54 protein-coding genes (1 of these 54 running past the window's edge) are annotated in these 56,807 nt (G+C 73.9%); 28 read left to right on the forward strand and 26 right to left on the reverse strand.

The annotated features are described in order from the left end of the window. The first annotated feature begins 411 nt into the window (after positions 1 to 411). Both ADK67_RS34160 and ADK67_RS34165 read left to right on the forward strand, forming a co-directional pair. Positions 412 to 3,372 carry an AfsR/SARP family transcriptional regulator gene (locus ADK67_RS34160; RefSeq protein ID WP_197289753.1) on the forward strand — a complete coding sequence of 987 codons (2,961 nt, stop codon included), beginning with the start codon at positions 412 to 414 and terminating at the stop codon, positions 3,370 to 3,372. Between the two features lie 61 nt (positions 3,373 to 3,433). Next, positions 3,434 to 3,865 carry a hypothetical protein gene (locus tag ADK67_RS34165; protein WP_053720690.1) on the forward strand — a complete coding sequence of 144 codons (432 nt, stop codon included), beginning with the start codon at positions 3,434 to 3,436 and terminating at the stop codon, positions 3,863 to 3,865. Between the two features lie 27 nt (positions 3,866 to 3,892). Here the strand turns inward: ADK67_RS34165 and ADK67_RS34170 are convergent, their stop codons facing one another. Continuing rightward, positions 3,893 to 4,252, reverse strand: coding sequence for a DUF2203 domain-containing protein (locus ADK67_RS34170; protein ID WP_053720691.1), 360 nt, complete (start codon positions 4,250 to 4,252; stop codon positions 3,893 to 3,895). Between the two features lie 131 nt (positions 4,253 to 4,383). On the opposite strand from ADK67_RS34170, the gene ADK67_RS34175 reads away from it, so the two are divergent. Continuing rightward, positions 4,384 to 5,247: an immunity 49 family protein gene (locus tag ADK67_RS34175; RefSeq protein WP_053720692.1), complete on the forward strand. Its 864-nt coding sequence runs from the start codon at positions 4,384 to 4,386 to the stop codon at positions 5,245 to 5,247. Positions 5,248 to 5,287: 40 nt separating this feature from the next. Here the strand turns inward: ADK67_RS34175 and ADK67_RS34180 are convergent, their stop codons facing one another. Beyond that, complete coding sequence (locus tag ADK67_RS34180) at positions 5,288 to 6,445, reverse strand: glycoside hydrolase family 6 protein (RefSeq protein ID WP_053720693.1); 1,158 nt, start codon at positions 6,443 to 6,445, stop codon at positions 5,288 to 5,290. A gap of 199 nt (positions 6,446 to 6,644) precedes the next feature. Between ADK67_RS34180 and ADK67_RS34185 the strand changes: the two genes are divergently transcribed. Together ADK67_RS34185 and mycP are read left to right on the forward strand one after the other, a co-directional pair. Further along, on the forward strand, positions 6,645 to 7,454 hold the full coding sequence (locus ADK67_RS34185; protein ID WP_053720694.1) for a bestrophin-like domain: 810 nt from the start codon (positions 6,645 to 6,647) through the stop codon (positions 7,452 to 7,454). A 65-nt stretch (positions 7,455 to 7,519) separates the two neighbouring features. Then, complete coding sequence (mycP, locus tag ADK67_RS34190; RefSeq protein ID WP_053720695.1) at positions 7,520 to 8,779, forward strand: type VII secretion-associated serine protease mycosin; 1,260 nt, start codon at positions 7,520 to 7,522, stop codon at positions 8,777 to 8,779. Positions 8,780 to 8,946: 167 nt separating this feature from the next. Here mycP and ADK67_RS34195 read toward each other — a convergent pair whose 3' ends face one another. Next, positions 8,947 to 9,243, reverse strand: coding sequence for a WXG100 family type VII secretion target (locus ADK67_RS34195; protein ID WP_053720696.1), 297 nt, complete (start codon positions 9,241 to 9,243; stop codon positions 8,947 to 8,949). A 46-nt stretch (positions 9,244 to 9,289) separates the two neighbouring features. Then, positions 9,290 to 9,619, reverse strand: coding sequence for a WXG100 family type VII secretion target (locus ADK67_RS34200; RefSeq protein WP_053720697.1), 330 nt, complete (start codon positions 9,617 to 9,619; stop codon positions 9,290 to 9,292). 157 nt (positions 9,620 to 9,776) lie between these two features. Here ADK67_RS34200 and eccCa point away from each other — a divergent pair, with 157 nt between their 5' ends. From eccCa to ADK67_RS34215, 3 genes are read left to right on the forward strand one after another with little or no spacing between them, the layout of a single operon-like run. Then, positions 9,777 to 13,724: a type VII secretion protein EccCa gene (gene eccCa / locus ADK67_RS34205; RefSeq protein WP_053720698.1), complete on the forward strand. Its 3,948-nt coding sequence runs from the start codon at positions 9,777 to 9,779 to the stop codon at positions 13,722 to 13,724. Continuing rightward, complete coding sequence (locus ADK67_RS34210; RefSeq protein ID WP_053720699.1) at positions 13,721 to 14,098, forward strand: hypothetical protein; 378 nt, start codon at positions 13,721 to 13,723, stop codon at positions 14,096 to 14,098. Before eccCa ends, ADK67_RS34210 begins: the two co-directional genes overlap by 4 nt. After that, positions 14,095 to 15,372, forward strand: a complete 1,278-nt coding sequence (locus ADK67_RS34215) for a hypothetical protein (RefSeq protein WP_053720700.1) — start codon at positions 14,095 to 14,097, stop codon at positions 15,370 to 15,372. Before ADK67_RS34210 ends, ADK67_RS34215 begins: the two co-directional genes overlap by 4 nt. 119 nt (positions 15,373 to 15,491) lie before the next feature. Here the strand turns inward: ADK67_RS34215 and eccB are convergent, their stop codons facing one another. Continuing rightward, positions 15,492 to 16,901 carry a type VII secretion protein EccB gene (gene eccB / locus ADK67_RS34220; protein ID WP_053720701.1) on the reverse strand — a complete coding sequence of 470 codons (1,410 nt, stop codon included), beginning with the start codon at positions 16,899 to 16,901 and terminating at the stop codon, positions 15,492 to 15,494. 3 nt (positions 16,902 to 16,904) lie between these two features. Then, complete coding sequence (eccD, locus tag ADK67_RS34225; RefSeq protein WP_053720702.1) at positions 16,905 to 18,185, reverse strand: type VII secretion integral membrane protein EccD; 1,281 nt, start codon at positions 18,183 to 18,185, stop codon at positions 16,905 to 16,907. Positions 18,186 to 18,284: 99 nt separating this feature from the next. On the opposite strand from eccD, the gene ADK67_RS34230 reads away from it, so the two are divergent. Continuing rightward, positions 18,285 to 20,009 (forward strand): serine/threonine protein kinase, encoded by a 1,725-nt coding sequence (locus ADK67_RS34230; protein WP_197289754.1) that lies wholly within the window; start codon positions 18,285 to 18,287, stop codon positions 20,007 to 20,009. Position 20,010: 1 nt separating this feature from the next. On the opposite strand, the gene ADK67_RS34235 is transcribed toward ADK67_RS34230, so the two are convergent. Genes ADK67_RS34235 through ADK67_RS34255 form a run of 5 tightly spaced genes read right to left on the reverse strand, consistent with a single transcriptional unit; the run spans position 20,011 to position 25,773 of the window. Continuing rightward, the gene (locus ADK67_RS34235; protein WP_053720704.1) at positions 20,011 to 21,129 is read right to left on the reverse strand and encodes a transglutaminase-like domain-containing protein; all 1,119 of its coding nucleotides are present in this window, start codon (positions 21,127 to 21,129) and stop codon (positions 20,011 to 20,013) included. Beyond that, the gene (locus ADK67_RS52885) at positions 21,024 to 21,971 is read right to left on the reverse strand and encodes a hypothetical protein (protein WP_197289755.1); all 948 of its coding nucleotides are present in this window, start codon (positions 21,969 to 21,971) and stop codon (positions 21,024 to 21,026) included. The genes ADK67_RS34235 and ADK67_RS52885 overlap by 106 nt, the downstream gene beginning before the upstream one ends. Then, entirely contained in the window at positions 21,968 to 23,014 is a 1,047-nt protein-coding gene (locus tag ADK67_RS34245) for a DUF58 domain-containing protein (protein ID WP_053720706.1), read from the reverse strand. Before ADK67_RS34245 ends, ADK67_RS52885 begins: the two co-directional genes overlap by 4 nt. Positions 23,015 to 23,017: 3 nt before the next feature. Then, positions 23,018 to 23,959, reverse strand: a complete 942-nt coding sequence (locus tag ADK67_RS34250; protein ID WP_053720707.1) for an AAA family ATPase — start codon at positions 23,957 to 23,959, stop codon at positions 23,018 to 23,020. A 5-nt stretch (positions 23,960 to 23,964) separates the two neighbouring features. Further along, entirely contained in the window at positions 23,965 to 25,773 is a 1,809-nt protein-coding gene (locus tag ADK67_RS34255) for a fibronectin type III domain-containing protein (protein WP_063797826.1), read from the reverse strand. Positions 25,774 to 25,837: 64 nt separating this feature from the next. Between ADK67_RS34255 and ADK67_RS34260 the strand changes: the two genes are divergently transcribed. Continuing rightward, a complete protein-coding gene (locus ADK67_RS34260; protein WP_053720709.1) occupies positions 25,838 to 26,266 on the forward strand; it encodes a hypothetical protein in 429 nt (142 codons plus the stop codon). Here the strand turns inward: ADK67_RS34260 and ADK67_RS34265 are convergent. Together ADK67_RS34265 and ADK67_RS34270 are read right to left on the reverse strand one after the other, a co-directional pair. Beyond that, positions 26,253 to 27,497, reverse strand: a complete 1,245-nt coding sequence (locus tag ADK67_RS34265) for a sensor histidine kinase (protein ID WP_053720710.1) — start codon at positions 27,495 to 27,497, stop codon at positions 26,253 to 26,255. The two genes, ADK67_RS34260 and ADK67_RS34265, sit on opposite strands and share 14 nt — an antisense overlap. Then, on the reverse strand, positions 27,494 to 28,150 hold the full coding sequence (locus ADK67_RS34270) for a response regulator transcription factor (protein WP_197289756.1): 657 nt from the start codon (positions 28,148 to 28,150) through the stop codon (positions 27,494 to 27,496). The genes ADK67_RS34265 and ADK67_RS34270 overlap by 4 nt, the downstream gene beginning before the upstream one ends. Before the next feature lie 40 nt (positions 28,151 to 28,190). On the opposite strand from ADK67_RS34270, the gene ADK67_RS34275 reads away from it, so the two are divergent. The 4 genes from ADK67_RS34275 to ADK67_RS34290 all read left to right on the forward strand — a co-directional run bounded on the left by ADK67_RS34275 (position 28,191) and on the right by ADK67_RS34290 (position 31,249). Further along, a complete protein-coding gene (locus ADK67_RS34275; protein WP_053720711.1) occupies positions 28,191 to 28,871 on the forward strand; it encodes an AfsR/SARP family transcriptional regulator in 681 nt (226 codons plus the stop codon). A gap of 260 nt (positions 28,872 to 29,131) precedes the next feature. Beyond that, positions 29,132 to 29,995 (forward strand): type VII secretion protein EccE, encoded by an 864-nt coding sequence (locus tag ADK67_RS34280; RefSeq protein WP_157621101.1) that lies wholly within the window; start codon positions 29,132 to 29,134, stop codon positions 29,993 to 29,995. Then, positions 29,992 to 30,564: a helix-turn-helix transcriptional regulator gene (locus ADK67_RS34285; RefSeq protein WP_053720713.1), complete on the forward strand. Its 573-nt coding sequence runs from the start codon at positions 29,992 to 29,994 to the stop codon at positions 30,562 to 30,564. Before ADK67_RS34280 ends, ADK67_RS34285 begins: the two co-directional genes overlap by 4 nt. Before the next feature lie 13 nt (positions 30,565 to 30,577). Next, positions 30,578 to 31,249: a response regulator transcription factor gene (locus tag ADK67_RS34290; protein ID WP_053720714.1), complete on the forward strand. Its 672-nt coding sequence runs from the start codon at positions 30,578 to 30,580 to the stop codon at positions 31,247 to 31,249. A 74-nt stretch (positions 31,250 to 31,323) separates the two neighbouring features. Here ADK67_RS34290 and ADK67_RS34295 read toward each other — a convergent pair whose 3' ends face one another. The 5 genes from ADK67_RS34295 to ADK67_RS34315 all read right to left on the reverse strand — a co-directional run bounded on the left by ADK67_RS34295 (position 31,324) and on the right by ADK67_RS34315 (position 36,343). Beyond that, positions 31,324 to 31,824 (reverse strand): hypothetical protein, encoded by a 501-nt coding sequence (locus ADK67_RS34295; RefSeq protein WP_157621104.1) that lies wholly within the window; start codon positions 31,822 to 31,824, stop codon positions 31,324 to 31,326. Between the two features lie 120 nt (positions 31,825 to 31,944). Continuing rightward, positions 31,945 to 32,895, reverse strand: coding sequence for an ornithine cyclodeaminase family protein (locus ADK67_RS34300; protein WP_197289757.1), 951 nt, complete (start codon positions 32,893 to 32,895; stop codon positions 31,945 to 31,947). Further along, positions 32,871 to 33,962 carry an alanine racemase gene (locus tag ADK67_RS34305; protein ID WP_053720716.1) on the reverse strand — a complete coding sequence of 364 codons (1,092 nt, stop codon included), beginning with the start codon at positions 33,960 to 33,962 and terminating at the stop codon, positions 32,871 to 32,873. Before ADK67_RS34305 ends, ADK67_RS34300 begins: the two co-directional genes overlap by 25 nt. After that, a complete protein-coding gene (locus tag ADK67_RS34310) occupies positions 33,959 to 34,603 on the reverse strand; it encodes a helix-turn-helix transcriptional regulator (RefSeq protein ID WP_053720717.1) in 645 nt (214 codons plus the stop codon). Before ADK67_RS34310 ends, ADK67_RS34305 begins: the two co-directional genes overlap by 4 nt. 276 nt (positions 34,604 to 34,879) lie before the next feature. Then, positions 34,880 to 36,343, reverse strand: coding sequence for an aminotransferase class I/II-fold pyridoxal phosphate-dependent enzyme (locus ADK67_RS34315; RefSeq protein WP_053720718.1), 1,464 nt, complete (start codon positions 36,341 to 36,343; stop codon positions 34,880 to 34,882). Positions 36,344 to 36,462: 119 nt separating this feature from the next. On the opposite strand from ADK67_RS34315, the gene ADK67_RS34320 reads away from it, so the two are divergent. Continuing rightward, the gene (locus ADK67_RS34320; protein ID WP_053720719.1) at positions 36,463 to 37,029 is read left to right on the forward strand and encodes a Rho termination factor N-terminal domain-containing protein; all 567 of its coding nucleotides are present in this window, start codon (positions 36,463 to 36,465) and stop codon (positions 37,027 to 37,029) included. 97 nt (positions 37,030 to 37,126) lie between these two features. Here ADK67_RS34320 and ADK67_RS34325 read toward each other — a convergent pair whose 3' ends face one another. From ADK67_RS34325 to ADK67_RS34335, 3 genes are read right to left on the reverse strand one after another with little or no spacing between them, the layout of a single operon-like run. After that, the gene (locus tag ADK67_RS34325; protein WP_082404252.1) at positions 37,127 to 37,801 is read right to left on the reverse strand and encodes a cation transporter; all 675 of its coding nucleotides are present in this window, start codon (positions 37,799 to 37,801) and stop codon (positions 37,127 to 37,129) included. After that, positions 37,798 to 38,130 (reverse strand): Cd(II)/Pb(II)-sensing metalloregulatory transcriptional regulator CmtR, encoded by a 333-nt coding sequence (cmtR, locus tag ADK67_RS34330; protein ID WP_053720720.1) that lies wholly within the window; start codon positions 38,128 to 38,130, stop codon positions 37,798 to 37,800. The genes ADK67_RS34325 and cmtR overlap by 4 nt, the downstream gene beginning before the upstream one ends. An 8-nt stretch (positions 38,131 to 38,138) precedes the next feature. Beyond that, positions 38,139 to 39,005, reverse strand: a complete 867-nt coding sequence (locus ADK67_RS34335; RefSeq protein ID WP_053720721.1) for a hypothetical protein — start codon at positions 39,003 to 39,005, stop codon at positions 38,139 to 38,141. 232 nt (positions 39,006 to 39,237) lie between these two features. Here ADK67_RS34335 and ADK67_RS34340 point away from each other — a divergent pair, with 232 nt between their 5' ends. Further along, entirely contained in the window at positions 39,238 to 41,337 is a 2,100-nt protein-coding gene (locus ADK67_RS34340; RefSeq protein WP_053720760.1) for an amylo-alpha-1,6-glucosidase, read from the forward strand. Between the two features lie 133 nt (positions 41,338 to 41,470). Next, the gene (locus ADK67_RS34345; protein ID WP_053720722.1) at positions 41,471 to 41,680 is read left to right on the forward strand and encodes a hypothetical protein; all 210 of its coding nucleotides are present in this window, start codon (positions 41,471 to 41,473) and stop codon (positions 41,678 to 41,680) included. A gap of 4 nt (positions 41,681 to 41,684) precedes the next feature. Here the strand turns inward: ADK67_RS34345 and ADK67_RS34350 are convergent, their stop codons facing one another. The 3 genes from ADK67_RS34350 to ADK67_RS34360 are packed head-to-tail and all read right to left on the reverse strand — an operon-like array spanning position 41,685 to position 44,043. Beyond that, positions 41,685 to 42,500, reverse strand: coding sequence for an alpha/beta hydrolase (locus tag ADK67_RS34350; RefSeq protein ID WP_053720723.1), 816 nt, complete (start codon positions 42,498 to 42,500; stop codon positions 41,685 to 41,687). Beyond that, complete coding sequence (locus ADK67_RS34355; protein WP_157621107.1) at positions 42,497 to 42,676, reverse strand: hypothetical protein; 180 nt, start codon at positions 42,674 to 42,676, stop codon at positions 42,497 to 42,499. Before ADK67_RS34355 ends, ADK67_RS34350 begins: the two co-directional genes overlap by 4 nt. A gap of 5 nt (positions 42,677 to 42,681) precedes the next feature. Continuing rightward, positions 42,682 to 44,043, reverse strand: coding sequence for a HAMP domain-containing sensor histidine kinase (locus ADK67_RS34360; RefSeq protein WP_157621110.1), 1,362 nt, complete (start codon positions 44,041 to 44,043; stop codon positions 42,682 to 42,684). A 172-nt stretch (positions 44,044 to 44,215) separates the two neighbouring features. Here ADK67_RS34360 and ADK67_RS34365 point away from each other — a divergent pair, with 172 nt between their 5' ends. From ADK67_RS34365 to ADK67_RS34385, 5 genes are all read left to right on the forward strand, one after another. Next, positions 44,216 to 44,485, forward strand: a complete 270-nt coding sequence (locus ADK67_RS34365; protein WP_053720725.1) for a hypothetical protein — start codon at positions 44,216 to 44,218, stop codon at positions 44,483 to 44,485. A gap of 245 nt (positions 44,486 to 44,730) precedes the next feature. After that, positions 44,731 to 45,012: a metal-sensitive transcriptional regulator gene (locus ADK67_RS34370; RefSeq protein ID WP_053720726.1), complete on the forward strand. Its 282-nt coding sequence runs from the start codon at positions 44,731 to 44,733 to the stop codon at positions 45,010 to 45,012. Positions 45,013 to 45,092: 80 nt separating this feature from the next. Further along, entirely contained in the window at positions 45,093 to 45,299 is a 207-nt protein-coding gene (locus ADK67_RS34375; protein ID WP_053720727.1) for a heavy-metal-associated domain-containing protein, read from the forward strand. Positions 45,300 to 45,389: 90 nt separating this feature from the next. Next, positions 45,390 to 46,343 carry a hypothetical protein gene (locus ADK67_RS34380; protein WP_053720728.1) on the forward strand — a complete coding sequence of 318 codons (954 nt, stop codon included), beginning with the start codon at positions 45,390 to 45,392 and terminating at the stop codon, positions 46,341 to 46,343. Then, entirely contained in the window at positions 46,336 to 48,549 is a 2,214-nt protein-coding gene (locus ADK67_RS34385) for a heavy metal translocating P-type ATPase (protein WP_053720729.1), read from the forward strand. Before ADK67_RS34380 ends, ADK67_RS34385 begins: the two co-directional genes overlap by 8 nt. Before the next feature lie 160 nt (positions 48,550 to 48,709). Here ADK67_RS34385 and ADK67_RS34390 read toward each other — a convergent pair whose 3' ends face one another. After that, on the reverse strand, positions 48,710 to 49,285 hold the full coding sequence (locus ADK67_RS34390; protein WP_053720730.1) for a GNAT family N-acetyltransferase: 576 nt from the start codon (positions 49,283 to 49,285) through the stop codon (positions 48,710 to 48,712). A 211-nt stretch (positions 49,286 to 49,496) separates the two neighbouring features. Between ADK67_RS34390 and ADK67_RS34395 the strand changes: the two genes are divergently transcribed. Beyond that, positions 49,497 to 50,198 (forward strand): TetR/AcrR family transcriptional regulator, encoded by a 702-nt coding sequence (locus ADK67_RS34395; RefSeq protein ID WP_231648482.1) that lies wholly within the window; start codon positions 49,497 to 49,499, stop codon positions 50,196 to 50,198. On the opposite strand, the gene ADK67_RS34400 is transcribed toward ADK67_RS34395, so the two are convergent. Beyond that, positions 50,172 to 51,173, reverse strand: a complete 1,002-nt coding sequence (locus ADK67_RS34400; RefSeq protein ID WP_231648483.1) for a LacI family DNA-binding transcriptional regulator — start codon at positions 51,171 to 51,173, stop codon at positions 50,172 to 50,174. The genes ADK67_RS34395 and ADK67_RS34400 overlap by 27 nt on opposite strands. A gap of 192 nt (positions 51,174 to 51,365) precedes the next feature. On the opposite strand from ADK67_RS34400, the gene ADK67_RS34405 reads away from it, so the two are divergent. The 5 genes from ADK67_RS34405 to ADK67_RS54080 all read left to right on the forward strand — a co-directional run. Next, complete coding sequence (locus ADK67_RS34405) at positions 51,366 to 53,285, forward strand: glycoside hydrolase family 127 protein (protein WP_053720762.1); 1,920 nt, start codon at positions 51,366 to 51,368, stop codon at positions 53,283 to 53,285. Between the two features lie 71 nt (positions 53,286 to 53,356). After that, positions 53,357 to 54,625 (forward strand): ABC transporter substrate-binding protein, encoded by a 1,269-nt coding sequence (locus ADK67_RS34410; RefSeq protein ID WP_053720733.1) that lies wholly within the window; start codon positions 53,357 to 53,359, stop codon positions 54,623 to 54,625. Positions 54,626 to 54,821: 196 nt separating this feature from the next. After that, a complete protein-coding gene (locus ADK67_RS34415; RefSeq protein ID WP_053720734.1) occupies positions 54,822 to 55,640 on the forward strand; it encodes a carbohydrate ABC transporter permease in 819 nt (272 codons plus the stop codon). Beyond that, positions 55,637 to 56,443, forward strand: a complete 807-nt coding sequence (locus ADK67_RS34420) for a carbohydrate ABC transporter permease (RefSeq protein ID WP_053720735.1) — start codon at positions 55,637 to 55,639, stop codon at positions 56,441 to 56,443. The genes ADK67_RS34415 and ADK67_RS34420 overlap by 4 nt, the downstream gene beginning before the upstream one ends. Positions 56,444 to 56,493: 50 nt before the next feature. After that, positions 56,494 to 56,807: the start of a hypothetical protein gene (locus tag ADK67_RS54080; protein WP_231648484.1), read on the forward strand. Its footprint extends 979 nt past the window's final position; the window shows 314 of its 1,293 coding nt (coding positions 1-314); its start codon is at positions 56,494 to 56,496; its stop codon lies off the right edge, out of view.

Consider the following 56,807-nt stretch of genomic DNA (forward strand, 5'->3'; position numbering starts at 1 on the left):
CCGCCAGGCCTGCCGGCTTCGACCAGCCTAAAGCACCCGAACCCATGTCAAATCGGGCCTAGGTGGGGAGGTTGCGGGTCCGTTGTTCCGCGGTTGGGTGAGGGTCCCGGTGGGTGCGCCGGGTCCGTTGTGCGGCTGTTGGGTGAGGCGGGGTGGTGGGGCTCATTGGGTTGGTTAGAGGGTTGTTAGAGGTGTCGGGTTGGCTGTCTGTGCTGGTGGTTCGAGACAGGTCATCTCGCCGGGGGGTCGAGGTGGCACGCGGTCGTCTGCGGGGCGCGAGTGCGCGGCCATTTGTATTGGTGGGCGATGGGTTGTCGGGTGGTGGTCCGGTGGCGATGGGTGGTTTCCGCTACCGGACAGGGGCCGCTTCCGGCCGGGTCTGGGGTGGGTTGGCTGCGGTATACCGGGGTGGTGCGAATCGGGGTGTTGGGGCCGGTGGTGGTGTGGCGTGGGGGTGACGCCATGCCGGTTGGTGGTGTGCGGGAGCGGTATGTGTTGGCGGTGTTGTTGTTGAACGCGGATCGGGTGACGCCGGCGGAGAGGTTGATCGGGGCGTTGTGGGTGAAGCCGCCGCGGTCGGCGCGGGCGCAGTTGCACAACTTGGTGAGCAGGCTCAGGGGGAAGGTGGGCGACGGGGTGATCGTCACGCGGCCCACGGGGTATCAGCTCACGACGCGGGCGGTTGAGGTGGATCTGGTGGAGTTCCGGGCGTTGGCCGAGCGCGGGAGGCGGGCGGCGGAGGTGGGGGAGCACGCGGTGGCGGAGGAGGCGTTCGGGGCGGCGGTGGCGTTGTGGCGGGGGCCGGCGTTGGCGGACGTGGATGAGGAGCACGCTGGGGTGATTCGGGCGGCGCTGCACGAGGAGAGGCTTGCGGCGCAAGAAGGGCGGTTGGCCGCGCGGCTCGCGTTGGGGCGGTACGACGAGGTGTTGGCGGAGGTGGTGCCGCTGGTTGTCGAGCACCCGTATCGGGAACGGCTGTACGAGACGCGGATGGTGGCGCTGGTGGCGGTCGGCAGGCAGGCCGAGGCTTTGGAGGTGTACCGGGAGGCGTACCGGAAGCTGGACGACGATCTCGGTGTGACGCCGGGGGCGGCGTTGCGGGAGTTGGAGCAGCGGATCCTGCGTGGTGAGGTGCCCGCGTTGCGTCGGGTCGTGCCGGTGGTGGTGCCGCGCCAGTTGCCGCCAGAGATGGTTGCGTTGGCCGGGCGTGGCAAGTCGCACGCGGAGATCGTGGCGGCGCTGCGGGCGGACGGGCCGGGGGTCGCGGTGCTGGTCGGTCCGGGAGGGGTCGGTAAGACGGCGTTGGCCGTTGCGGTGGCGCACCACGTGGTCGAGAGGTTTCCGGACGGTCAGTTGTTCGCCACGTTGCGCGGTTCGCACCGGGATCGGATAGATCCGCACGTCGTGGTGGGACGGTTCCTGCGCGCTCTCGGCGTGGACGGTGCGGCGGTGCCGGAGGACCCGGAGGAGCGGGTCGCCCTGTACCGCAGCACGCTCGCCGACCGGGCGGTGCTGGTGGTGTTGGACGACGTGGCGACCGAGGCGCAGGTGCGTCCGCTGCTGCCGGGCGGGTCGTCGTGCGCGACCGTGGTCACCTCACGCCACCAGCTCGGTGCGTTGGTCGGGGCGGCGCGGTGGACGGTGCCCGCGTTGGCGGCCGAGGACTCGTTGGAGTTGCTGTCCCGGGTTGCGGGAGCGGAGCGGATCGCGGCCGAGCCCGAGGCGGCGGGCGGGATCGCGGCGCTGTGCGGCAACCTGCCGCTGGCGATCTCCGTGGCCGCCGGGCGGCTCGCGGTGCACCCGACGTGGCGGGTCGCGGACTTCCGGGACCGGTTGGCCGAGGAACGGCGCAGGCTGGACGAGTTGTCGTTGGGCGACTTGGACGTGCGGGCGGTGATCGCGACCAGCTACCGCCTGCTCGACCCGCCCGCCCGGCTGCTGCTGCGCAGGCTCGGCCTGTCGGCGACGCCCGAGTGGCCCGCGTGGGTGGCGGGCGCGCTGGTAGGTGGTGACGTGGACCGGCCGCTGGAGACGTTGGCGGACGTGCACCTGGTCGAGGTGCTGGGCCGAGACCGGGTCGGGCAGGAGCGGTACCGGTTGCACGGGCTGGTGCACGACTTCGCCGCCGAACGCGCCGCCGACGAGGAGCCGCCGGAGGAGCGCGACGCGGCGCTCGGCCGGGTGCTGTCCGGGTGGCTCGGCCGGGCCGGTGTCGCGGACGAGCGGCTCGGGCACGGGTTGCAGGGCGCGGTCGGGCTCGGTCTGCCGCTCGCCCCGGACGACGTGGCCGGGCCGATCGCCGCCGCGCCGCGGGAGTGGTTCGAGGTGGAGTTGGGCGCGCTCTCCGCGTGCGTCGAGCAGGCGGTCCGGCTCGGGCTCGCGGAGGTCGCCGGCGGGTTGGCGCTGCGGATGGTGGGGTTCCTCGCCCTGCGGACCTACGACGTGGAACGGGAGCGGATCCTGCGTGCCGCGGTCGCGTCCACTCGCGCGCACGGTGTGGACCGGCAGTCGGTGCGGCTGCTGCTGAGCCTGTTCGGGTTGGCCGCTCAACGCGCCCGGTTCGAGGAGTTGCCCGCGTTGGCGGCGGAAGGACTGGCGGTGGCGCGCAAGCTCGGTGACGCGCACGGGATCGTGGGCGCGCTGGGCAACGCGGGGTGGGCGGCGCAGGGCGTTGGGCGGCTCGCCGAGGCGGCGCGGTGGTACGAGGAGGCGGTGGACGCCTGTGACGCGGGCACGCCGACCGCGTTGGCGCGGTGGATGGCGTTGTCGTTGGCCCGCACCCGGCACGAGGCGGGGTTCTCCGCGCAGGCCGTGCCGGTGGTGGAGCGGCTGCTGGCCGACCCGGACGAGGTGGCGCGGAACAGGGCGCAGCTGCTCGTGCTCGGCGCCGACGTGCTGCTGGCCGTCGGGCGGGACGGGGAGGCGGAACGGTGGCTGACCGAGGCGGCGGGGCTCCTCGGCGACCTCGGTGACGAGCTGGGGTCGGCTCGCGTCGGGCACGACCTGGCCAGGGTGTGGCTGCACCGGGGCGAGTGGGACCGGGCCGCCGAACGGCTGGACCGCGTGCTGCGGGCGCACGAGGAGTTCGGCGTGCGGGACGAGGTCGCCCGGACGCTCGGCACGGTGGGCGAGCTGGAGCTGCGCCGGGGCGGGCCGGCGGCCGATGCGCTGCGTCGGTCGTTGGCGATCTGGCGGGAGGTGGGCGCGCGGCTCGACGTGGCGCGGACGTTGGCGCGGCTGGCCTTCGCCGACCCGGACGGCGCGGCGGCGCACCGGCGGGAGTGCGCCGGGATCCTCGACGAGCTGGGGCTGGACGACCGCGCGTTGCGGCTGCCCTCCGACCTGCATCGCGCTCGGATGCCGCCCGGATAGCGGTGGTCGGCACAGTCACCGGAACCGGCCCACCGGGGTCCGGAGTCAGGGGGAGGTTCAGGTGAACAGAGTCGTTTCGCGCCTGCTGCTGCCGGTGGCGGCGGTGTCGGCGATGCTGCTGCCGGGTGTCACGGCGTCCGCGCAGGGGGAGTTCACGGCGCAGCGGATCGTGGCGTGGCCGCCGGACTGCGCCGACGAGACGCGGTCGTACGACCTCGGCGCGATGGTGTGCTTCAACCCGACCGGGGAGCACCTGTACGTGTGCGACGTCGAAGCCGACGGGCACCACCCCGCGGCGCGGTACCAGGGCAGCCACGACACCGAGTGGGCCTACAAGCACCACACCGGGCCGGGCAGCGGCGTCGGCACGTGCCTGGACGTGGACTTCGACATGCCGGAGAACACGTCCATCCGGTACGCGGCCCTCAACTTCGAGGGCGCCCGCCAGGTCAGCGGCGGGCCGACCACCGGGTGGATCTCGGCCGACGGCTGAGGCGCCGGCCGTGGCGGCTGGGGGTCGTCACGGCAGGGGGCGGCGGCCGGCGAAGCCGAGGTCCGTGCGGTGGTACCAGTCGAGGCCTTGGTCGCCTTCGAGCCAGCACAGCAGCACGGGCACGCCGTCGAGGTCGGACGGGAAGTCGACCAGCAGGGGCGCGAAGCCCTTCAGCTCGGCGCCGGTCGACTGCACCGTGGTCATGAGGTCGTCCAGCCGGGCCTGTGCCGCCTTCAGCTCGGGCAGGCCGCCGAGGTCGGTGGGTCCGCCGCCGTCGAGCGAGGCGGCCAGCTCGGCGGCGTCGGCCCGGACCTCGACGATCTCGGTGAGCACCGGCAGGAGCCTGGCCAGCTCTTCTCGCGCCTCGGGCACGCTGAACACGGTCACCCCTGGTCCGCCGTCGACTGCCGTACCCGAACAGGCTACCCGCAGCGTCGGCGCCGGTTCGGGCCCGCGGCGGTTACCCGGCCGGGCGATCCCTGGTGGGATGGGAGGTGGACGCACGGAGAGGTGCCGCCATGGTCGAGGTCAGCCGGCACGACACGGTCACCGGGAGGTCGGCCGAACTCCTGGCCGGGCTCGACGGGGACATCGGGGCGCGCGTCGACCGGGCGGCCCGCGACCCGGACACGTTGAGCCCGCTGTTCCTGCACGCCCTGCGCCGGCTCGGCCACCGGTGCGTGCTCGACCCGGGCGGCACCAGCCGGGAAGCCTGGGACAGCCTGGTGTTCGCGCTGGACGTCGGCGCGGCGGTCTTCGCCGTCGCGGACGCGTCGCCCGGCGCCGAGGTGCCGTGCCGGCTCGGCGGCGAGGTCGTCGCGCTGCGCGGCACCGGGCCGGTGCGGTACGCGACGGCGGAGACGTGGCTGACCACGATGTGGCTCGCGGTCCTGGCGCGGGACCCGGACGCGGTGGAACGGCACACCGCCGTGCCGGTCGAGCTGCTGAAGGCCTCCGGCGCGGCGGAACCGCACTACCTGCTGCACATGGTGCGGATGCTGCAGCTGTTCTTCCGCCTGGAGAGCGGCGCGGACCGCGAGCTGAACTCCGCGGTCGGCCACGGCGACCCGGCGGAGTTCGCCGACCCGGCCGCGCGCGAGGCCGCCGCGCGCATCCGCTACCCGCAGCAGCGGCTGTTCCACTACTTCCTGGTCGACCACTCCGACGAGCAGTTCAACGACGCGCTGGCCCAGGCGCTGCGCCACCACCGGGCCTACTGGACGGCGACCGGCGACCGCGCCGCCTCCCCGGCCGGCTACCTGGCGCTCGGCCCGCTCGCGCTCACGGCCGTCGCGCACGACGCGGGCACCGCGATCACGGTGACCTCCGACTACCTGCCGACGGCGCTGTACGACGGGTCGGCGTTCGCCGAGCACCGCTGACGTCGGGGCCACCAGCGGCCGGCGGCCCCGACGTCACGCGTCAGCGCAGCGGCGGTGAGGCCAGCCGCGCCAGTTCCAGCGCCTGCTCGGGCCACCAGCGGCCGGCGGCCGGGCCGCCCTGGCACTCGCCGTCCGACTCACCGGGGCGCTTGATCCACAGGAACGCGTCCACCAGCGGGATGCCGGTGTCCGCCGTGGGGCGTTCGCCGAGGCCGCGGCCCGGCGGGTTGCACCAGTCGGTCTCGCCCTCGCCCGGCGTGTAGTGGCCGAGGCCGTTGCGGCTGGTGTCCAGCACGAAGTGCGTCATCTTCGACTTGCGCACCGGCAGCGCGTCCAGCACGTCGTCGGCCGGGCAGCTGGTCGCGCCCTGCTCCGTGCGCAGGTAGAGGCACTTGGAGATGCGCGTGCCGTACTGGACCAGGTCCTCGGTGAAGCGGTAGTTCGAGGTGTTGAGCGCGAACCCGTCCGCCCGCGTGATGCCGCCCTGGAGCAGGCGGTTGACGATGCCCAACTGCTGCCGCGGCTCGCCGTAGCCCGCGTCGTAGTCGTTGAGCGCCTGCCACGCGGAGTGCCCGGCGTCGAGGTAGACGCGGGTGTGCTTGCCGCGCTTGAGCGCGTCCACCGCGTGGTTGATCTCGCGGAACCGCTGCGGCACCAGCTCCTCGTCCGGCCCGATCGTGCACCACGGCTCGCTGGTCAGCAGCGCCAGGCCGTCCGGCTCGACGACCACGACCGCCTTCTCGTCACCGATGCCGTCGGCGAAGGCGTCGATCCACTCCTTGTACTCCTGCTCGCTGCGCGCGCCGCCCGCGGACCACTGCGAGCAGTCCCGGTAGGGCACGAAGTACGCGACGAGCACCGGCACCTGGTCCTTCGCCCGTGCCGCGCGCACGACGTCCCGCACGTTCTCCCGCACCTGCTCGGCGCCCGCCGTGGTGAACCAGATCGCGGTCGGCTGCGCGGCCAGGGCCGACATCAGCCCGGCGTCGGCCTCGCGCCCCTCGGCACGCCACTGCTCGGCCTGCCGCGCGGCGTTGCCGTCCGGTTCGACGTAGAACGACGTGCCCTTGGGCAGGTGCGGCGGTCCCGAAGCCGCCACCGTCTCCTCCGCTCCGGCGCCACTCGCGCCGATCAACGCGCACACCGCGGTCGCGGCCAGGGTCAACCCGACGCGCCGCCGTCTCGGTCCGATGTTCACTCGACTGCTCCTCACGGAACGCTGGGAGCGCTCCCAACCGGCCGTCAGCATGCGTGTTCATGAGCTGCATCACAACCCCCGGTCACGCGTGCGGTCACCGTTTCGGAATCCGCTCGTTACCTGACGCGCCCGGCACCTGGACGGGTGCTTGTGGTCGTTCGAGTTGTGGACCCCGACCGCGCCGTCTACCTCTGGACCGGTGCTCACCACCATCGCGGTCGCGGTCGGCGCCCTGGCCCTGGGGCTGTTCTTCAACTGGCTGCTGAAGCGGCGCCGCCACCTCGAGCCGGGCGGCGAGCCGATCACGAACAGCGACCTGACCAGCCCGATGGAGACGCTGGCCGTGCTGCTCCTGGCGTTCGTGATGGTGGTGGCCGCCGAGTCCTACAGCGCGGCGGACGAGGCGGTGCGGTCCGAGGCCGTCGTGGTGGAGCACCTCTTCGAGTTCGCCGAGTTCGCGCCGGAGCCCGCGGCGCGGACGTTGCAGGGCGCGACGGTCTGCTACACCCGCGCCGTGCTGACGCACGAGTGGTCCTACATGGAGCAGGGCACCGGTCTCTCGCCCGTGCCGAGCATCTGGAGCGCCCGGTTCCGCGAGGTGCTCAGGGAGCTCGGCGCGGCGGACCCCCTGTTCGAGACGCTGGTCAACGCGGACGAGCGGCGTTCCGAGGCGCGTATGGAGCGCATCGCGCAGTCGGCGCCGGCGATCCCGGAGATCCTCTACTGGTTCATGGTGCTGTCGCTCGCGGTCACCGTGGCGGCGTTCGCGTTCAACCTGCCCGCCCACCGGCGCGGGGTGGAGATCACCACGCTGGTCGTGCTGACCGTGCTGTTCACCCTCTGCCTGATGCTCATCCGGGACGTCGACCGGCCGTTCGCGGGCGTGATCAGCGTGTCGGACGGGTCGTTGCGCTCCACCGAGGAGTACATCACCGAGGGCTACACCACCCGGTACGGCGAGGACAGCGTGCCGTGCGAGGGGACGGGCGACCCGCGCGAGGGTTCCTGACGCCACCGTGACCGCTTCCGGCCACCGCGGAACGGGACCACGCGCGCAGTGCCGACGATGGGCCCGTGAGACGACTCAGCACCGCGCTCGCGGCCGTCGCGCTCGTGGCGCTGTCCACACCGGACGCCCACGCCGCGCCGCCGCCGGGCGCCTGCCGCGACCCCGAGCCCGCGCGCCCGCCGATCAAGGAGCTGCCGTGGGCGCAGCAGGCGCTCGACGTGACGCGGGCGTGGCCGCACAGCACCGGCGCCGGCGTGCTCGTCGCGGTCGTGGACACCGGGGTCGACCGCGACCACCCGCAGCTGAGCGCGGCCGGGAAGGTGGCGCGCGGCGAGGACTTCTACCTGGTCGGCGACCTGCCCGGCGACTTCGACTGCGGTTCGCACGGCACCGCGGTGGCGAGCATCGTCGCCGCCGACCCGGCGCCGGGCGTCGGCTTCCACGGTGTCGCGCCCGGCGCTCGGGTGCTGCCGGTGCGGGTCGCGGACCGGGACCTGGACGACACGGGCGCGGTGAACGCGCTCGACCCCGTCGTGCTGGCGCGCGGCATCTGGTACGCCGCCGACCAGGGCGCGAAGGTGATCAACCTGTCGATGTCCGGGCAGGAGGACAACCAGTACGTGCGGGACGCCGTGGCGCACGCCGTGGCCAAGGACGTGCTCGTGGTGGCCGCCGCGGGCAACCGGCAGCAGGACGGCGGCCCCCGGCTGGCGTCGTTCCCCGCCGCGTACGACGGTGTGCTCGGCGTCGGCGCGATCGACATCGCGGGCGACCGGATGGCCGGCTCCCAGCTCGGTGACTACGTCGACCTGGTCGCGCCGGGCAAGGAGGTGGCCGGCGCGACCAGGGCGGGCGGGCACGCGTACTGGCAGGGCACGAGCTTCGCGGCGCCGTTCGTCGCGGGCACGGCCGCGCTGGTGCGGGCGGCGTGGCCGGAGCTGACCGCGCCGGAGGTCGCGCGCAGGCTGCTGGCCACGGCGAGCCCGGGTCGCGGTGAGGCCGCCGCGTACGGCGTCGGCGTGGTGAACCCGTACCGCGCGGTCACCGACGGGTTGGCGGCGGCGAAGCCGGAGGTCGTGCCGGTGGTGGTCAAGCCGGTCGAGGACCCCGAGGCGGCACGGGAACGGGCCTGGTGGCGTGCGGCGGCGGCGGACGCGCGCGGGCACGTCGTGCTCGCCGTCGCGGTGGTGCTCGCCGCGGGCGTGCTCGCGTTCGTGCTGGTCAACGGCCGCCGTCGGCGGTGGACGCCGACCCGGCTCGACCCGCTGCCCGAGGGGGCGCCGCCGGCCGAGGTGCCGGACCAGGTGTTCCTGTTCCCCCGGTGAGGCGACGAAGCCGAGAAGTTGAGCCGCTGAAAAGCCCGGGAGGCCGGGAGTCGAGCCGGTGAGAGCCGGGGAAGCCGAGGGTTGAGCCGCCGAGAGCGGGCCGCCGCGGAGTCGAGACACCGAAAGGCCCCGACGCCGGTGAGCGTCGGGGCCTGCTCGCGTGCCGCTCAGATCCCCGTGCTGCCGACCCGTGCCACGGCCGAGCCGAGCGCCTGCTGGAGTTCGGCGTTGGCCTTGTCCACCCCGCCCCGCAGCGCCTGCAGCATGGCCTGCTGCGCGGTCGACACCTGGTGCCACGCGGCGCTGATCTCGCCGAACTGGCCACCGGCCTGGTCGAGCCAGTCCGCGGACGTGGCGCCCGCGGTGGTGCGCCAGGTGTCCATCTCCTGCTCGACCTTCGCGACCGTCGAGGCGATCTGCGCGGCCAGCCCTTCGAGCTGGGCGAAGTTGCCCTTGATGAGCATGTCGTTCCTCCCTTGTCCGGTGTCTCCCCTTGGCCCGGCTCGGCGGTCAGCCGAGCGCGCCGCCGAACGGGCTCGCGCCCTGCACGGCGTTCAGCCCGGACGCCGAGGCCTGGTCGGCGTTGAGGTAGGTGTTCGAGGAGAACCTGGTGTTCTCGCCGAGGCTGTTGAGCGCGGTGGTGAGCCGGGCGATGCCCGCCTCCCACTGGGCGTGCGCGGAGTCGAACGCGGGCCGCGCGGTGCCCTCCCACGCGCCCTTGAGCGCGTCCACGGTGGGACGCAGCGACGCCTTGTGCCCTTCGATGTCACCGGACACGGTCGACGCCATCGCGGCGGCGCGCTCCAGTGTCTCGGTAACGCCGTGAAGTTGGTCCTGCACTCCGGTTCTCCTTTCGCTGGTTTGCCGGTCGGCGCTGCCCAGCGAACCGCGCGGACCGCGCGACCGGCGGCACGCGGCACGTTCCTGCCACCACCGCCCGCCGACCGCCCGCGCGGCACCACGATCGGTCCCGACACCGAGGAAGGGGTGAGCCGGCGTGGCGACCGTGGTGGTGACGAGGCCTCAACGCAGGCCCGCGCCGGAGATGCCGTCCGGCGAGCTGGTGCTGGAGGCGCCGCCCGAGCTGCCCCAGCCCGCCGCCCGCGCGTGGACGCAACTGGTCGTGGTGCTGCCGATGGTGGCGATCATGGCGGCGATGCTGCTGGTGTTCGGCGGCGGCACGACCGGCGCGCTGCGGTTCGTCGTGTTCGGCCTCTTCGGTGTGGCGATGCTGGCGATGGTGCTGGTGTCGTTGCTGAACAACAGCGGTCCGAGCAAGCGGGAGATGGCGCAGGCCAGGCGGTCCTACCTGCGGCAGTTGGCGCAGCACCGGGTGCGCGTCACGCGGTCGATCCGCCGCCAGCGCGACGCGTTGGCCCACCTGCACCCCGAGCCGGACGCGCTGCTGTCGCTCGCCGCGGGCGACCGGCGGTGGGAGAGGCGCCGGTCCGACGCGGACTTCGCCGTCGTGCGCGTCGGACTCGGCCCGCAGAGCCCGGCCCTCGACCTCGTGCCGCCGGACACCGTGCCGCTGGAGCGGCTGGAACCGTTGTCCGCCTCGGCTTTGCGGCGGTTCCTGACCACCTACGCGACGGTGGCCGACCTGCCGCTGGCGCTGGCGTTGGCCGGGTTCGGCGTGATCCACGTCGGCGGCGACCGGGAACGCGCGGTGGCGCTGGCACGGGCGGTGCTGGCGCAGTTGGCGGTGTTGCAGGCGCCGGACGACGTGCGGGTGGCGGTGTGCGCGAACGACGTGCGGCGGCCGGTGTGGGAGTGGGTCAAGTGGCTGCCGCACGCCCTGCACCCCGACCGCACCGACGCGGTCGGACCGGTGCGGCTCGTCACGTCCGGCGTGGTCGCGCTGGAGGCGTTGCTGGACGACCTGCTCGCCGACCGGCCCCGGTTCGACCCCGACGCACCGCGGGCCACGGCCGGGCCGCACCTGGTGGTGGTGCTGGACGGCGGCGCGGTCGCGGGCTCGGACCACCTGATGACCGGCGGCGGTGTCGAGGGCGTGACCGTGCTGGACCTGTCGTCGCCGTTGCCGCGCGTGCCGGAGCGGGCCGCGTTGGTGTTGGAGGTCGCCGCGGACGGTGTGCTGAGCGCCCGGACGGTGGAGGGCGTCGTCGAGCTGGGCCGTGCCGACGTGCTCGACCTGCCCACCGCCGAGGCGCTGGCCCGGGAGCTGGCCCCGTTGCGGCTGACCGCGGGCAGCGCGGGCGAGCAGCCGCTGTCCGGCGACACCGGCCTGGAGGACCTGCTGGACCTCGGCGAGGTGTACTCCTACGAGCCGGGGGAGAACTGGCAGCCGCGGCCCAACCGGGACCGGCTGCGCATCCTGTTCGGCATCCGCGAGGACGGCACGCCGGTCGAGCTGGACCTCAAGGAGTCCGCGCAGGACGGCATGGGGCCGCACGGCCTGCTCATCGGCGCGACCGGGTCGGGCAAGAGCGAGCTGCTGCGCACCCTGGTGCTGGGGCTGGCGCTGACCCACCCGCCCGAGTCGCTGAACTTCGCGTTGATCGACTTCAAGGGCGGCGCGACGTTCGCGACCCTGGACCGGTTGCCGCACACCAGCGCGGTGATCACCAACCTGGTCGACGAGCTGCCGCTGGTCGACCGGATGGCCGACGCGGTGAACGGCGAGCTGGTGCGCCGCCAGGAACTGCTGCGCGCGGCGGGCAACTTCGCCTCGCTGCGCGACTACGACCGGGCACGTGCGGCGGGCGCACCGCTGCCCGAGGTGCCGACGCTGCTGGTGGTGTGCGACGAGTTCAGCGAGCTGCTGTCGGCCAAGCCCGACTTCGTGGACATCTTCGTGCAGATCGGGCGGTTGGGCCGGTCGCTGGGCGTGCACCTGCTGCTGGCCAGCCAACGGCTGGAGGAAGGCCGGTTGCGCGGGCTGGACACGCACCTGTCGTACCGGATCGGGTTGCGCACGTTCTCGGAGCTGGAGAGCCGGACCGTGCTGGGTGTCACGGACGCGTTCAGCCTGCCCCGCGCGCCCGGCCACGGTTTCCTGAAGTTCGGCACGGAGCCGATGGTGCGCTTCCGGTCGGCGTACGTGTCCGGCGTGCACCGCAGGCCCGGGTCGGGTGGCGCGCCGGGTTCGGTGGAGGTGCCGGGGATGGCGCCGTTCACCACCGACTACGTGGCGCCGCCCGCCGTGCCCGTGGTGGACCCGGTCGACGAGGACGCGGTGGGCGAGAGCCTGCTGGACATCCTGGTCGACCGGTTGGCCGGCCGCGGCACGCCCGCGCACCAGGTGTGGCTGCCACCGCTGGACCGCTCGTCCACTTTGGACGAGCTGCTGGGCGCGCTCGACGCGGACGCCGTGCGCGGGCTGTGCCCGGTCGACGCGCGGCGCAACGGTGGGCTGCGCGCGGTGATCGGCCTGGTGGACCGGCCGTTCGAGCAGCGGCGCGACCTGCTGGAGCTCGACCTGTCCGGCGCGGCCGGGCACGTGCTGGTGGTCGGCGGTCCGCGCAGCGGGCGCAGCACGGCGTTGCGGACCGTGGTGGCGAGCCTGGCGCTGACGCACACGCCGGCGGAGGTGCAGTTCTACTGCCTGGACTTCGGCGGCGGGCTGCTGGGCGCGTTGCGCGGGCTGCCGCACGTCGGCGGGGTGGCCGGCCGGCAGCAGGCGGGCGCCGTGCGGCGGACCGTGGCCGAGGTGGCGGCGGTGCTGGAGCGGCGGGAGCGGCTGTTCGCCGAGCACGAGGTCGACGGCATCGCCGGGTTCCGGGCGCTGCGCCGCGAGGGCCGGTTCGCCGACGAGCCGCACGGCGACGTGTTCCTGGTGATCGACGGCTGGCAGACGCTGCGCAAGGAGTTCGAGGACCTGGAGGACGTGGTCTCCGACATCGCGACGCGCGGCTTGTCGTTCGGGGTGCACGTGGTGGGCACGTGCGCGCGGCCGTTCGACCTGCGGCCGGGGATCCGGGATCTCTTCGGCAGCCGGTTGGAGCTGCGGCTGGGCGACCCGCTGGACAGCGTGGTCGACCGGCGGAGCGCGGCGGCGGTCCCGGAGGGCTCGCCCGGCCGCGGCATCACGCCGGACAAGCACCACCTGCTGGTGGCGTTGCCGCGGCTCGACGGGCAGTCCGATGTGGACAGCGCGACGCCCGCGCTCGGCGAGCTGGTGGACGCGGTGGCCCGGGCCTGGACGGGCGCGCCCGCGCCGAGGGTGCGGCTGCTGCCGAGCCGGGTCGCGGCGGCCGACCTGCCCGCGGTCGACTCGGACCTGCGGTTCGCGATCGGGGTCGCCGAGCACGACCTGGGGCCGGTGCACCTCGACTTCGCGGCCGACGCGCACTTCCTGGTGCTGGGCGACGCGGAGTCCGGCAAGACGTCGTTCCTGCGGCTGCTGGCCAGGCGGATCGTGGCCAACCGCACGCCCGCGCAGGCCAGGCTGCTGGTGGTCGACCACCGGCGCGGCCTGGTCGGCGACGTCCCGGACTCGCACCTGCTCGGCTACGGCGGGGACACCTCCACCACCGCGCACCTGATGTCGGAGGCGGCGCGGGCGATGGCGGCGCGGCTGCCGGGCCCCGACGTGACGGCGGAGCGGTTGCGCGCGCGGAACTGGTGGACCGGACCCGAGCTGTTCGTCCTGGTAGACGACTACGACCTGGTCGCGACCGGCATGGACAACCCGTTGCTCGCGTTGCTGCCGTACCTGCCGCAAGGGCGTGACATCGGGCTGCACGTCGTGCTGACGCGGCGGACCGGTGGCGCGGGGCGCGCGCTGTTCGAGACGTTCGTCGCCAGGCTGCGCGACGTGGGCTCGCCGGGCCTGATGTTGTCCGGCGACCGCAACGAGGGGCCGCTGCTCGGCGGCCTCAAGCCCGAGCCGCTGCCACCGGGGCGCGGCCGGCTGGTCGACCGGCGGCGCGCGCCGTCGCTGGTGCAAGTGGCAGATCCGGACCGAGGGAGCGATCAGTGATCAAGGGGATGACCGAGTACATGGCCGCGTTCCGGCCACGGCCGTTGGACCTGGGGAGAGTGGCGCCGCACGCCGCGCCGGGCGGGTGCGGCGGCGGTGTGCTGGAGTGCCCGCCGTTCCAGGCGGCCGACGAGGCGTCGACCACCGCGCTGACCACGTACCTGACGGCCGTCGACCAGGAGTTGGCGCGGTGCCAGGAGATCGCGGTGGCCTGCGCCGACGACTACCTGCGTGCGGACGGCGCCGGGGCGCAGTCCCTGGTCCGGGCGGGCGAGACCGCGCCGCTCGGGCCCGCGCCCGTGTTCGCCGAGGCGGCCCGCCTGTCCCGCAACGCCCGTCGTGGGCCCGGCGGCGAGTTGGCGGGGATGTCATGAGCTACGCGGGGATGACGCTGCAGCAGATGGCCGACATGGTGCGCAAGGAGGTCAGCCACGTCCCGCGGCTGCGGCAGGCGAGCCGGATGTGGCAGGAGGCGCGGGACGAGCTCGAGTTGTCCCGTGAGTCGCTGCGCCGTGAGATCGACGTGTTGGCTCCGCAGTGGACGGACCAGGCCGGTGACCTGTTCGCGGCGCGGGCGTCCAAGGCGGAGCGCGGGATGGCCGAGTGGGTCGCGCGGATCGACTCGGCGCAGCCGTGGAAGGCGCTGGACGACCTCGCCAAGGACATCCCGGAGGCGATGGAGTACATCGAGCTGTGCCTGGCGACGCAGAAGCAGCTGATGGCCGCCGCCAACTCGGGTGGCGCCGGGTCCGTCGAGGGGCAGTTCGCGGAGTTGCAGCGGCGGGCGGCGGCGCGGATGCAGGTGCTGGCCGGGTTCTTCACGGCGGCGACGAGCGCCGTCGAGGCGGCCGGGCAGGGCGCGGGCGTCACGTCGGCAGGTGGTGGCGGCGGTTCTGAGGCGGCGGGCGGTGGGCCCGGTGGCGGTCCGGCGGGCGGTCCGGCCGGTGGACCCGCGGGCGGTCCGGCCGGTGGCCCTGCCGGTGCTGCGGCAGGTGGTGCGGCGGGTGGGGCCGCCGGTGGTCCTGCGGCCGGTGGTCCCACCGGTGGTCCGGCCCTGGCCGGTGGCGCGGCGGCTCCGCCGAAGCTGCCGACCCTGCCGCCGCCCGTCGACCTGCCGCCGGCCCGTCCGGCCACGGCGTTGCCGCAGCTGCCCGTCGCGCCGGCCGTCGGCACGCCGGGTGTGACGACGGCGTTGTCGGCACGTGGTGTCGGCGGGCGGGGCATCGGAGGGGCGGGATTGACCGGCCAGTCCGGCGTGCCGATGATCCCCCGGGCCGCGAAGCCGGGCACGCTCTCGGCCGCCGCCCTGACTCCGCCGCCGCCACCCGTGCTGCCTGCCGTGGGCGCGGGGTCGACGTCGTCGCCCGCGACGCGTGGTGGTGGCGTGCCGCCGATGGTGCCGCCGATGTCGGGCGCGGCGCAGTCCGGTTCCGGCAAGCCGAAGCCGGGGGAGGCCCAACGTCCGGCTGTGGGCAAGGGGCGTCAGCGCGTCGGCACGCCTGGAGTTCCCGATGCGTTGCGGGGGAGGGCGAACCCGGGCGGCGTGCTGCCCACGCGCACCGACCGGCGGCGGACCGCCGAGGCGGAGGCGTTGGACGAGGAACTGTGGCAGACGGAGGAACCGAGGTCACCCCTGACCGGCCGCTGAACTGCGACGCACCGCACCGCCCGTCGGCACGAGCGACGGGCGGTGCGGTGTCTTGTCGTTCGGTGGACGTACGAATCGCCGGTGGCCCGCCGCTTCGACTTGCGGCAGGCCACCGGTGTTCAGGTTCGGCGGAGGGCGGTGGCCGGGTCGAGAGGGGAGCCGTGCGGCACGCGGGAGACCAGGCTCACCGGCAGCCGGACCGGCGTGATGTCCTTGTACCCCAGCACTTCCAGCAGCTCACGGCTGGCCAACGCGTGCGCCCGACCTTGGTCGGTCACCAGCGCCACCGTGCCGATCGGAGCGTCGGGGCCCGGCATCACCTCGACCACCGCCGCACGGCCCGGCGGCACCACGACGCGGTCGGCGAGCGGCGTTCCCGTCTCGGTGCGCCGGGCGGTGGCGGTCATCAGGGGGTCCGGCGCCGGCAGGTCCGGGTCCACCACCAGGGTGGGCGGCGAGCCCGCGCCGTCGAACGCCGCGCACAGCGCCGAACCGTCCACCGCGGCGAACTCCGGGCGCGAGGTGGGCGGCTTGCCCGGTCCGGTCGCCACCGGCGGCCCCTGCCGCGCCTGGCCCGCCACCACCAGACCCAGCGGGAGGCCGACCGGCTGGCCGCCGTCGTAGGCCTGCGCGGTCGGCGGGAAGGCGCGTTGGACGTCGTACTGCAACTCCGAGATCGGCCGCAGCACCTCCGCCTCGGCCAGGTAGTGCTGCACCTCGCCACCGGACGTCTCGACAACCAGCAGCTGGCCGATCCGCGCGCCCGGCGCCGCCGTGGACGTCGCCCCGGTGTCCGGCAGCGCGATCGGCGCGATCGGGTCACCCGCCGGCAGCACGTCGACCAACGCCGAACCGACCCGCGCCCGCGGCTCCGACCGCAGCGCCAGACCCACCGCCACCGCGTCCGCCTCCCGGATCCGGTGCCGGAAACCACGCCACAGCAGGTACTGGTCACCGGTGTCCGGCACCTCCACCAGCAGCGCTTCCGACGCCAACGACCGCCCGCCCGGCACGTCACCGCCGACGACGAGCACCGAGTCGTTGACCGTCGCGCCGGTGACGTCCGGCCGCGGCTGGGAGCACATCGTCCAGCCGCCCCCGAGCAGCCGCGCCGGGTCGGGCAGGGAGTCGGGCGCGTCCTCGATCCCGATCCGCGGACCGCGCGGCACACCGGTCAACGACGCGCGCGACACCGTGCGCGTCTCCGCGTGCTTGCCCAGCACCAGCAACGCCGACACGTAGTTCGCCACCGGGTGCAGCCGACCGTCCAGGTACACGTGCCGCGCGCCGGTCTCCTCCTCCACCACCACGAACTCGCCGCGCCACGCCGTGCTGCCGCCCGGCGACACCATCCCGTACACCCCGAACCCCGCCAGCACGACGACCGCGATCGCGATGCTCGCGAACGCCGCCACCACCGACCGGCGGAACGGCGGCTGCTCGGGATCGCTCTCGCCGGTGACCAGCGCCGACACCACCCGTTGCAGCAGGAACTGCTGCGCCTGCACCTGATCCCGGTTCGACGCCACGGCTCAGCCCCCCAACCCGCGCAGGTGCCCGTACAGGCCGAGCACCGCGCACACCACCGGCACCACCGCGATCACCACGACGACCTCCAGCAGCTCCGCGTACCGCGACAGCCGCGCGTTCCGCTTCACCCTGGCCAGCCCCACCACGACCACCAGCGCCCCGATCCCGATCACCGCGGGCCCCGTCGGCAGGACCGCCAGCACCGCGATGCCGGCGCCGAGCAGCGGACCGCGTTGCCGCACCGCCGGGTACAGGCGGGCGCGCAGCAGCAGCCCCACCCCGAGCACGCCCAGCAGCACCGTCGCCCACACGTCGCCGCGCATCAGCAGGACCGCGCACGCCGCCACCACGACCGCGCAGCCCGCGAGCATCCCGGTCAGCAGGCCGTCGGCCCGCACCACTGCCTCGCGCACCGCCGCACGTGCCGGTCGCGGCGGGTCGGCGAGCAGGTCGGCGGGCGTGCGCGGCAACGTCGGCAACGGCACCCGGCCGAGCCGGATCGCCAACGGCGCGCACAGCGGCGAGAACACCAGCGCCGCACCCGCGACCACCGCGGCCGCTTCGACGCCGGTCAGCACGTCCGCCGCCAACCACGCGCCGCCCGCGCCGAGCAGCGCCGCCGTGATCGCGCCGGTGAACCACACCGCCTTCTCCGCCACCCCGATCACCGCGAGCACCGACACCACCAGCACCGCCGCGCACGCCGACAGCACGTGCGGCGCGCCGACGCCCGGTCCCGCGCCGACGAACAGCACACCGCCGAGCCCCGCGTACGGCAACGCCGACGCCGCCACGACCGCGCCCGCCCCCGCGTCACCGAACGCACGCGCGCACGCCACACCCGCCGCCACCAGCACCGCGGCCAGACCCCACGGCCACCACGGCGACCCCAACGCCGCCAACGGCACGACGCCGAGCAGCACCAGCAGCGCGCCCGCGAGCAGACCGGCCCGCCGGGTGTGCCGAGGGCCCCACGTCCGGCCGAGACCGGACGCGATCACGTCGACCAGGTCGTCGTACTCCAGCTCCGGCCACTCCGTGCGGCGGTGCGCCAGGTGCAGTACCTCGCCGTCGCGCACGCGGTGCGCGGCGAACGTGCGACCGAGTTCCAATGGTGCGCCATCGGGTTTGCGCAGCAGCCAGCCGTCGTCGGCCGGAGGCTCGCCCGCGTGCTTCAGCAGCCCCGGCAGCACTTCGGCGACCGACGAGTGCTCGGGCAGCGCCAGGTCGATGCGCCGATGCGGTGCGGCGATCGTCACCCGCACCAGCCCTGTGGTGTTCATGCGCGTCACGATGGACCGCCGGCGTCGCCAGTGGTGGTCGTGCGGCAGCTACCGGACACGGCGCGGGGCGGCTGGACGCGCTGCGGCACCGTGGGGACAATGAGCACCGCGATGGCCAATCCTCAAGGCAACCACCTAGTGCCACTGGGCAGCGGCCCGGTGGCGACGGTGTACGCGGGCGCCGGGACCGCGTACAAGGCCTTCCCGACGGCGCTGGACCGACGCACGCGTGCCGCGCTGGAGCGGGAGATCGGCAAGTGGCGGCGGGTGCCGTTCACCCCGGTCGTGCGGGGCGTGGAGGAGCTGGCGGACGGCGTGACCGCGGTGTGCTCCGAGCTGTGCCGGTACTCGCTGGCGGCGCGGGTGCGGCACGAGGGCGCGTTGCCGGTGGCCGAGGTGCTGGACCTGGGGCAGGTGCTGGCGGAGGCGTTGAGCGCCGCGCACGCCGCCGGACTGGTGCACGGCGGCGTCACCGCGACCAACGTGCTGTTCCGGGCGTCCGGCGAGCCGGTGCTGGCCGACGGCGGGCTGGTGGCGCGGCGCGCGTTCCCGACCGACCCGCCGGTGGACTTCGCCGCTCCGGAGACCGTGCGCGACGCGGTGCGTGACGCGCGGACCGACCTGTACGGCCTGGGCGCGGTGCTGTACCTGGCGCTCACCGGCGAGGTGCCGTACCCCGGTCGGATGGGGGAGCGGGCGGAGGAACACCTGTTGCGCGTGCTGGGCGCCCCGGTGCCGGAGGTGGGGCGCGCCGACCTGCCCGCGGGCCTGTCCGACCTGGTCCGGGCGCTGCTGGCGAGGGAGCCGGACTCCCGGCCGACCGATGTGGCGGCACGGCTGGCGGCGATCGCGGGCGTGGGCTTCGACGACTTCGCCGACGCGGCCTACTTCCCGACCACGACGGCGACTGCGCCGAGCCTGCCGTTCACCACGATGCCGACCGCGCCGCCGGGCCCATCGCCTTACGCGCGACCGAGCACCACACCACCCGCGCCGCCACCGGCTGGCACCGAGCCCGGATTGCCCGCGCCTCTACCGCCTTTCGCGTCGCCGTTCGGCACCGAGCCCGGATTGCCTGCAGCCCCAGCGCCGTTCACGCCGCCGGTCGGCACCGAAGTCGGATTGCCTGCGGCCCCAGCGCCGTTCACCCCGCCGTTCGGCACCGAGGTTGGAGCGCCCGCGCCTCCACCGCCTTTCGCGCCGCAGGTCGGCACCGAGCCCGCGTCGCCTGAGGCTCGACCGCCGTTCGCCCCGCAGCCGATCCCGGACCAGACCGCGCACGTGCCGGCGACCGAAGGTTTCCTCGCCGCCACCCCGCCCGCGCCGAGCCCGCCGCAGGAGACCTACCTGGCCATTCCTCCCGCCCCGCCGGTCCGGATGCCCCTGGCCGAGGTCAAGCCGACCGGGAAGGACCCGGAGCGGACCGGGCGGCTCGGGTTGGTGGCAGGCATCGCGGGCGCGTTGGTGTTGTTCGCCGCCGCGCCCTTCCTGCTGCTCGGCGAGGACGCGCCGCCGCCCGCGCCCGCCGCGCCGACCATGAACTCGCCCACCGAGAACGCGCCGGTCCGGATCGAGCTGGAAGTGGTCGAGGAAACCGCCGAGTACGTGCGGCTCGCCTGGCGCAGCACGGCCGAGCTGGACTACGTGGTGATCGTGGCGCCCGACGGCCAACCCAACCGGGCGACGGTGCAGTTGCGCGAGCAGACCATGAAGATCCCGGTCGAGCCCGGCCGCAAGTACTGCTTCGAGGTGCAGGGCACCGACCGCGACCACGTCTACTCCAGCCAGCCCAAGGGCATCCGCGACGCGGTCTGCAAGAAGTAGCTCAGTACCGGAACAACGCCCGCAACCGCTCCTTCACCGGACGGCGGGCCAACCCGGACCGCACCGCCTTCACCGAGGCCCACGCGTGCGCCCGCGCGTCGACCGGCGCGCCCGACCACAGCGCGGCGTCGACCGCCATCGCCAGCCCCGACAACGCGTCCACCGTCGACGGGTCCACGACCGGCCGCGCCGCGGCGGCGGCGTCCCGCACGGTCATCGCCGACGTCACCGCCACCCCGTGCCGGCGCAGACGATCGCGCGCCTCGGCCCACGCGTCCGCCACCGTCCCGGAACGCCGCCGACGCCACGACCGCACCCAGGCCACCAGCGGCACGCCGACCAACCACCCGGCGGGCGGCAGCACGACCAACCACAGCAACGCCGCCCACGGCACGCGCACCGGCGGGTCGACGTCGCCGTCACCGGACGGCGGCAGCACGGGCGGCGCCAGCTCCTCCACCGGCGGCAGCTTCTCCCGCGCCTCCTCGGTCACCTCCGCCAGCCCCGCCGAGGCCGACGACACCCGCGCCGACCCCGTCGGGTCCAACGCCACCCAGCCGACACCGTCCACGGCCACCTCGGGCCACGCCATGGCGTCACCGTTGCGCACCACCGCCTCGTCACCCGAGCCGGCGAACCCGACCACCAACCGCGCCGGGATCGCCAGCACCCGCGCCATCGCCACGTAGGCCGCCGCGAACTGCTCGCTCGTCCCGCGCTTGTCGACCAGCAGGAACCGCTCCAACTGCGGCCAACCGTGCCCGACCGGCAGGTCGCCGGACGTCACCAGCTCGTACTCGCGGCGCATGTGCTGCTCCAGCGCCAACGCGGTCTGGAACGACGACCGCATCCCCCGCACCGCGCCCTTCGCCAACGCCTCCACCCGCGGTGGCACCTGCCCGACGCCGGCGAACCCGCCCGGCGCGGACGGGTCGATCGCCTTGCCCATCAACGTCTCCGGCTCGACCCGCGGCTCCCACCACGTCACCGTGTACGACGAAGCGTCCTTCGCCATCAACGTGCCGCGCGCCGGGTCGACCAACGCCTCCACCCCGTCCACCGCGGCGGGCCGCGCCTGGCTCGGCAGCCACGGACCGCCCAACGACCCCAGCAGCTCCACCCGCGCCGACCGGGAGACCGAGCCGCCGACCTCGGACGGCAGCCCCACGTCCGCCGCAGCTCGCCGCCGGGCGTCCAGCTCACCCCGTCGAACTCGTCCAGCACCGCGATCGGCCACCGGTCGACGGGTTCCGCGTCGGCCGTCGCGTACTCGAACACCGGCGTCGACGGGTCGGCCATCCGCGACGCGAGCAGGTCGAGCGGACTGGCCACCGGCTGGGACGCCAGCGGCGCCGACTCGCCCGTCCGCAACGACCAAGCCGGACCCGACGACACCACACCCAGCGCCACCGCGCCGACGACACCCAGCGCGACGGCCGCCCACGGCACGTCCCGCGCCACGACCACCACACCGCACGCCGCGAACGCCAGCGCCGCCAGGATCGCCGCCACACCACCGGCCGCCGCGTAGGCCTGGCTCAACACCACGACGCCCAACGCGGGCACGAGCGCGACCAACGGCGCACGCAGCCGCAACAGCAGCTCGACCCCGAACACCGCGGCGGCCAGCACCAGCAGCGGCACGAACACGACGACCTCGGGCTCCGGCCGCGCCGGCCACGTCGTCTGCAAGGCCAGCCGCCACGACTCCGTCACCCCGGCGAACACCGCCGACGGCTCGGCGCGCAAGGCGACCAGCACCCCCGCCATCCCGGCCACGGCCGCCGCCACCGCGCGCCACGCCTCACGCGACCGCAGCCACAGCGTCACACCCAGCGCGGGCAGCACGGCCGCGCCGACCGGCAGCAGCAACGCGCCGACCCCGAACACCGGCCCGAACAGCAGACCCGCCACCGCGGCCGCCGCGTGCACGGCGACCGTCCCCCGAACGGCCACGCTCACCTCACCGCCTCGTTCCACCAGCGCACCGCCCGTTCGGCGTCCGGCGCCCAGATCACCCGCGCGCCGACGACCTCGCCGGGACCTCCGAGCGAGAACACGACGTCCGGCCGCAGCGGCGCGATCGCGTCCAGCGGACCCGCCGTCACCACCACCAGGCTGCCGGGCGGCCGGGCCGGCAACGCCGAACCCGGACGCACGTCCAGCACGCACAGCTCGTCCATCAACCGCCGTGCGCCCAGCACCCCGCCCCGCACGGTCACATCCGCGCCGCACGGCGTCAGCAGCCGGCCGTGGCGACCGGCGACGACACCCGCGTGCAGCAGGGACGCGGCGATCTCCACGGCCTCCTCGAAACCCTTGTCGTGCCGGGTGTCCAGCAGCAGCGTGAACCGCGGCTGGTCGGGGTCGGCGTAGTCGCGCACCATCAGCTTCCCGGTCCGCGCGGTCGCCTTCCAGTGCACCAGCCGCACCTCGTCGCCGGGCACGTACTCGCGCACCTCGCGCAGGTCCAGCGAGCCGCGCGGCGACTGGTCGGTGGTCGGCCCGTCGTGGTGGTGCCGCCGGTAGCCGCCCGTGAACGGCCGCGCCGGGTGCAGCCGCGGGTGCACCCACAGCGTCACCGTGTCGCCGGTGTCCACCAGGTTGCGCACCAGGCCGAGCGGGTCGGCGCGTTCGATCGCCAGCGGGCCGACGGTGTGCTTGCCGCGCGACGTGGTCGGCAGCTCGTACCGGTACACCGCGTCGGTCCGCACGACCACGCCGCGCACGTGCGGCCCGCACCGGTCCCGCGCGGTGAAGCCGCCGCCCGCGTGCCGCACGTCCAGCCGCGCCAACGCGGGCTTGCCGCGCTCGACCCGGTCCGGGTAGACGTCACGCCGCACGTCGACGCGCGGACGTCGGGCCGCGACGGCGAACGCCGCCACCACCGCGCCGACCGACAGCCCGGCCAGCGCCTGGAACAGCGGGTAGCCGGCCGCGAAACCGCCGACACCGCACAACAGGGCCACGACGAGCACGGCGACGCCGCGCCGGGTCAACCGCACCGGTCAGCCCGCCGCGAGCGGTGCCGCGACCGTGCCGAGCACCTCCGCGACCACTTCGGAGGGTCGGCGCTGGTTCAGCTCCGCGTCGGGGGTGAGCACCAACCGGTGCGACAGCACGGGCTCGGCCACGGCCTTGATGTCGTCCGGCGTGACGAACAGCCTGCCCTCGGTCGCGGCCAGCGCCTGCCCGGCCCGCACCAGGGCGATGCTGCCGCGCGGGCTCGCGCCCCAGCGCACGGCGGCGTGCTCCCGGGTGGCCGCGGCGAGCCGCACGGCGTACTCGACGATCGCGGGCGCGATGTGCGAGCCGCGGACCTCGGTGATCGCCTCCCTCAACGTGGGGATGTCGATCACCGGTTCGAGGTCGTCCGGGCCGACCCGCGCCGCGTCGCTCATCACCACCAGCACCTCGGCGGCCAGGTCCGGGTACCCGACGGACAGGCGCATCAGGAACCGGTCCAGCTGGGCCTCGGGCAGCCGGTAGGTGCCCTCCATCTCGATCGGGTTCTGGGTGGCCACCACCAGGAACGGGTGCGGCACCTCGTGCGACGTCGAGTCGACCGTGACCCGCCGCTCGCTCATCACCTCCAGCAGCGCCGACTGGGTCTTCGGCGTGCCCCGGTTGACCTCGTCGGCCAGCACCACGTTGGCGAACACGCCGCCGGGGTGGAACTCGAACCGCTCGGTCTTCTGGTGGTACACGGTCACGCCGGTGATGTCACCGGGCAGCAGGTCGGGGGTGAACTGGATGCGGTGCCACGTGCCGCCGACGCTGCGCGCCAGGCACCGCGCCAACGTGGTCTTGCCCAGGCCGGGCACGTCCTCGATGAGCAGGTGCCCCTCGGCCAGCAGCGCGGCCACGGCGAGCCGCACCACCTCGGGCTTGCCGCGCACGACCCGCTGCACGTTGTCCGCGATCGCCCGGTAGGCCTCGGCCGCGCGCATCCCGCTCACTCCCATTCCAGGCGGTTGGATTCGACGTCGCCGACGGTAACCCAGACGGTGTGGCCGACGCCGTGGTAGTAGAAGGCGTTGAAGGTTGCCCGTCCCTCGGCATCCGTCGTGAAGCCGTGTCCGGGGTTGTCGTAGCCGTCGGCCGTCGAGTGCGGATAGGCGTCGTAGGACGTTTCAGGCTCGAAACCCGTCACGACGACGTGCATCCAGTAGCAGTCGGATTCACTGCACCTATCTGCCAGGGGTCCCTTGGAGAGGGTGATCGACCTCGAGGACGGCTGCGGTGCCGTGCGGACGACGGCGGGTGTCCCGCGTCCCGCGCGGTTCTCGGCGACCACGGTCACCGTGAACGGGACGTCCGCGCCGGACCAGATGCCCGGGATGACATAGGACAAGGGCCCGCTTCCGGGCACCGTGGCCGCACCCGGCAGGGAACCGTCGTCCCGGCTCCACGACACGTGGTAGGCGGTGATCGGGGCGCCGTTGTCCAGTGCCGCCGCCCAGGTCACGGTCGCGTCCACGACCTGCGTCGTGATGGAGACCTGGAGGTTGCCCGGCATGCTCGGCGGGCTGGCGGGCACCACCGGCGGCGGTGGCGGGGTCTGCCGGCGGGTCGGCAGCTGGACCGTCGGCTGGTTGCCCTGCGGCAGTTGTTGCGTGGTGGTCGGCTGGGCCGTCGTCTCCGACGGCGGCTGCGTGAGGGCGCGGGACGAGGTCAGCCGCGTGCCGTTCACCGGCACCGGGGTCACCTTGCCCTCGGGGTCGACGACCAGCACGTGCTTGCCCTCGCCGCCCTCGACGTAGACGCGCGCGTCCTCGCCCTTGGTCAACCGGGGCGTGCCGCGCTCGGCGGGCACGGGTGTCTTCTGGCGCTTCCCGCCGGTGCTGTCGTAGGTGTACAGCGTGCCGTTGCGCTGGTCGAGCACGGCCACGGTGGTGCCGGTGGACAGCGGCCCGGTGTAGTCGCCGGGGTCGAGCGGCACGATCACGATCTCCGCCGGCGGCCGGTCGCCGACCACGTCGGCGCTGTCCACGAGGTGCAGCTTGCCCCTCGGGTCGAGCACCGGCACGCGGCCCGCCACGTCGCCGGGGCCGATCTTCGCGTCGTCGGGCACGTCCGCGCCGAGCGGCTTCATCCGGCTCATGTTCTCGGCCAGGTGCATCGTGTCGGACGTGGTGTCGACGAACACCGGCTTGTCGCCGACGACGGTCAGCCCGCCCGCGTGCCCCGAGGCGACCGTCGCCGGGCACGACGGCGCGGTGGTGCCCTGCGCCAGCCGGCACAGCCTGCCGCTCTCCGCGTAGTGCAGCCACACCGTGCCGTCGGGCGTGGCCACCGGGTTGCCCAGCCGTTCGCCGGTCGCGATCGGCTCCGCGCGGTCGGCGCCGAGCCGCACCACCTTGCCCGCCTCGCGGTAGACCAGGTACGGGCCGCCGGTGACCTCCAGGGCTACCGGCACCTCGTCGTCGGACGGCGCCGCGGTGGTCCCCTCGACCCGCAGCGTCGACTTGCCGAACTCCGTGTACTTGCCGCGCCCGACGACGTAGCCGCTGGTGTCGCCCTGCACGACCAGGCTGCCCCGGTCGGCGTCCGGCACGGCGACCTCGGCGTTGACCTGCTTGGTCGAGCCGTCGATGTGGAACACCTTGCCCAGCGCCGAGTTCAGCACCCAGTGCCCCGGTTTCAAGAACTCCAGCTCCGGCACACCCGACGCCCCGCCGATGGCCAAGCCGACCACGGTGAGGCTGCCCGCGGTCAGCAAGGCGACCGGCACGCGGCCACGCCACTTCGCGGAAATCCCCATAACACCGACCCCCTAGTCTGCGATCACGTAGCGTATGGCACCCGATACAGAAACGGTCCAGCCCTTGACTCGTCCCCGGTTCCTGCTGCTCCTCGGCGTGCCGGCGGTGGTCGCGGTGCTCGTCCTCGCGGTCCTGCTGACCGGCGAGCGCGACGTGCCGGTCGCCGACCTGCCACCGACGCCGACCGTCGTCGCCACGTTGACCCTGGAGCCGCGGCTGCCCGCGGCGGGCGACGAGGTCGTGGTGCGCGCCTCGGTCGCCGCCGACCGGCCGATCACCGTGCGCGCGTTGACGGTCCAGGTCGTGCAGCGCTCGACCAACGCCTCGCACGACTTCCCCGAGGTGCGCGACCACGCGATCGGCACCACCACGCAGGAGATCACGTTCCGGCGCTCCTTCGACGCTCCCGGCGGGTACACGTACTACCTCGCGTACCGGTTGGACGACGACTGGGTGCGGCTCAAGCCGTGGGAGACGTTCACGGTCCGCTGACCGGCAGGGACAGCTCGAAGATCGCCCCGCCTTCCTCGGCGTTGTACACCCGCAGCGTGCCGCCGTGCGCCAGGGCGACCCAGCGCACGATCGCGAGCCCCAGCCCGGCGGACGCGCCGGAGGTGGTGAACCGGTCGAACACGCGCTCGGCGGCCTCCGGGTCGATGCCAGGCCCGTTGTCCGCCACCGTCACCCGGCCGCCCGCGACCGTGATGTGCACCCTCGCGTCGCCGTCCGGGCGGCGACCGTGCCGCAGCGCGTTGGCCAGCAGGTTGCCGATCGCGCGCTGCAGCAGGGTCGGGTCGGCGTTGACCATGGTCGGCGCGGCGGCGACGGTGACCTCGACGTCCGGCGCGGGCGTCTCCTCGACCACCACCGCGACCAGTTGGTCCAGCCAGATCGGCTGGATCGCGAGGTGCTCGACGCCCGCCGCCAGCCTGGCCCGCACCAGCAGGCCGTCGATGATGCCGCCCATCCGCGCGGCCAGCCCGACCGTGCGCGGCAGCAGTTCGGCGTGCTGGTCGGGGTTGCGCATCGCGGTCTCGGCCAGGGCGCGCAGCGCGGCCACCGGTGTGCGCAGGTCGTGCGCGGTTTCCGCGAGCAGCACCTCCTGCTGCTCCAACGCCGCCGCGGCGGGCCGGATCGCGCGGCCCGACAGCACGTGCCCGGCGAGGCCGAGCGCGACCACCAGGACCAGGCAGCCGCCGACGACCCGCCACACCACGCCGAGGTGGCGTGCCCGTTCGGGGGCGAGGTCGGTGAACGCGACGATCGCGCCGATCACCTCGCCGGACTCGGTCTTCAACGGCTCGGCGCGGACCCGCAGGCCGTCCTTCGGGCCGGTCACCAGGGCTTCCTCGGCCACCGCCGTGGCCGCCAGGGCGCTGAGCACGCCCATGTCGGCGTTCACGCAGGTCCGTTCGCTGCGGTGGCTGCCGAACTCGCGGGTCGCGCCGCCGGACAGGATCACGAACTGGGGGCAGGAGCGGTTCACCTGGTCGCCCACGAGGTCCGCGGTGATCAGCGAGTCGTCGTAGTCGATGAGCCTGCTCACCACGGCGGTGACGCGGTGCAGGTCGGCGTCCAGCTTCTCGACGCCCTGGTCGCCGTCGTTCTCGATCACCAGGATGGCGAACACCAGGAGTCCGGCGGTGTTCATCGCGGTGAACAGGACGGTGAGCAGGCGACGCAGTGAGCGCAGCCGTGCCGCGGAGCCGCTGGCGCTGGTCATGCCGCGCCCAACCGGTAGCCGTGCCCGTGGACGGTGTGGATCAGCTCCGGCTCGTGCAGCTTGCGGCGCAGTCTCTTGATCACGGCTTCCACCACGTTCGCCATCGGCTCGTCGTCCCAGCAGTGCTCGATCAAATCGGCGCGGGTGACCACCTGCCCGACGTGCGCGGCGAGGTACTCCAGCACCGCGAACTCCAGGCCGGACAACGACAGCAGCACGCCGGCGCGGCGCACCTCGTGCCGGATGCAGTCGACCTCGAGGTCGGCGTGGCGCAGCACGGTCGGCCGCGCGACGCCCGCGCGGCGGCACAGCTTGTGCACCCGCGCGGTCAGCTCCTCGACGGCGAACGGCTTGACCAGGTAGTCGTCGCCGCCGTGGGCGAAGCCCGCCACCCGGTCGCCGACGGTGTCCCGCGCGGTGAGGAACAGCACCGGCGTCGTCCAGCCCTGTGCGCGTCTTTCCTGCACGTAGTCGATGGCGTCGTCGTCGCCCAACATCCGGTCGAACACCACGCACGCGTAGTCGGCGCGGGCGAACGCGTGGTCGGCGGCGGGGAGGTCGGCCGCGGTGTCCACCTCCAGCCCCGAGCCGCGCAGCTCGGCCGCCACGGCGACCCGGAGGTTCTCGTCGTCCTCCACCACCATCACCCGCATGTCATCAGAACCTCATGTGTCGTGACGGATCGTTCGTGGCGTGATCTTCCGAGTCCTCGGCCCGCAAGCCGGGCCGCGCAAGCCCGCCACCCTGCTGGCCACGTTGCTCTTGCACGCTAACGCCTGGGTGAGCCTAGACGAGCTGATCGACCAGATCTGGCAGGAACCGGCCGCACCGGCGTCGGCCTCGCGGAACGTGCGCACGTACGTCTGGCAGGTGCGGCAGGTCGTGCCCGCCGGGCGCATCGACGCCCGGCCCGGGTCCTACCGGCTGCGCGTCGCGCCGGGCGAGGTGGACGCCGACGTGGCCCGGTCGCTGCTGGAGCGGTCCGCCCGGGTGCCCGGCGAGGAGTCCGTCGGCTGCTTGACGGCGGCGTTGGAGCTGTGGCGCGGCACGCCGTTCGCGGAGCTGCGGGCGGAGACGGCGTTGACGGCGACGGCTTGGCTGCACGAGCTGCGGTGGGAGCTGCGGGAACGGTTGGCGGACGCGTACACGGCGGTGGGCAGGCACGGCGAGTCGATCGCGGTGCTCCGCACGCTGATCGCGGAGGACCCGTTGCGCGAGGGGACGTGGGCGCGGTTGGTGCGGGCGCTGCACGCGGCCGGGCGGCGGGCGAACGCGCTGTCGGAGTACCAGCGGGTGTGCGACTTCCTGGCGGCCGAGCTGGGCGTCGAGCCGGGGCCGGAGCTGGTGCGGGCGCGGCGGGAGGTGGCGGCGTGATGGCGGTGACGTCGGGGCGGGCCGCGGGGTCGCGTGTGGAAGGTGCCGCGGGGTCGGGAGTGGCGGGCGCCGCGGGGTCGCGAGTGATGAGCGTTGTGGGGTCGGGAGTGGAGATCGCGGGGTCACGAGCGGTGAGCGTTGCGGGGTCGCAAGTGGAGGTTGCTGCGGGGCCGCGTGTGCCAGGCACTGCGGGGTCGCGTGAGGGAGGCGCTGTGGTGTCACGAGTGGCGGGTGCCGTGGAGCCGCGGGTGGGAGGCGGCGTGGCCACCAGGTTCGTGTGCGCCCAGCTCGCCGTGCTCGCGGTGCTGTTCGGGGTCGGCTCGCCGTGGCCGGTGGCGGTGCCGTTGTGGGTGGCGGCGGCGGTCGTGCTGACGCTGGCCCTGGGCCGGTGGCGGCGGCGGTGGGCGTCCGAGTGGGCGTGGCGGTACGTGGCGTTCCGGGTTCGGCGGCGGCGGACCGGCGGGCTGCTGGACGTCGTCGCGCCCGGCGCGTGGGTGGAGGGCGACCACGTGCACGGGCCCGGCGGGGTCGTGGCGGTGCTGCGGCCGCGGCTGGCCGCGCCGCGCGTCCTCGCCCGGCTGGCCGGTCCGGACGTCCGGGTCGTCCTGCACGTCGGGCGCGGCCAGGTGCGGCGGCCGCGGGCGTGGGTCGCGGTGCAGGCGAAGCGGACGCCGGAGCTCTGGCACGACGACGAGGTCGTCCGCGTGCTCGGCAACGCGACCCGCCGCACCCGCCGCGAGCTGCGCCGCCACGGCGTGGCCGCCGACCTGCTCGCCGAAGAGGACCTGGTCACCACGATCGCCGCGCTCGGACACGTGACCGGGCACCGGGAGGTCCGCGAGGACTGGCGGTACTGGCACAGCGGGCCCGTCGCGCAGGCCTGCTTCCGGCTGCCCGGCACGACGGCCCGCGCCGCCGTCGACTGGCTGCTCACCGCCGCGCCCGGCGTCGCGGTGACCGTCGCGCTCACCGCGGACGACGCCGTGGTGCGCATCGCGGGCGCCGCCGAAGCCGCCGTGGAAGCGGCCGTCGTCGTGCTCTCCGCGCACGTGCGACTCGAACGACTGGATGGACTGCACGCCCGGGGCGTCGCCGCCTCGCTGCTCATCGGAGGTGTCCTGTGATCAAGGTGTTGCCGACCGGCGTCGACGCGCTGCTCGCGAAGGCCCGCGCCGAAGTCGTGGTGATGGCCACCGGCGGGATGTCGTTGCGCCGCATCGACCAGGCCAACCTGCGCCGCGGCGTGCGCTACCGGGTGCTGCTGCCCGACGCGCTGCGCCCCTCCGCGCTGACCCTGGCGCCGTGCGACGTCCGCACGTTGCCGCAGGTCCCGATGGACGCGATCGTCGTCGACGGTGTCGCCGCCGTGCTGCCGGCCGACCAGGGCGTGGCGGTGTTCCGGCTGCCCAGCGTGGTGCGCGCGGCGGTCGAGCTGTTCGAACGCGTCTGGCCGGAGGCGGTGGCCGCCTACGACGTGGCCGACGACTGCGAGCTGTCCCGGCGTGAGCAGGAGCTGCTGACGCTGCTGTTCGCGGGCAGCACGGACGAGGCCGCCGCGGCCCGGCTGGACGTGTCGGTGCGCACGGTCCGGCGCATGGTCGCCGACATCATGAACCGCCTCGGCGCGCGCAGCCGGTTCCAGGCGGGCGCGAAGGCCGCCGACCGGGGCTGGCTGCTGCAACGGGCGGGGTGACTACGGTGGGGGCGTGCGCATCCTGGTGACCGAGGACGACAGGGACCTGCTGTTCGCGGTGGCGGTGTCGTTGCGCGGCGCGGGTTTCGCGGTCGACACGGCAGCGGACCTGGCGAGCGCGGACGAGGCGCTGGCGGTCAACTCCTACGACTGCGCGGTGTTCGACCGCATGGTGCCGGGCAGCGGCACGTCGGGGCGCGTCGACACCCTGGACTACGTCCGGCAGCGCCGCCGGACCGGGCTGCGGGTGCCGGTGCTGTTCCTGACCGCGCTGGACGGCGTGGGGCACCGGGTCGAGGGCCTGGAGGTCGGCGACGACTACCTGGTGAAGCCGTTCGCGATGGAGGAGCTGGTGGTGCGGGTGCGCCTGCTGTGCCACCGGCGGGAGATCGAACGGCCCGCCGTGCTGCGGCACGCGGACGTGGAGCTGGACGCCGGCACGCGGCAGGTGCGGCGCGCCGGCGTCCTGCTGACGTTGACCCGGCGCGAGTACCTGGTGCTGGAGCTGCTGCTGGCCAACGCGGGGCGGCCGGTGTCGCGGGACGACCTCATCCGGCACGCGTGGGACGAGATGGCGCGACCCGCGACGAACGTGCTGGACGTGCTGATGGCGGGGCTGCGCCGGAAACTGCGCCAGCCGCCGCTCATCCACACCGTGCGGCAGGTCGGGTACCGCCTCGGCTGAGCCGGGGGTGACACCGGGTGCTGCCTCGGCTGGGCCGGGCGTGACGCCGGGGCGCTGCCTCGGCTGGGCGGGCGTCACCCGGTGACCATCCGCACGATCGCCGTCCCGGCCGTGACGCCGACCATCTGCACGGCGAGCACACCGGCGCGCGGTTCGGGCGGCCCGGACGGCTTGGTCGAGCACGACATGCCGCCGCCACCGGGGACGAACGTCGCCGTGCAGTGCCCCTTCAGCGATCCGCTGCCACCGCCGATGGCCGACGTCAGCTCGAACTCGATCCCGTCCGCCAGCACCGCCCGCACCGCGAACGTGCCCGGTCCGACCGATCCGCCCAGCGGGATGTCGACCGGGCCGGACAACGCCACCTCGCACGTCCCGTCGGCGCACGCCGCGTAGTTCGTGCCGTCCGCGGCGGTCGGCGGCGGGGGAGTGGTGGTCGTGGTCGTCGTCGTGGTCGTAGTGGTGGTGGTCGCGGCGGGAACGGCGCGGCCTGACACGGTGCCGCAGCCCGCCGCGGCGAGCGCGGCCAGCACCCCGCCGACGAGCAGCAGCCGGTCCACAGTGGATGGTGTCATGCCGTCCAGCGTGGCAGGTTCCCCGCGACCTTCCCCGCCGCGGCCGGAACCTGCCAACCACGCCGCGCCCGCGTGGAGCAGGAGGCCTTCCGTCGCACGTCGAGCACCGCGACCGCACGGTCACCCTGCTGGTGGCGGGGTGAGCCCGGCGGCGCGCAGGAGGGCCACGCCGAGGTGCAGGTCTTGAAGCGCGATGCCCGAGCTGTCGAACACCGTCACGTCCTCGGGCGACGACCGGCCCGCCGCGCGGCCCGCGAGCACGTCGCCCACCGCGGTCGGCCGGGCGTCGGGCACGTGCTGGAACTCGCCGATCGCCACGGACTGCGCCGGCCAGTCGCAGAACAGCCGCGCGGACGCGAGCAGCTCCACCGGCAGCTCCTGCTTGCCTTTGGCGTCGGAGCCCATGCTCGCCACGTGCGTGCCCGGCCGCACCCACCCCGCCTCGAACAACGGTGCACGCGCGGTCGTCGCCGTGACGATGACGTCCGCCGACCGGCACGCCTCCTCGGGCCCGGTGAGCACCGCCGCCAGCCCTTCCGCGGCCAGGTCGGCGACGAACCGCGCACCCCGTTCGGCGTCACGCGCCACCACGTGGACGACCTCCAGGTCGCGCACCCGGGCCAGCGCCACGCACTCGTGCCACGCCTGCGGGCCCGTGCCGAAGACCGCCAACGACCGCGCGTCCGGCCGGGCCAGCACGTCGGCGGCCACGGCGTCGGCCGCGGCGGTGCGGAACGCGTTCGCGTAGCCCGCCTCGACCACCGCCCCGATCCGGCCGGCGGACTGGTCGAACAGCAGGATCACCGAGTTGTGCCGGGGCAGCCCGCGTTCGGCGTTGCCGGGCCAGTAGCTGCCGACCTTCACCCCGGCCGCCCGCGCCGCGGCGGCCGACTTGACCGTGAACCGGTTGGCGGGCGACGACCCGTGGCCGACCACGGCCGGGAACAGCACGCCGCCGTCCGCCGCTTCCAGCAACGCCGACAGAGCGGCTTCGTAAGCCAGCTCCCGGGTCACCAGCGCGCGGGTCTCCTCCTCCGACAGGTAGATCACCAGCCGTTCACCCGCTGCCACGTCGTGCCCGCGTCACCGGCGAGCTGGTAGGTGTCGTGCTGCGCGGCCGTGGCGCACGCGTGGTTGGGCAGCACGCGGACCCGCGTGCCGACCGGCAGCTCGGGCAGCGGGTGGTCGCTGCCGGGCCGCATCGACAGGGTGCCGTGCTCCTGGCTGGCGTCGGTCATCAGCAGGTCGGGGAACGGTGGGCCGTCCAGCGGCGCGACGAGGCCGTAGCCCTGGTCGACCGGCTGCCGGGACGTGCCGCGGTCGCGCGAGGTGGCCATCCAGCCGCCGTCGGTCATGACCTTGCCCGGCCGGTGGCCGATCACCGTGACCACGACGGACAGCGCGAGGTCGTCCACCGAGCACACGCCGATGCCCGCCATCACCAGGTCGAAGAACACGAAGTTGCCCGCGCGGACCTCGGTCACGCCGGTCAGGTCGGCCACGGCGTGCGCGGTCGGCGTCGAGCCGATGCTCACCACCGGGCAGGCGAACCCGGCCGCCCGCAGGTCTTCGGCCACGCGGACGGCGGCGGCGCGTTCGGCCTCGGCCGCCCGCACCAGGGCGTCACGGGTGTAGCAGAAGTACGACTCGCCCGCGTGGGTCAGCACGCCGCGCAGCTCGGCGCCGTCGAGCGCGGCGGCGATCGCCGTGACGTCGGGCGAGCCGGGCAGCACGCCGCCGCGGTGGCCGTCGCAGTCGACCTCGACCAGGGCCGGGATCGCGATCCCGGACGCGGCCGACGCCTCCGCCACCGCACGGGCCTGCGCGACGTTGTCCAGCAGCACCACCAGGTCCACGCCGCGCCGCCGCAGCGCCAGCACGCGGTCCAGCTTGGCCGGCGCGATGCCGACCGCGTAGACGATGTCGGTGAACCCCGCGTCGGCGAACGCCTCGGCCTCGCGCAGCGTCGACACCGTGACGGGGCCCGTGCCGCCGTCGAACACCAGCCGGGCCACGTCGACCGACTTGGCCGTCTTCACGTGCGGGCGCAGGGGAGTGCCGTGCGCGTCGAGGTGGGCGCGCAGGCGGTCGACGTTGTGCCGCACCTTCGCCTCGTCCACGAGCAGGTAGGGGGTCATCGCTCCTCATCGGTCGGTTCGGTCCGGCACGTGGCCAGGTCGGCGTAGAGGGAGGCGCGCGAGATGCCGAGCCGTGCCGCGACCTTCGGCGCCGCGCCGCGCAGGCGGAACACGCCGCGCCGGTCGAGCGCGCGCAGCAGGCGCAGGCGTTCGGGTCTGCCCAGCCCCGTGACCGGCTTGGCCAGGGCCAGTTCCTCGGCCCGCACCACGGCGTCGAGGACCTCTTCGACGTCGTCGGTGAACGTCGTGGCCGTCGGCGCGACGTCGCCGCCGGCCAAGTCCGCGAGCAGGTCGCCGACCTGGCGCAACGCCGTGACGTCCAGGTTCACGCACAGCGCGCCGAACACCGTGCCGCGCTCGTCGCGCAACGGCATGGTGGACGACTTGATCAACCGACCGTCCGGCGTGCGGGTCAGGTAGTTGAGCTCGTCGACCGCCTCGTCGCCCGCGGCGAGCACGGCCAGCCCGATCTCGCTCATCGCGCCGCCGACCCGCCTCCCGGTCACGTCGCCCGCCACCGCGACCACCGAGTGGTCCGGCTGCCGGTAGTCGTGCAGCACCACCTCGCACGACCGGCCGAACGTCGCCGCCAAGCCGGGCACCACACCCTTGAGCGCCGTCAGGATCGCGTCCGCCGTCATGCCCGCAGTCTAGACATAAAGTCTGACTTCTGGACACTTGGTCCAAGTCGTGCGGGCGCCGACGTGCTCACCGGCGACGATCCCGACTACTCGGCCACCGGGCTGTTCGAGCTGTCTCCGGCGGGGACCGCGGGCATGGTGGGCGGCGCGGCGCCGAATACCGCGGTGCACGTGTGGGCGTCGCGGCGGTGGCGGCGGTCTTGCTGGCAGTCGCCGAGTTCACGCTGGTCGGCGACCTGGTCTCGGTGGCGGAGGAGAACGCGGAGTGGCCGGCCGTCACCGCTCCCGGACGACGACCCGGACGGACGTCAGCCCGGGGTCGCTGGGGTCGGGTAGCTGCATCCCGGCGTCCAGCCCGGTGCGCACGTAGTCCAGGACGTCCTTCGTGATGACCTCGCCCGGCAGCACGGCGGGCGCGCCCGGCGGGTACGGCGTGATCATCTCCGCCGAGATCCGACCGACCGCCCGGTCCGCGTCGACCTGCTCGACGTGCGCGAAGAACGCGTCACGCGGCAGCATCGCGGTCTCCAGTTGCAGCTCGTCCGGCGACGGCAGGTCGACCGGCTTCGGCCGGGGCAGCCCGTCGGCGGCGTGGACGAGCGCGTCCAGGGCGTCGAGCAGCGCGGTGGCGGTGCGGTGGTCGTCGGCGTGGGTGAGCTGGGCGACGACCCGGCGGTGGTCGGACAGCCCCACGGTGACCCGCTGGTGCTCGCGCAGCCAGTCCGCGGCCTGGTAGCCGCTGATATCCGACCCGGACACGTCGATCACCACCTTCAGCGGGTCGACGGACTTCGCCAGGTCCGGGCCGGTGAACTCGTCGCCCATGACCCGCAGGCCGGGCAGTTCGGCGATGGCCGCGCGGGTGGACCGCGCCAGCGCCAGCGCGGCGGTCAGCAGGTCCTCGCCGTGCTCCACCATCTGCCGGCGCCAACCGTCCAGCGTGGCGTAGACCAGGGACGTCGGGCTGGTCGTGCCGAGCAGGTCCTCGCGGGCCTTGAGCACCGCCGGGTCGACCCGGTCGCCCTGGAGGTGGAACACCGAGCTCTGCTCCACCGCCGCACCCGACTTGTGCACGCTGGTCACGCACAGGTCGGCGGCGGCGTCCATGGCCCACGGCAGGTCCGGGTGGAACGGCAGGTGCGCGCCCCACGCCTCGTCCACGATCAGCGGCTTGCCGAACTCGTGGCACACGTCGGCGACCGCCCGGATGTCGCCGCACGTGCCGTAGTCGGTCGGGGTGACCAGCAGCATCCCCTTCGCCTCGGGCTCCGCCTCGAACAGCGCGCGCACCCGGTCGGGCCCGGGCGGGTGGGCCAGGTGCAGCTCGGCGTCCCAGTGCGGGGAGACCCACACCGGCGAGACGCCGCTGAGGATCAGCCCCGAGATGACGGACTTGTGCGCGTGCCGCGGGACGAGCAGCTTCTCGTGCGGACCGGCGACCGACAGCATCGCGCTCTTGACCGACAGCGAGCTGCCGCACGTGGAGAAGAACGCGTGCTCGGCGTGCACGGCGTCGGCCATCAGCTCCTGGGCGTGCTGGATCACGCCCTGGCTCATCCGGCGGTCGTCCAGGCCGTTGAGCGCGATGACGTCGGAGGCGAACACCGCCTCGCCGACCACGTCGAGCACCCTCGGGTCGACACCGCGGCCCTGCCGGTGCCCCGGTGGGTTGAACGGCACGTAACCGAGGTCGCGGAACGCGCGCAGCGCTTCGAGCACCGGAGCTTCGCTGTGGTCCATGACGGGTGGTTAGCCCGAACGGCCCGACCTTGAACCGGCGACCGCCCGCGTCGGCGGTCCCGTCGCGACGAATCGCACGGTCGTCCTGGGGTAGCCCACCCGGGCGAAAGGAGGACGACATGGCCAAGCAGCAGGTGAAGGACGACAAGGCGGCCATGGCCGACATGACCGTGGCCGAGTTGCGCCACAAGGCGTCCGAACTGGGCGTGCACGGTGCTCACGACATGCACAAGGACGATCTCGTGCAGGCCGTCGCGCGAGCCATGGGCGAGCGGGGCGCGCCGCGCCCGCGTGGTGAGGACGACGCGGGCGGCGGCATCCGCGGCGGCAAGAAGTCGTCCAAGAGCCTCAAGTACGCCCAGGAGGTCACCTCGACCGAGGACGAGCCCGAACGCGCCGGTCGCAGCCTCGCCACCACCAGCCACGACGTGATCCGGGAGTGGGCCGAGCGGCGCGACGCCGCACCGGCCGCCGTCGAGGGCACCGAGCACGGCGACCACCTCGGCGTGCTGCGCTTCGACTTCCCCGGCTACGACAGCGGCGACCGGTTGCGCCAGGTCACGTGGGACGAGTGGTTCGACACGTTCGACCGGCGCGGGCTGAACTTCATCTACCAGGAGCAGCGCGCCGACGGCTCGCCGAGCAACTTCTTCCGCCTGGAGAACCCGGACCGCGAAGACGCCTGACCGTGCCCGACCACCCAAGAGGCTGACCACCAAGACGCCTGACGGAGCCTGACCGCGAAGCCGCCGGCGCCCCACCACCGGGGCGCCGGCGGCCGCGTCAGCAGCAGTGGTCGCCGCGCCAGGCTTCCCGGCCCTCCTTGACCGCCACGGCGGCGATGACGAGCGCGGCCAGCGGGTCGGCCCACCACCAGCCGAGGGTGCTGTTGAGGACCAGCCCGACCAGCAGGACGGCGGACAGGTACGTGCACAGCAGCGTCTGCTTGGAGTCGGCGACGGCGCTGGTCGAGCCGAGTTCGCGGCCCGCCCGGCGTTGCGCGCGCGAGAGGACCGGCATCACCACCAGTGAGACGGCGGCGAGCACGATGCCGACCGTGGAGTGGTCGGCGGCCTGCGCGCCCAGCAGGGCGCGGACCGACTCGACCGTCACGTAGAGCGCCAACGCGAAGAACGACAGAGCGATCACGCGCAGCGCGACCCGTTCCCTGGCTTCGTGGTCCTTGGCGGAGAACTGCCAGGCGACGGCGGTCGCGGAGGCGACCTCCACCACCGAGTCCAGGCCGAAGCCGATCAGCGCGGTGGACGAGGCGATCGTCCCGGCGCTGATCGCGATCACCGCCTCGACCACGTTGTAGGCGATCGTGGCGCCCACGAGCAGGCGGACCCGCCGGGTCAGGACGCCGCGGCGGTCTGGCGCCAGGACCGGTTTGGCCTCGACGGCGCAGCAGCCGTCCGCGCAGGTGGACGTGGCCGTGGGTGACGTCTCGCCGATCATCGGGCCACCACCGCGTCGTCCACGCAGTCCTCCGTCGGGTCGACGGCGAGGACCACGTCGAGCAGTTCGCCGATGGCACGGGCCAGGTGCGGGTCGGCGATGTCGTAGCGCACCTGGCGGCCCTCGTAGGTGGCCACGACCAGCCCGCAGCCGCGCAGGCAGGACAGGTGGTTGGAGGCGTTGGACCTGGTCAGGCCCAGTTGCTCGGCCAGTCGCGCCGGGTAGCCGGGACCGTCGAGCAACGCGACGAGGATGCGGCACCGGGTCGGGTCGGCCAGCGCCCGCCCGAGCCGGGCGAGCGCGGTCTCCCGCGTTTCACAGGTCAGCACCCGTCGAACTATACAGCCTCCGCTGTACCTTCGGCCACGTGCGCCGAGCCCGTCCGCTGGGCCGGGATGTCGTCCAGCGGCGCGTGCAGCAACGGGTCCGCCTCGGCCAGCAGCTCCCGCGCGCCGCGCAGCCCGGCCGCGATGCGGTCACGGCGGGCGCGCAGCTCGTCCACCCGCTGCCGCGCCTCGGTCACGATCCGCCGCGCGTGGTCCTCGGCCGCGCGGACCAGTTGATCCGCCCGCGCCCGGGCGGCGGCCTCCTGCGCGGCCATCGCCGCCATCGACTCGGCCCGCCGCGCGCTCATCGCCAGCTCGAAGTCGACCTGGACCTCCTCGCGGATCGCCGCCGCCCGCTCGTCCAGCTCACGCCGCCGCTGCTCGGCCTCCCGCGCCGTGGCCAGGATCCGGTCACCGGCCTCCCGCATCAGCGTCCGGTGCTCGGCCTCGGCCTTGCGCCGCTGGGCGTCGAGTTCGGCGACGAGCCGTTCCGACCGCTCGCGCACCCGTGCCGCGGCCCGTTCCGCGGTGGCCCAGTGGTTCTCCGCGACCGCCTGCGCCCGCGCGGTGATCTCGGCCGCCTCTTCGTGCGCGAGCTCCGCCATCCGCCGCAACCGCGCGGTGAGCGCGTCCGGCTCGATCGGCGTGCGGGAGATCCGGTCGACGTGCTCCCGCAGCACGCGGATCTCCGCGCGGGCGGTCTCCAGTTGACGGGCGAGGTCGTCGGCCCTGGCCTCGGCCGCGTCGCGGTCGACCGCCAGCACGCGGAGCTCGGCCTCGACGCCCTCGACGTAGCGCCGCACCTGGCTGCGGTCGTAGCCGCGCCACGCCACGTCGAAGTCCGCCCGCAACGGCACCAGGTCCCCGTCCACCGCCATCAGCGCAGCACCTCCAGTGATCGATGTCCTGATCGTCGCGCCGGAGGTCGACCGAGCGACACACCTTCCGCCGCAACGCTTTTACCGTACTTCGACACCCCACCGCCGGTTCGCGCCGGGCTGCCGCCGAACAGCGCAACCACCACTGCCCCGCACGGCGGCTCCCGTTCCCGATCCGTTGGGCAGAGTGGTCCGGCATGGTGATGAAGGAGGACCGCGGGTGACCGCCGACCTGCCGCCGGACCCGTTCAACGCGGGCGAACCGGCGCTCACCGGCGGCACCACGACGGTGGTCGAGGGCGGCACGTTCTGCCTGTCGACCGGGACCGGAGACGTCGAGCCCGGCACGCCGCACGGCCTGTTCTTCCGCGACGCGCGCGTGCTGTCGCGGTGGCAGTTGAGGGTGGACGGTCGGGTGCCGCACTCGTTGGCGGTCTCGCACCCGGAGGCGTTCGCGGCGCGGTTCGTGCTGCGCAGGCCGCCGGCCGCGGGTGTCGCCGACAGCACGCTGCTGGTGGTGCGGGAACGGCTGGTCGGCGACGGGATGCGGGAGACGATCACGGTCGACAACCTGGGCCGTGAGGCCACCGCCGTGCGGCTGGAACTGCACGTGGACGCGGACTTCGCCGACCTGTTCGCGGTGAAGGAGGGCCGGGCCGCGCACGGCGGCGCCGACGTCACCGCCGCCGGACCGGAACTGGTGCTGCGCGACCGCGAGGACGCCTCGCGCGGGGTGTCGTTCACCGCCGGCGCCGATCCCGTCGTGGTGCCGGGCACGCTGAGCTGGCACGTGGTCGTGCCCGCGGGCGGCCGGTGGTCCACCGAGGTGGTCGTGCGGCCGACCGTCGACGGCCGGCCCGTCCCATCCCTGTTCCACCGCGGCGAGCGGATCGAGGCCAGCGGCCCGGCGCGCAAGATCCGGGCGTGGCGTGCGGCCAGCACCTCCGTCACCGCGACCGACCCGGTGCTCACGGGAGTGTTGCGCCGCACCGAAAGCGACCTCGGCGCGCTCCAGATCCACGACCCGGCGCGGGACGGCCGGCCGTTCGTCGCGGCCGGCGCGCCGTGGTTCATGACCCTGTTCGGCCGGGACAGCCTGCTGACCGCGTGGATGGCGCTGCCGCTGGACGTCGGCCTGGCGCTGGGCACGCTGCAGACGCTGGCCGAGGCGCAGGGCCGGGTGGTCGACCCGCTGACCGAGGAGGAACCGGGCCGCGTCCTGCACGAGCTGCGCCGGGGCCCGGACAGCGCGGCGGTGCTGGGCGGCGACCACTACTACGGCACGGCCGACGCCACGCCGCTGTTCGTGATGCTGCTGGCCGAGTGCCGGCGGTGGGGCGCGGACCCTGAGGTGGTGCGCTCCCTGCTGCCCGCCGCCGACGCCGCGCTCGCGTGGGTCGACCACTACGGCGACCGCGACGGCGACGGGTTCGTCGAGTACCGCCGCGCCACCGACCGCGGCCTGGTCAACCAGGGCTGGAAGGACAGCCCCGACGGCGTCAACGACGCCTCCGGCGGGCTCGCCGTCGCCCCGGTCGCGTTGTGCGAGGTCCAGGGGTACGTGCACGCGGCGTTGCTGGGCCGGGCGGAGCTGGCCGAGGGGTTCGGCGACGAGGTGACCGCCGCCCGCCTGCGCCACCGCGCCGACGACCTGCGGCGACGGTTCGCCGAGGCGTTCTGGCTGCCCGACCGGGGCTGGTACGCCGTGGCGCTCGACGGCCGCAAGCAGCCGGTCGACGCGCTGACCAGCAACATCGCCCACTGCCTGTGGTCCGGCATCGCGACGGACGAGCACGCGGCCGCGGTGATCCGACGCCTGGCCGAGCCCGACATGGACACCGGGTACGGCCTGCGCACGCTCGCGTCCTCGATGGGCGCGTACAACCCGATGAGCTACCACAACGGGTCGGTGTGGCCGCACGACACGGCCATCGCCGTGGCCGGGCTGCTGCGCTACGCCCACCTGCCCGGCGCGGTCGACCTCGCCCACCGCCTGGCCGACGGCCTGCTCGACGCCGCCGCCGCGTTCGGCGGCCGCCTCCCCGAGCTGTACTGCGGCTTCTCCCGCGACGACTTCAGCCCACCCGTGCCCTACCCGACGTCGTGCTCACCGCAGGCGTGGGCCAGCGCGGCACCGTTGCTGCTGGTCCGCGCGTTCCTCGGGCTGGAACCCGACGTACCCAACCGCACGGTGACCACCAAGCCGCAGCTGCCCCCGCGCTGGGGCGAGCTGACCCTGGCAGACCTCAGGCTGGGCGACGTGACCGCGCACATCACCGCGGCCGGCGAGAAGGTCGTGGTCTCCGGCCTGCCGCCCGACTGGACGACGTGAAACCCCGCACCCCGGGTTTGAGTCGCCCGATGGTGTGTGAATCCACTCCCGAACGTCGTACCCGTCCGTCCGCTGCGAGGCTTGGAGTGCGGCGGACGTCGTCCCGTCCGCGCCGTTGGGGAGGATCACCGTGATGGAAAAGCCGTGGAACGACGTGGCCGACCAGCTGCGGACCGTCGAGCCCGATCCCGACGCCGGGATCGTCGACGAGGAGGCCGCCGTCGGCGAGGCGCAACCCGTCCCGGAGCCGCCGCCGGAGGTGCCCGAGGCCGACCCGGCCGACGTCGCCGACCAGCGCCGCGTCGTGCCGCTGCCCGACGACGAGCCGGAGGACGCCTGGTAGCCGTTCAGGCGGCCATCCCGGCGATCGCGTCGATCGCGTCGATCAACCGCGCGCCGTCCAGCAGCACGCGGTCGTTGTGGTCGGCGCCCGCGACCTCGACGGACCGGGCGCGGGCCGCCGCCGCCACCGCGCGGCTCTGCTCGGGCGGGACGATCGAGTCCGCCGAGCCGTAGACGACGGTGACCGGCGCGTCGACCCGCGCCACGTGCCGCTCGGTCGGGAACTCGTCCAGCAGCAGCCACCGGACCGGCAGGAACGGGTAGTGCCGCGCGCCGACCGACGCGAGGTCCGTGAACGGCGACCGCAGCACCAACCCGGCGGGCGGGTGCTCGACCGCGAGTTCCGCGACCACCGCCGATCCCAGGCTCTCGCCGAAGTAGACCAGCCGCTCGGGCGGCACCCCGGCGTCCCGGACCAGGTAGTCCCGGGCCGCGCGCACGTCCAGCGCCAGCCCGGCCTCCGTCGGGTCGCCGGGGTTGCCGCCGTAACCCCGGTAGTCGACCAGCAGCACCGACAGCCCCCGCGCGGTCAGCGCCCGGGCCAGCGGCACGCGCAGGTGCCGGTTGCCCGCGTTGCCGGGCGCGACCAGCACCGTCGCCCGCGCCGACTCGACCGGGAAGTGCCAGGCCGCCAGCCGCAGCCCGTCACCGGTGGTCAGCGTGACGTCCAGGCCGCCGTCCACCACCTCGCCCGCGCTCGGCAACGGCCCGCCGGTCGGCAGGTAGACGAGCTTGCGCTGGAACGCGAACGCGCCGCCGAACACCACGGCCACGATGATGGCGACCACCGCGACCACCGACAACACCCGCCCGCGCGTCACCCCGAGGTGGTGGTCGGCGCGGCGGTGGTCGAGGACGAGGTGGTCGGGTCGGGACGCTGCGTGAGCGTCGGCGTCGGCACCGGGTTCGCGGTGGACGTGACCAACGGCTGCGGCTCGTCCTGGGTGGTGACACCACACCCGCCGACCAGCGCGGACGTCACCAACAAGATCGTCACCACCTTCATCCTCCGGCCTCCGGCAGCTCCACCACGAACCGGGCTCCGCCGCCCGGTCGATCCTCCACCCGCACGGTGCCGCCGTGCCGCTGCACGTGCTGCGCGACCAGCGCCAACCCGAGGCCGCTGCCGGTGCCCGCGCCGCGCCGTCCCGCCCGCGCGCCCCGGTCGAAGCGGTCGAAGATGCGGTCGCGCAGCTCGGGCGGCACACCCGGCCCGGCGTCGTCCACCTCGATCCGCGCCCGGCCGTCGTGCGCGAACACCCCGATCCGCACCACGCCGCCCGCGTGCCGCTCGGCGTTGTCGAGCAGGTTGTCGACGGCCCGGTCCAGCCGGCGGCGGTCGCCGAGCACCCGCGGCGGCGGCGTGCCGGTGTCCAGCGGGACCGGACCGCCCGGACGCGCCGCGACGACGTTGGCCACCAACGACACCAGGTCGATCGTCTCCGACGTCGGGTCCTCGGCCTGCTGGTCGGCCCGGGAGATCTCCAGCAGGTCCACCACCATCCGCGCGAACCGGTCCACTTCGGACGTCAGCAGGTCGAGCGCCTTGCCCGCCGTGCCGGGCACCTCCACCCGGCGGCGGCGCAGCACCTCGGCGGCGTTGACCATGGTCGTCAGCGGCGACCGCAGCTCGTGGCTGACGTCGCCCGCGAACCGCGCGTCCCGCCGCACCCGCTGCTCCAGCGCCTCGGCGGTCGCGTTGAACGTGGCGGCCAGCGAGGTCAGGTCCGGATCGGTCTGGGTCGGCAACCGGGCGCCCAGGTCACCGCCCGCGATCCGGGAGGCGGCGTTGGTCAGCTCGGTCAACGGCCGCAGCGCCCGCCTGCTCGCCCACGAGCCGAGCGCCACCCCCAGCAGGCCGCTGACCGCGGTGACCGCCACGAGCAGCGCGCTGAGGAAGCGGAACGTGCGGTCCAACTGCACCAGCGGCGCCAACTCGACGTAAGCGCCGTCGGTCGACTCGATGGGCAGCGTCACGGCCAGCACCGGGATGCCGTCCACCAGGATCCGCTGCGCGGCGGGCGTGCCCGCCCGGCCCAGGTCGACCAGCCTCCGGGGCAGCTCCCGCGCGTCCACCTGCCGCCCGCTGGTCAGCACCTGGCCGTCGTGGAACAGCAGGACGGTCGAGTCCGGCCCGGTGGTCAGCCCGGTCAGCAGCCCGGTCAACCCGTCGGAGCCGCTGCTCAACGCCGCGTCGACCAACCGCACGTTGACCTCGGCCTGCCGCACCGCGCTCTGCTCGCGCTGGCGCAGCATGTAACCGGACGTGAGGTTCCAGATCGCCACCGCCACCGCGCTGGTCAGCAACACCGAACCCAGCCCCATGACCAACGCGACCCGCCAACGCAACGAGAACCGACGCATCAGCACCCCACCCGGATCGCAGACCCCTCCTCGACCGGCGGCACGGAGCAGTCCGCCGGATGGGCACCACCCTGCCCGACACCGCACCGACCCGCAGGGGATCGCAAGCTGATCGCAAGGTTCGGCGCGGCGTTTTCCGGCCCGGCGCGCCCGTGCCGGCACGAGAATCCGGGTGCACGACCGGGCTCCGGCCGCCGAGGACGCGGCCACCGCCTGTCCCGCACCCGACGAGGAAGTCGATCCCCGCACTGTGACCGCCATCCCCGGTGACCACGACGTGTCCGCGCTAGTCCTGATCTGCGACCACTGCGGACGTGCGCACAACCGGCCCGATGAGCCCGCCGTGAGATGGCGGGCGCTGTGGGAGCAGGCCGTGGCCGCGGGCTGGCACGGCCTCGACCGCCCGGTCGGCCCCCACTTCTGCTTCCGCTGCGCCGACTGACCCCGGCCGGCGCCGCGCCCGTGCCCTGAACCCCCCGCGTCGAGTCCGTCCAGGACCGCCTCACGGCACTCCGCGGTCCGGCTGCCGATACAGTACGGGGGTAGGGTGCGGCCGTGACCCTGTCGTGAGTGACGCCAGTCACCCCGCCTGACGTCCGAGTTGACTCGGGTACCCCCTGGGGGTATGAATATCCCTGTCGGGATTCGCCGGCGGAACACGCGACAGGTCGCCGAAGGGAGTGGGACATGAGGGGTTACACCTCTGACAAGGACGCCGTCCTCAAGCGCTTGCGCCGGGTCGAGGGGCAGGTCCGCGGGCTGCAGCGGATGGTCGAGGACGACGAGTACTGCATCGACGTCCTGACCCAGATCGCGGCGGCGACCAAGGCGCTCCAGGCGGTCTCCCTCGGCCTGCTCGACGAGCACCTGAAGCACTGCGTGGCCGACGCCCTCACCCAGGGTGGCGAAGGCGCCGACGCCAAGGTCCGCGAGGCGAGCGAGGCGATCGCCCGCCTCGTGCGCTCCTGACCGTCGGCGAACCGCCCGAACCGGACTGCCCGACGCGAACCGAACCACCCACACCGAACCAACGAACCAGGAGCACTCCGATGGCCGAGTCCACTTTCACCGTCACCGGCATGACCTGCGACCACTGCGTCGCGTCCGTGACCGAGGAGGTCACCAAGATCGACGGCGTGACCGGTGTGGCCGTCGACCTGCCGACCGGCGCGGTCAAGGTGACCAGCGCCGACCCGGTCGCCGAGGCGGACGTCCGCGCGGCCGTCGAAGAGGCGGGTTACGCGCTCGCCGGCTGATCGGACCGAGCCGGTCCATCCCGGCACAGCAGCCGACCCTGGAGCCCGTCCGGAGTGGCGGGCTCCACCACAGTCTTCGAGGACTGACCAATGAACACAGCAGCGAAGCTCTCCGCCTACGGTGCGGTGCTCGCCCTGGTCGCCGGTGGCGCCTGGGCAGCCGGTAGCGCTGTCGGTCCCTTCGCCGTCGAAGCCGCTCCGAGCGGCCGGGACGGCACGTCCGGTGCTGAGGGCGCCGGGCACGGGGACGACCACAGCGGCACCGTCGCGGAGACCGCGCAGGACCAGCCCGCGGGGCTGGCGTCGTCCAGGGGCGGTTACACCCTCGCGCCCACCGACACGACGCTGACCACGGGAACCGACTCCTTCTCCTTCCGGATCCTCGGCCCCGACGGCGCCGCGGTGACCGGGTTCGACGTCGAGCACGACAAGCGGATGCACCTCATCGCGATCCGACGCGACACCTCGAACTTCCGCCACGTGCACCCCGAGATGGCGGCCGATGGCACGTGGACCGTGCCGCTGTCGTTGCCCGACGCCGGCAGCTACCGCGTGTTCGCCGACTTCAAGCCGACCGGCGGCGAAGACGTCACGCTCGGTGTCGACGTCAACGCGGCGGGTGCGTTCGAACCGCGCGCCTACCAGCCGTCACGGGTCTCCGAAGTCGACGGCTACCAGGTCCGCCTCGACGGCGACCTCGTGCCCGGCAAGGCCTCGCCCGTGCGGCTGACCGTGAGCAAGGGCGGCGTGCCGGTCACCGACCTGCAGCCCTACCTGGCGGCGTATGGTCACCTGGTGGCGCTGCGCGAGGGCGACCTGGCCTACCTCCACGTGCACCCCGAGGGCGTGCCCGGCGACGGCAGGACGCCCGCCGGCCCGGAGATCGCGTTCGTCGCCGAGGTGCCGTCGGCCGGTGGCTACCGGCTGTTCCTGGACTTCCAGCACGACGGGGTCGTGCGCACGGCCGAGTTCACCGTGGACACCGATGGCGCCCCCGTGGACGAGGTCGAGCCCGAGGCGGAGGAGGAGCACGGCCATGGCTGACACGCAGCTCGAACTGGCGATCACCGGCATGACCTGCGCCTCGTGCGCCTCGCGGATCGAGCGCAAGCTGAACAAGCTCGACGGCGTGACCGCGACGGTGAACTACGCGACCGAGAAGGCGCGCGTCACCTTCCCGGACGACGTCGACCCGCGGGTCCTGGTCGAGCAGGTCGAGGCCGCCGGCTACCAGGCCGCGCTGCCCGTCGTCGAGACCGACCAGCCCGAAGCCCCGGTGGACGAGGACCCGACCGCCGCGCTGCGGCAGCGGCTGGTCGTGTCCACGGTGCTGGCGGTGCCCGTGGTCCTGCTGGCGATGGTGCCGGCGTTGCAGTTCACCTACTGGCAGTGGATCTCGCTGACGTTGGCGGCGCCGGTGCTGGTGTGGGGCGCGTGGCCGTTCCACCGGGCGGCGTGGACGAACCTGCGGCACGGCGCGGCCACCATGGACACGCTGATCTCGATGGGCACGATCGCGTCGTTCGCGTGGTCGTTGTACGCGCTGCTGTTCGGCACGGCGGGTGTGGCGGGGATGACGCACCCGTTCGAGCTGACCGTGCAGCGCACCGACGGTGCGGGCGCGATCTACCTCGAAGTGGCCGCGGGCGTCACGGTGTACATCCTGGCGGGCCGTTACTTCGAGGTCCGGTCGAAGCGGCGGGCCGGTGCGGCGTTGCGGGCGTTGCTCGAACTCGGCGCCAAGGACGTGGCCGTGCTGCGTGGCCAAGACGGGGGGTACGGGCGCGAGGTCCGCGTCCCGATCGGCGAGCTGGCCGTGGGCGACCGGTTCGTGGTGCGGCCCGGGGAGAAGATCGCCACCGACGGTGTGGTGGCCGACGGCAGTTCGGCGGTCGACGCGAGCATGCTGACCGGCGAGTCGGTGCCGGTCGAGGTCGGCCCCGGTGACGCGGTGGTCGGCGCGACCGTCAACGCGGGCGGTCGGCTCGTGGTGCGGGCGACGCGGGTCGGGGCGGACACCCAGCTGGCGCAGATGGCCAGGCTGGTCGAGGACGCGCAGAACGGCAAGGCGCAGGCGCAACGGCTGGCCGACCGGATCTCGGCGATCTTCGTGCCGATCGTGATCGCGTTGTCGGTCGGGACGCTGGCGTTCTGGCTCGGCGCGGGCGGTGGCGTGTCGGCGGCGTTCACGGCGGCGGTCGCGGTGCTGATCATCGCGTGCCCGTGCGCCCTGGGGCTGGCCACGCCGACCGCGCTGCTGGTCGGCACCGGGCGCGGCGCGCAGCTCGGCATCCTGATCAAGGGACCGGAGGTGCTGGAGTCGACCCGGCGGGTGGACACGGTGGTGCTGGACAAGACCGGCACCGTCACCAGCGGGCGGATGAGCCTGGTCTCCGTGCACACGGCGGCCGGCGTCGAGGAGGACGAGGTGCTGCGGCTGGCCGGGGCACTGGAGGACGCCTCCGAGCACCCGATCGCCAAGGCCGTCGCGGTCGGTGCGGCCGAGCGGGTCGGTGAGCTGCCCGGGGTCGAGGGTTTCCAGAACCTCGAAGGGCTGGGCGTGCAGGGCGTGGTCGACGGGCACGCGCTGATCGTCGGGCGCGAGCGCTTGCTGGCCGAGTGGGGCGTGCACCTGGACGGTCCGCTGGCCGAGGCGAAGCGTGCGGCGGAGGCCAAGGGTCGCACGGCGGTCCTGGTCGCGTGGGACGGCGAGGCGCGGGCGGTGCTGGTCGTGGCCGACACCGTGAAGCCGACGTCCGCCGAGGCGATCCGGCAGTTGCGCGACCTCGGCCTGACGCCGGTGCTGCTGACCGGCGACAACGAGGCCGCCGCGCGTGCCGTGGCCGCCGAGGTCGGGATCACCGAGGTCGTCGCCGAGGTGCTGCCGAAGGACAAGGTCGACGTGATCGCCCGGCTCCAGGGCGAGGGCAAGGTCGTGGCGATGGTGGGTGACGGCGTGAACGACGCCGCCGCGCTCGCCAAGGCCGACCTGGGCCTGGCGATGGGCACCGGCACCGACGCGGCGATCGAGGCAGGCGACCTGACGCTCGTGCGGGGCGACCTGCGTGCGGCGGCGGACGCGATCCGGCTGTCCCGGCGGATGATCGCGGGTGCGGCGATGGCGTTCTCGTCGGTCTTCGTGGTGTCGAACAGCCTGCGGTTGCGCGGCTTCCGCAGCACGGCGGGCGCGCAGGCGCGGCCGACCCGTTCGACGGAGTCCACGCAGGACAAGGTGCCCGCCTCCGTCTGACACCGCTTCACCGTGGCCCGGAGCCGGTCGGCTCCGGGCCACTTGGCGTGTTCTGAGCGTTGAATTCACGTGTTCTGAACGTAGGACACGCGCGACGCGAACGTAGGACACGCGCGTTCTGAACGTAGGACACGCGCGGGGTGAAGGTAGGACTCTCGGGTTAGGGGGAGGGGCGCCAGAGGGGGAGCAGGAGTGGGCCGTTGTCGGGGAGGGGGATCGGGGCGCCGGCCGGGGCGAAGCCGTGGCGGGTGTAGAGAGCGGCGCTGCGCGGGGTGCTGGCTTCCAGGTACACCGGTTGGCGTTCGGCGTCGGCGAGGGCCAGGCGGTGGCGCAGGATCGCGGCGCCGACGCCTCGGCCCCGGCTCGCCGGGATCACCGCCATCGACGCCAGGTACAGGTGCGGCACGTCGGGGTGGGGCAGGGCGACCGCCGCCGCCATGCGCCGCAACGCCGGGTTCGCGCGAGCCTGCTCCGCCACCGCTTCCGCTTGCTGTCGCAAGGGTTCGGCGGACTCCAGCGCCATCCACGTGGACACGCCGACGATGTCTCCGTCGTGCTCGGCGATCACGACTTCTTGCGTCTCCAACGCATCGGCCAGCCAAGCGCGGAACAGGGCCGAGAAGTCGTGCCCGGCCATCGCCCACGCGGTCACCGCTTCGTCCGCGCACGCGGCGGCGTAGGCCGGGACGATCCGGTCCAGCTCATCAAGTCCCGCAGTCCTTCGTACGCTGTACACAAGGGCAGTGTTCCGTGGTAGGCATGCATTGTTGAGGGAATACGTCACACAACGGGTGTGTGACGAAAGGAGGCCGACCGTGCGTTGTGCGCAGTGCGGCGCCGAGCTCGCGCGTGCCACCCGGGGCCGACCACGCCGGTACTGCGGAAGGGCCTGCCAGGCACGGGCCTACCGCGCGCGCAAGGACGGCGGACCCGCCCGGAAGACCTTTGTGGACAGAGCCGGTCCGGCGCCGCTCGACCGCGAGCTGGTGGTGCGCACCGCCATCCGGCTCGCCGACGCGGAAGGGCTCCGCGCCGTGTCGATGCGACTCGTCGCCGCACGGCTCGGCACGTCCACGATGTCCTTGTACCAGCACGTTTCCCGCAAGGACGACCTCGTCACGGCCATGGTCGACACCGTCCTCGCCGAACACCGCCCACCCCCGCCCCGCACGACCGGCTGGCGCGCCCTGCTCGACCACGAAGCCCGCGAGGAGTGGGCGCTCTACCAACGGCACCCGTGGTCGCTGACCGCCCTCGCCACCACCCGCCCGCCGCTGGGCCGCGCCGTGCTGGAGACCGTGGACCGGTTCCTCGCGGTCCTCGCCGGGCACGGCCTCGACCACCGCACCGGCCTGGAGGTGTACCTGCTGGTGAGCGGGTACGTGCAGGGCACGGCCCTGATGGCGGTCGCGGAGCACGAGGCGGTCCGTGACACCGGCGTCGGCGCCGACCACTGGTGGCACGCCCGGCTCGGCCGCCTCGCGGGCGCGATCGGCTCGAACCGCTACCCGTGGCTGACCGAGCTGGCCGCCGACCCGCCCACCGCGGCCGACCTCGACGGCTGGTTCGACTTCGGCCTGCGCCGCGTGCTGGACGGCATCGCAGCACTCCTCGAACCCGGCTCAGGCACGCCCGATCGCCGAGGTTGACTCGCGCACGACCAAGCGGCACGGCTGCCGGACCACGCCCGACGGCCGCCGCCCGTCCAACGCGTCGAAGAGGTACCGCGCCGCCGTGGCGCCCAACCGCTCCAGGTCGAGGTCCACGGTCGTCAGCGGCGGCCGGCAGTCGGCGGCGAACTCCTCCCAGTTGTCGTAGCCGACGACCGCCACGTCCTCCGGTATCCGCTTGCCCAGGTGGGACAACGTGTCCGCGACACCGGTCGCGATCTGGTCGTTGCCGCAGAACACCGCGTCCACGTCGGGATCGGCGGCCAGCAGCATCCGGGCCGCGTGCCTGCCCCAGCGCTGCGACCACTCGCCGTACAGCGGCGCGCCGCCCGCCAGGTCCAGCCCGTGCTCGGCCAGCACCCGGTGCAGCGCGGTCACGCGGTCACGGGCCGCGCGGTACGTCTGCGGACCGGTGACGTGGCCGATCCGCTTGCGCTGCAACGACACCAGGTGCTCGACGGCCAGCCGGGCGCCGCCCTCGTCGTCCGCGATCACGGACAGGTCGTCCGGGTCGCTGGACTCGCAGTACACGTACACGACCGGCACCGGGATGTCCCGGGTCAGCGACGGCCGGATGTCGTTGTCGTCGCCCAGGATGATGAACCCGTCGACCTGCCTGGCCAGCAGCGTGCTGATGTAGTGCCTGCGCCGGATCGCGTCACCGCGCGCGTCGCACAGCAGCACCGACATCTGCTCGTCGGCCAGCGCGTTCTCCGCGCCCAGCAGGATCGGGATCGCGAACCGGCCGCCGAGCTCGTCGGTGAGCAGCCCGATGGTGCGCGTCCGCCCCGAGATCAACCCGCGCGCCAGGGCGTTGGGCTGGAACGACAGCTCGGCCGCGGCGCGCAGCACGCGTTCCCGGGTGGCGGGCGCGACCTCGTCCCGGGCGTTGATGGCCTTGGACGCGGTGGAGATCGAGACGCCGGCCAGCCGCGCCACGTCGCTGAGGGTCACCGCATCGGACCGCCGTCTGCCCATCGAAAGCCTTTCGAAAAGTTTGTCGAACGCCGAATTGATTGTAGGCGCACTTCACAAGCGTGAAACCCCATGGTGGAGGACATTCACGAGACGCCACAAGGACGATTGCCGAAAAGGTTTTCGGCTGCCAGAGTGCTGAACGAGCACACGGACCGCGGGAGGTTGGGGATGACAGTGACGTCGCCGGACACCACTGCCGTCGGGGGACGTCCCGTCGTCCCGTCGCGGGGGAAGCTGCGCCCGCTCGGCCAGGACGAGGTCCGGATCACCGGCGGTTTCTGGCGGGTCCGCCAGGACGTCAACGCCGCCGCCACCATCCCGCACGCCCGGTCGTGGATGGACCGGCTCGGCTGGACCGGCAACTTCGCCGGACCGGACGCCACGCCGGCCGACCGCCGCGGCCGGGAGTTCACCGACTCCGAGGTCTACAAGCTGCTGGAGGCGATGTCCTGGGAGGTCGGCCGCGGCGCGGGGGCACCCGGGGCCCTCGACGCGCGGATCACGGAGCTGACCGGCGCGATCGCCGCGGCCCAGGCGGCGGACGGCTACCTGCACACCGCGTTCGGCCGTCCCGGCCAACCCGACCGGTACAGCGACCTGCTGTGGGGCCACGAGCTGTACTGCACCGGGCACCTGCTGCAAGCCGCCGTCGCCCGGGCCCGCACCAGCGGCGACGACGCCGACCCGCTGCTGGCCGTGGCCCGCCGCGCCGCCGACCACGTCTGCGACGCGTTCGGACCCGACGGCACGCCCGCCGTCTGCGGCCACCCGGAGATCGAGCTCGGCCTGGTGGAGCTGGCCCGCCTCACGGGCGAGCGGCGCTACCTGGACCAGGCCGCCCTGTTCGTCGAACGCCGGGGCCACCGCACGTTGCCGCGCCACCACTTCGGCTGGTCGTACTTCAGCGACGACCGGCCCGTGCGGCAGTCGGAGGTCCTGCACGGCCACGCCGTACGCGCGCTCTACCTGGCGGCCGGCGCGGTGGACGTCGCCGTCGAGACGGGCGACGACGAGCTGCTCCGGACCGTCGCCGCCCAGTTCGACCGGACGTGGGCGCGGCGCACCTACCTCACCGGCGGCATGGGCTCGCGGCACACCGACGAGGCGTTCGGCGACGACTTCGTGCTGCCCGCCGACCGGGCGTACTCGGAGACGTGCGCCGGGGTGGCCGCGATCATGCTGGCCTGGCGGCTGCTGCTGGCCACCGGCGACGGCCGGTACGACGAGGTGGTCGAACGCGTCCTCTACAACGTGGTCGCGACCGCGATTGGCGACGACGGCCGGTCCTTCTTCTACGCGCACACCCTGCACCAGCGCACGCCCACCGCCGCGCTGCCTGCGGACGAGGAGCAGCTGGGGTTCGGCGGCGGGCCGAGGGCGCCGTGGTTCGAGGTGTCGTGCTGCCTGCCGAACGCGGCACGCCTGCTGGCCGCCCTCTCGTGCTACCTCGTCACGGTCGACGACACGGGCCTGCGCCTGCACCAGTACGTCGACTCCGAGGTCTCCACCCGGCTGAACGACGGGCGCGAGGTGGGCCTGGAGGTGCGCTCCGGCCTGCCCGACGACGGCACGGTGGCCGTGCGCGTGACCAAGACCGACGACCAGCCGTGGTCGATCACGTTGCGCGTGCCGCAGTGGGCGGCGGGCGCGGAGCTGGTCACCACCCACGGACGCCGTCAGGTGCCGGTGGGCGACATCGTGGTGTACCGGTCGTTCGCGGTCGGCGAGGAGATCCGGCTGGAGCTGCCGACGCGGCCCCGCTTCACCGCGCCGGACCCGAGGATCGACGCGACGCGCGGGTGCGTGGCCGTGGAACGCGGGCCGCTGGTCTACTGCGCCGAGGTCGGGGCCGAGGGGCCGGACCTCGACACCCTGCGCGTGGACGTCACCGTGCCGCCGGTCGACGCGGAGGCGGGCGTCGAGGTCCGCGCCGGGTTCGACCCACCCGGCCCGGACGGGTGGCCCTACCGCCCGCCGGAGCCGACCGACGGCGGCACCCCGGCGACCACCCCGCTGACCCTCGTGCCGTACCACCGGTGGGCGCGCGGCGGCCCGTCGACCATGCGGGTCTGGCTGCCCACGACCTGACCCACCACCCGACCCACGACCCCGACCCACCTCCTGACGACCCACCCGAACCGTGCTCAAAGGAGAGACCGGTGAAAACCAGAGGGTTTCGTGTTGCCTCCGCCGTGGCGGCGGGTGCGCTGGTGCTGGCGGCCTGCGGCGGTCAGCCGGCCGAGAGTCCGGCGGGCGCGGACGACGGCGCGGTGCTGACGCTGTGGACCCGTGCCGCGACCGAATCGGTGTCCAAGGCCTACGCCGACGCCTACAACGCCACCCACCGCAACAAGGTGGAGGTGACCGCCTACCCGAACGAGGAGTACCCGGCCAAGCTCGCGTCGGCGGCGGGCGCGAAGTCGCTGCCCGACCTGTTCGCGGCCGACGTGGTGTTCGCGCCCCAGTACGCCTCCCAGGGCCTGTGGGCGGACGTCACCGAGCGGCTCGCCGCGCTGCCGGTGAAGGACCGGCTCGCGCCGTCGCACCTGAAGGCGGGCACGTGGGAGGGCGCGAACTTCGCGCTGCCGCACACGATCGACCTGTCCGTTCTGCTGTACAACAAGGACCTGTACGCCAAGGCGGGCCTCGACCCGGAGAAACCGCCGCGCACCCTGCGCGAGTTCGCCGACCACGCCCGCAAGGTCGACCGGCTCGGCGGTGACGTCAACGGCACGTACTTCGGCGGCAACTGCGGCGGCTGCGTCGAGTTCACCCTGTGGCCGTCGGTGTGGGCGGCGAACGGCGACGTGCTCGACCCCGACGGCGAGGAGGCGAAGGTCGACTCGCCGGAGATGGCCGACGTGTTCGCCCTCTACCGCGAGCTGTACGAGGAGGGCGTGGCCGCGCCCGCGTCCAAGGACGAGGCCGGCCCGACCTGGCTGGGCGCGTTGCAGAGCGGGAACGTCGGCATCGCGCCCGCGCCGTCGGTCTGGCTGGACGCGTTGGAGCAGAAAGGGCTGAAGCTCGGCGTGGCCCCGATCAGCGGTCTCACCGGCGGCGAGTCCACGTTCGTCGGCGGTGACGCGCTCGGCATCGGGGCGACCACGGAGAAGGTGGAGCAGGCGTGGGACTTCCTGTCCTGGACCACGTCCGACGAGGCGCAGGTCGAGGTCGTCGCCAAGAACAAGGGCGTGCCGACGCGCACCGACCTGGCGGAGAACAAGTACTCCTCGGCCGATCCGCGCACCGTGCTGGTCAACGGCCTGGTGGCCAAGGGCCGCACGCCGTACGCGCGCAACTTCAACGTCTCGTTCAACGACCCGCAGAGCCCGTGGCTGCAAACCGTCCGGGGCGCGCTGTTCGGTGACGCGGGCACGGCGTTGGCCGACGGCAACACCGCCATCACCAAGTCGCTCCAGCAGGGCTGAGCGGCCACGGGAGGCTCGGATGCCCACGACGACGACGTCAGACCCGGGAACGACGTCACACCCAGGACCGACGGGAAACCCAGGACCGACGGGAACACCGAGCACGGGAGCGCGGCGCGGGCAGTCACGACCCGCGAGGCGTGGGCGCAGGCTGCGCGCGCTCGTCGGCGCCGCGTACGCCGCACCGACCGCCGTGATGGTGGGGCTGTTCTTCCTGGTGCCGTTGGCGCTCGTGGTCTGGATGTCCCTGCACCGCTGGCCGTTGCTGGGCAAGGCGAAGTTCAACGCGCCCGCCAACTACAGCGGCATCGCCGAGGACGAGCTGCTGCGCTCGGCGGCCTGGTTCACGGTCAAGTACACGGTGATCATCACGGTGCTGCTGTTCGTGGTCGCGTTCGGGCTGGCGCTGCTGGTGCAGCACCGGCGGCCCGGCGTCGGCTTCTTCCGCACCGCGTTCTTCCTGCCGATGGCGGTCGGGTTCGCCAGCGCGTCCCTGCTGTTCCTCGGCCTGCTCAGCGACGAGATCGGCCCGGTGACCGACCTGCTGTCGTGGCTCGGGCTGGTCGACGGGTACGTGTCGTGGACCAGCGGCAGCCCGGACTCGGCGCTCGGGTCGGCGGTGCTGCTGGTGCTGTGGCGGTTCGCCGGGTTCACCATGCTGATCCTGCTCACCGGGCTGCACGCGATCCCGCCGGACGTGTACGAGGCCGCGCGGGTGGACGGCGCGAACCGGTGGCAGACGTTCCGGCGGATCACGGTGCCGCTGATGCGGCCGACGATCGCGCTGGTGCTCACGCTGATGACGACGGGCTCGCTGCTGGCGTTCGACCAGTTCTGGATCCTCACCCGCGGCGGGCCGGACAACAGCACCACCTCGCTGGTGATGGTGATCTACCGGGAGGCGTTCATCCGGCTCGACCTCGGCTCGGCCGCGGGCATCTCGGTGGTGCTGCTGGTCGTGCTCGTGGTGTTCAACGCCCTCCAGTTCCGCGTGCTGCGCCGGAGGTCGTCGTGAAGACCACCGCGGGCAGCCGCCGGGGCTACTACGTCACCGGCGCGGCGTTGGCGATCCTGTTCCTGTTCCCGCTGGTGTGGGCCGGGTTCGCGTCCGTGCGCACGGACACCGGCTTCGGGTTGGAGAACTACGACCGGCTGTTCACCTCCGCCAACGGCGTGCGGCTCCAGCACGTGCTCAACAGCGTGGTCGTCAGCGCGCTCACGGTGGGCGGCACGCTGTTCATCGCCACGCTGGGCGGCTACGCGTTCGGCCGGTTCCGGTTCCCCGGCCGTGACGTGCTGTTCCTGCTGACGCTGGCCATCCTGATGGTGCCGTACGCGACGATCCTCATCGCCCTGTACGTGCTGCTGGGCTGGTTGGGGCTGGAGGACTCGCTGGTCGGGCTGAGCCTGGTGCTCATCACGTTCCAGCTGCCGTTCTCGGTGTTCATGATGCGCAACTCGTTCGAGGCCGTGCCGGTCGAGCTGGAGGAGTCGGCCCGGGTCGACGGCTGCACCAGCGTCGGCACGCTCGTCCGGATCATGCTGCCCGCCGTGCGGCCGGGGCTGGTCACCGTGGGCCTGTTCGCGTTCCTGACCTCGTGGAGCGAGTTCTTCGCGCCGCTCATCCTGCTCAACTCGACCGACAAGTTCACCACCACCCTCGCCGTGGTCAACCTGCGCACCGCGAGCCACGGGTCGATCGACTACGCCGCGCTCGAAGCGGGAGTGGTGTTCATGGCAGTGCCCTGCCTCGTGCTCTTCGCCGCCATGCAACGCAGCTACGTCCGCGGGTTCACCTCAGGCGCCGTGAAGGGCTGAGCCCGCCGGACCGGTGCTGCTTTCGTCCGGCAACCGGAAGGAAGATCGTCGTGTCACGATCATGGAAGAGAACCCTGCTCACCACGCTCGCCGGCGCGGTCGCCATCAGCGGCGCGGTCGCCGCGACCACGCCCGCCGCCGTGGCCGCGCCCGGCGACAACCTCGCGTGGACGGCCACCGCCAGCGCCTCGTACACGTCGCCGTGGGAGAGCATCGCGGCGGTCCGGGACGGGATCGACCCGCCGCGCTCCAACGACACGCAGAACCCGCGCTGGGGCACGTGGCCCAACCAGGGTCAGCAGTGGGTCGACCTGACGTGGCCCGCCACCCAGACGATCCGGGCCGCCGAGGTGTACTTCTTCGA

The organism is Saccharothrix sp. NRRL B-16348 (assembly GCF_001280085.1).
GTDB lineage: Bacteria > Actinomycetota > Actinomycetes > Mycobacteriales > Pseudonocardiaceae > Actinosynnema.

Bases quoted from the DNA above. Each gene is read 5' to 3' on its own strand.
- ADK67_RS34320 (WP_053720719.1), top strand. From the start codon at position 36,463: ATGGCCAAGCAGCAGGTGAAGGACGACAAGGCGGCCATGGCCGACATG.
- ADK67_RS34270 (WP_197289756.1), bottom strand. From the start codon at position 28,150: ATGCGGGTGATGGTGGTGGAGGACGACGAGAACCTCCGGGTCGCCGTG.
- ADK67_RS34175 (WP_053720692.1), top strand. From the start codon at position 4,384: ATGGTCGAGGTCAGCCGGCACGACACGGTCACCGGGAGGTCGGCCGAA.
- ADK67_RS34255 (WP_063797826.1), bottom strand. From the start codon at position 25,773: ATGGGGATTTCCGCGAAGTGGCGTGGCCGCGTGCCGGTCGCCTTGCTG.
- ADK67_RS34230 (WP_197289754.1), top strand. From the start codon at position 18,285: ATGAGCACCGCGATGGCCAATCCTCAAGGCAACCACCTAGTGCCACTG.
- ADK67_RS34345 (WP_053720722.1), top strand. From the start codon at position 41,471: ATGGAAAAGCCGTGGAACGACGTGGCCGACCAGCTGCGGACCGTCGAG.
- ADK67_RS34415 (WP_053720734.1), top strand. From the start codon at position 54,822: ATGGTGGGGCTGTTCTTCCTGGTGCCGTTGGCGCTCGTGGTCTGGATG.
- ADK67_RS34360 (WP_157621110.1), bottom strand. From the start codon at position 44,043: ATGCGTCGGTTCTCGTTGCGTTGGCGGGTCGCGTTGGTCATGGGGCTG.
- ADK67_RS34265 (WP_053720710.1), bottom strand. From the start codon at position 27,497: ATGACCAGCGCCAGCGGCTCCGCGGCACGGCTGCGCTCACTGCGTCGC.
- ADK67_RS34380 (WP_053720728.1), top strand. From the start codon at position 45,390: ATGAACACAGCAGCGAAGCTCTCCGCCTACGGTGCGGTGCTCGCCCTG.
- ADK67_RS34295 (WP_157621104.1), bottom strand. From the start codon at position 31,824: ATGACACCATCCACTGTGGACCGGCTGCTGCTCGTCGGCGGGGTGCTG.
- ADK67_RS34370 (WP_053720726.1), top strand. From the start codon at position 44,731: ATGAGGGGTTACACCTCTGACAAGGACGCCGTCCTCAAGCGCTTGCGC.
- eccD (WP_053720702.1), bottom strand. From the start codon at position 18,185: ATGAACACCACAGGGCTGGTGCGGGTGACGATCGCCGCACCGCATCGG.
- ADK67_RS34250 (WP_053720707.1), bottom strand. From the start codon at position 23,959: ATGCGCGCGGCCGAGGCCTACCGGGCGATCGCGGACAACGTGCAGCGG.
- ADK67_RS34385 (WP_053720729.1), top strand. From the start codon at position 46,336: ATGGCTGACACGCAGCTCGAACTGGCGATCACCGGCATGACCTGCGCC.
- ADK67_RS34195 (WP_053720696.1), bottom strand. From the start codon at position 9,243: ATGCTCATCAAGGGCAACTTCGCCCAGCTCGAAGGGCTGGCCGCGCAG.
- ADK67_RS34315 (WP_053720718.1), bottom strand. From the start codon at position 36,343: ATGGACCACAGCGAAGCTCCGGTGCTCGAAGCGCTGCGCGCGTTCCGC.
- ADK67_RS34375 (WP_053720727.1), top strand. From the start codon at position 45,093: ATGGCCGAGTCCACTTTCACCGTCACCGGCATGACCTGCGACCACTGC.
- ADK67_RS34335 (WP_053720721.1), bottom strand. From the start codon at position 39,005: ATGGCGGTGGACGGGGACCTGGTGCCGTTGCGGGCGGACTTCGACGTG.
- ADK67_RS34310 (WP_053720717.1), bottom strand. From the start codon at position 34,603: ATGACGGCGGACGCGATCCTGACGGCGCTCAAGGGTGTGGTGCCCGGC.
- ADK67_RS34325 (WP_082404252.1), bottom strand. From the start codon at position 37,801: ATGATCGGCGAGACGTCACCCACGGCCACGTCCACCTGCGCGGACGGC.
- ADK67_RS34215 (WP_053720700.1), top strand. From the start codon at position 14,095: ATGAGCTACGCGGGGATGACGCTGCAGCAGATGGCCGACATGGTGCGC.
- ADK67_RS34305 (WP_053720716.1), bottom strand. From the start codon at position 33,962: ATGACCCCCTACCTGCTCGTGGACGAGGCGAAGGTGCGGCACAACGTC.
- ADK67_RS34405 (WP_053720762.1), top strand. From the start codon at position 51,366: ATGACAGTGACGTCGCCGGACACCACTGCCGTCGGGGGACGTCCCGTC.